Origin of the sequence: Arthrobacter sp. A2-55 (assembly GCF_025548615.1) — a bacterium.
In the GTDB taxonomy this organism is placed as follows: domain Bacteria; phylum Actinomycetota; class Actinomycetes; order Actinomycetales; family Micrococcaceae; genus Specibacter; species Specibacter silviterrae.
Genome location: NZ_JAJLOZ010000035.1, coordinates 1 through 44,044, shown reverse-complemented (window position 1 = coordinate 44,044; position 44,044 = coordinate 1). Strand labels below are relative to the sequence as shown.

Genomic DNA, 44,044 nt, shown 5'->3' with positions numbered 1-44,044 from the left:
ATGGGCCCGTACGTCAAGAGGGCCGACCACCCCAGCGCCGCGCCCACCAGCACGGAGACGCCCACCAGCAGCACTGGCTCCACATAACCGAGCAGCCCAAACAATGAGAGCGGAAGCCACTTGCTGGCCAGCAGGTACAGCACCATGGCCACTCCGCCCAGCACCCCGATGGCCCAGACAGCCACGAGTCCGGAGGCCCAGGCCGATCCACCGGGGATGCCGGCGGCCCCGTAGAGGCCGTGCGGACCGCCAGCAATGGCAAGCACCCCAACGGGCAGCAGCACCGCGAGTTCGGCGGCAAACGCACCAAGGTGGTCGAACCCGGCCTTGCGCCGCAACACGAAATAAACGGGGTACCCCAGGCACACCACCAGGGTGGGCCAGGCCAGGCCGCCGGACAGGGACTGGTGCAGCACGCCAACGGCCGCGGCAGCCACGGCGAGCTTCCGCAGGAGGCTCAGCCTGTCGCGGAAGAACAGCCTGCCCGACACCACCATTGTCAGCGGCAGCAGGAAGTACCCAAACGCCACGGAAAGCGCCATGCCGTTCAGCGGCGCCCACATGAAAAGCCACAGCTGCACGCCCACTATGGCGGCCGCGCAGGCGCCGGGAAGCAGCAGGACCGGGCGGCGGCGGACCCGCAGCAGCATGGACCGGATTTCCGCGCGCCCCCAGGCCACAAACGGCAGGACCAGCGCAAGCGTGGCCAGCGTCAGCACCACGCGCCAGCCAAAGATTTCCCCCGAGCCCCAGCCCGGCAGGGATCCGGCAATCAGAAAGATGACGGCGAAAAGAGCCGACGCCGTGACGGACGCGGCCACACCGCGCCCGGAACCGGCACCCGCAGCAGGCCCCGTGCCCGAACCCATGCCAGTGCCCATGAAGCAAACCTTGAATCGAAGCGAATGCCCCGGCCCGGCCGCCGACAGGTAGGGGAAATAAAAAAAGTGCCCCCGCCGGGGATCGAACCCGGATTTGCCCTTTAGGAGAGGGCCGTCTTATCCATTGGACTACAGAGGCGCGTCCTCCAGCCTAGCGGAATGCCTTATCAAGCAAAAAACCGCGCGGCCGAGAGACGAAAACGGAGACGAAAACGGAGACGAAAACAAAGGGAAACGTCAGGACGCGGGGGACTTCGGCGGCACCCGCCTGCGCCGGCGCCCCAGGAACAAGGCCACGCCAAGTCCGGCCAGGGACAGCACCAGCAGCGACCACGACGCAACCACCAGCACCGAGGCCAGGGTGACCAAACCGGCGTCGAGCTTGGCACCGCCCAGCATGTTGTCGATGGCCACATTGGCCCAGATCTGGATCCCGGCGAAGAGCACAGGAAAGGCCCACAGCACCCACCGGAGGGACTTTTTGGCCACGTTCATGGCGATCAGCGTCACGGCAGAGAGCCCAAAGACCAACGGGAACAGCATGCCGGCCGTCTTGTGGACAAACTGCAGCTGGCCCAGGGCGTCGGAATTCATGGCCGCGCGCAGTGCCTCAACATGGGCGCTGCCGAAGCCGAACACCATGGAATCGGGCATGGCCAGGCCGCCGGAAAGATCCGTCATTTGGATGAGCGTCAGCAGGTGGAAGTACCAAAAGAGGAACAGGCTTGCCACGGAGCCGGCAATCAGGATCAAATTGGCGTTGCCCTGTGCCTTCTGCGGTGAGCGGGCAGTGCTGGAATTGACCACGCCGGCGCGCGGGGGAGTTGCCTGCGGGCCGTACAGGGCGGCGCGCTGGGCAGGTGTTTTAGCCATGAACCCATTATGGCGCAGATCCGCGGACCCCACGGAATAGGCTGGGACCATGCCCACCACCATGCCCGCCAACCTGGACCCCAGCCTGAACGACGCCGATCTCGCCGCAGCCCTGGTGCGCAACGCGGGTGCCCTGGCGCTGGCCATGCGGCAACGCGGCCTTGAGGAACTGCGCGGGACGGCGGCGGAAAAAACCAATGTTGCCGACGTCGTCACCGCCGCGGACCTGGCCGCGGAAAGCTACATATTTGAGCAGTTGCGCCACTGCCGTCCGGCCGACTCGATCGTCGGCGAGGAGGGCGCCGGATTCAGCGGGAACAGCGGCCGCAGCTGGGTCATCGACCCGGTTGACGGCACCTACAACTTTTACAGCGGCTCCTCCTACTGGTGCTCAGCCCTGGCGCTGGCCATATACGCGCACGACGGCGGCGCACCGGCAAGTGCCCCCGTCACCGGGGCGGTGGCCGGGTCCCCGCTGGGTGACGCGGACGTGCTGCTGGGCGCCATCTTTCAGCCGCAGGAGGACAGGCTGTGGCTGGGCGGGTCCGGGCAGCCGGCCACCTTGAATGGGGCGCCGATAGCCGTGGATTCGCGCCGCCACATTGGCCAGCTCTCCGCCGGCACGTACATCCACCCCAAATGGCTTGGCGAGCCCCAGGCAGGCACTCCGTGGCAGCGGGCCGCCCAGCTGCCGGCAACCCTGCGCATGTTCGGATCCGGGTCCTGTGACCTGGGCCGCGTGGCGCAGGCGGAACTGGGCGTCTGGTTCCAGCACAGCTGCCCCGCCTGGGACTGGCTCCCCGGGAAGGGGATCGTGCGCGCGGCCGGCGGGGACACCGCCGTCGTGCCGGTCAACGGTCTGGACTGGTTTGTGGCCGGGCCGGCGGAGGGCGTCCGGGCCATTCGGGCGGCGCTGGAAAGCGGCAGCCTGGGGCCGGGCGGCCTGGAACGGGAGTAAATCCGCAGCGTTGTCCACAGCAGCAGCCCGCCCGCCCCCGGTGTCGGCCCGGCGAACTAGACTTGATTCCACCATGGACATGTTGTTTGACCCTTACCCCCAAAAGCCCAAGCCAACCCCCGGCGCAGGTGCCGGGCTGCCCGCGTGGCAGCCCTTTGACCAGGAAGACCCCGGCTCTGACATGCCGGAGTTCACGGCCGCCCCGCCGGCCTGGGAACGCCAGGAGACTGCCCCGCAGCGGCGCTGGCCGGACCCCGACGGCCTGCTCAAGGGCATGAATCCCCAGCAGGAGGCCGCCGTGATCCATGCCGGCGGGCCCCTGTTGATCGTTGCCGGGGCCGGTTCGGGCAAGACCCGCGTGCTCAGCCATCGCATCGCCTACCTGCTGGCCACCGGCCGGGCCCATCCCGGGGAAATCCTGGCCATCACGTTCACCAACAAGGCCGCGGCCGAGATGCGCGAACGCATCCACGCGCTCATTGGCGACGCCGCCAAGTCCATGTGGATTTCCACCTTCCACTCCTCCTGCGTGCGAATTTTGCGCCGCGAGGCCAAGACCATCGGGCTGAACACCAATTTCTCCATCTACGACTCCGCCGATTCCCTCCGGCTGATCACCCTGGTGGCCAAGGGGCTGGACCTGGACCCGAAGAAGTTTGCGCCCAAGGCCATCATGCACAAGATTTCGGCGCTGAAAAATGAGCTCATCGACGACGATGAAAACTCCATGAACACCAACTTCAAGGACCCCTTCGCCGCCGCAGTGGCCGAGGTCTACAAGGGGTACACCCAGCGCCTGCGCCAGGCCAACGCCATGGACTTTGACGACCTCATTGCGCAGGTGGTGTACATGTTCCGGGCCTTCCCGGGGGTGGCCGAGTCCTACCGGCGCCGCTTCCGCCACGTGCTGGTGGACGAATACCAGGACACCAACCATGCCCAATATGCGCTGGTGAAGGAGGTCGTGGGGGTCCCGGACTCCACCGGGCTTGAACCCGCTGAGCTAACTGTGGTGGGCGATTCGGACCAGTCCATCTACGCCTTCCGCGGGGCGGACATCCGCAACATTGTGGAATTTGAAAAGGACTACCCCAACGCCGCCACCATCAAGCTGGAGCAAAACTACCGCTCCACGCAGAACATCCTCAGCGCCGCCAATGCGGTGATCTCACGCAACCCCAACCGCCGGGAAAAGCGGTTGTGGACGGCGGAGGGCGACGGCGAAAAGATCATCGGCTACGTGGCTGAATCCGAACACGAGGAAGCACGCTTCATTGCGCAGGAGATTGACCGCCTGCAGGATGAAACCGACCTCCGGCCGGGGGATGTGGCCATTTTTTACCGCACCAACGCCCAGTCGCGTGCCATTGAGGACATCCTGGTCCGCGTGGGCCTGCCCTACCGGGTGGTGGGCGGCACCCGCTTCTACGAGCGTAAGGAAATCAAGGACGCGCTGGCCTACCTGCGTGCCCTGGTCAACCCGGACGACGACGTCAATCTGCGCAGGATTCTCAACGAGCCCAAGCGCGGCATCGGCGACAGGGCCGAAGGCGCAGTCGCGGCCCTGGCCGAGCGCGAACGGATCTCCTTCTCCGCCGCCTTGGCCCGGGCGGAGGAGGCCCCCGGCATTGCCTCCCGCTCACTCAACGCAGTGAACGCGTTTGCCAAAATGATGGCGGATTTGGGCGAAGTGGCTGCCACGGCCGGACCGGCCACCTCGCTGGAGGCCGTGCTGGAGCAGTCCGGCTACCTGGCGGCCCTGCGTTCCTCAACGGACACCCAGGATGAGTCGCGCGTGGAGAACCTGGCCGAGCTGGTCGCCGTCGTGCGGGAGTTTGAGAAGGACAACCCGGAGGGAACCTTGGGGGCCTTCCTGGAGCAGGTGTCCCTGGTGGCGGACGCCGACCAGATCCCGGACGCGCCGGGCGGTTCCGAGGCGGAGGCCGCGGCAGCCGTGGCGGAGGCCAAGAGGCTGGGCGTGGTCACGCTGATGACGCTGCACACGGCCAAGGGGCTCGAATTCCCCGTCGTGTTCCTGACCGGCATGGAGCACGGACTGTTCCCGCACGCCCGCTCCGCCACGGACCCGAAGGAACTCGCCGAAGAACGGCGCCTGGCCTATGTGGGCCTCACCAGGGCCCGGGAGCGGCTCTACCTGACGCGCTCCGAGATGCGCAGCCTGTGGGGGCAGAGCCAGTTCAACCCGGCCAGCCAGTTCATCGAGGAGGTTCCGGCGGAGCTGATTGAGTGGAAGCGTGAAGGGACATCCCGCGTGGCGCCCGTTGCCGGGGGCTTTGGCAGCAGCCGCTACTCGGGCTCCTCCTGGGGTGCCGGGACGGCCGTGGGCGGCCGGGACACGGGGCAGCTGCCGCCGAGCATTTCAGCCCGCGCCGCCGCCGGCCGCGTCCAGCCGCAAAAGGAAGTCATCTCCGTCACAGTGGGGGACAGGGTCAACCACACCTCCTTCGGCGAAGGCTCCGTGGTGGCAGTGCAGGGCGCCGGGGACAAGACTGTCGCCACGGTGCTGTTCAGCATCGGCGAAAAACGGCTCCTGCTCCGGTATGCGCCGCTGACGAAGGTGGAATCCTGAGCGGCGCAGGCGCCGGCCGGACGCGGCCATCGGGGCGATTCGCGGCACGCGCCCGGGTCCGGGCAGCCACGCCTGCCGCGCTGCTGGGCGCCTTCATGTGCCTGGCCCTGTCCGGCTGCATCAGCATTCCCACGGGATCGCCCACCACGGCTGCTGTTGCGCCATCCGGGCCGCACAGCTACCTTGACCGGCTCAAGGCAACGCCCGTGGCCAAGCCCACGGACACCGCAGCGGCCACGGAGCTGCCCCAGTTTGTGACGGAATCGCGCAATGTGGCGTGTGTTTTTACGTCCTCCCGCAACGGAAACCTGAACCAGCCATGGGAACCCAACAACTTCTCCGACAGCGCCAACGCCGCCAGCCCCCTCATTCCCGTGGTGAATTGCGAACTGGCCAACTACCCGGAACCCGCCCAGGCTGACGTGCAGGACACCTGCGCCGGCACGTTCAAGGGCTACCTCGGCGGGACCGCGCTCCTGGCCCCGGACAAGGTCAGCTACGGCAGTTGCCGCGCCGGGGTGACGGCCGTTGAGGCCGCCTTCGGCCCGGCGGGCACAGTCAGCGACGCCATGGCCCAGCTCCCCGTCCTGGCCGACGGCGCCGCCATGGAAGCGCAGGGCTACCGCTGTGCCCCCATGGACGACGGCGTTGCCTGCGCGAATCTGTCCAGCGGGCTGGGCTTCTTTGTTGCGGCCCAAAAATACAGCCTGTTTGGACCCGGCCACGCGGCTGCCACGGCTGCCCCGCCCAAGCCAACCACCGCACCGGCGGGCTGAGGCACCCGGCCCGGGCTCCGGCGTCGTGCCTGGAACAAGCGCGCAACGGTGATATGTGAGCGGAATAACCGCGATAGGCGGTGGTGCCATGAACAAATATGTGCTTGCGCGGCAAGGCGGTAGTGTGTGAACGGGGTTTCGATCCCTTTAAAGATCACTACTTCGACGTAGAAGGACACAAACCCGTGGACCTGTTTGAATACCAGGCGCGCGACATGTTTGAGGCTCACGGCGTTCCCGTGTTGGCCGGCATCGTGGCGCACACCCCTGAAGAAGCAAAGGCAGCAGCCGAAAAAATTGGCGGCGTGACCGTCGTCAAGGCGCAGGTGAAGGTCGGTGGCCGCGGCAAGGCCGGCGGCGTCAAGGTAGCCAAGACCGCTGACGAGGCGTTCGAGCACGCTTCAGCCATTCTCGGCATGGACATCAAGGGCCACACCGTCAACACGGTCATGATCGCCCAGGGTGCCGACATCGCCGAGGAGTTCTACTTCTCGGTGCTGCTGGACCGCGCCAACCGCAACTACCTGGCCATGTGCTCGGTGGAAGGCGGCATGGAGATCGAGGAACTGGCCGTGGAGCGCCCCGAGGCCCTGGCCCGCGTGGCCGTTGACCCCGCCGTCGGCATCGATGCAGCCAAGGCTGACGAAATTGTCGCCACTGCCGGCTTCCCCGCCGAAATCGCCCCGAAGGTGGCCGCTGCCATCCTGAAGCTGTGGGACGTCTTCAAGAAGGAAGACGCCACCCTGGTAGAGGTCAACCCGCTGGTCCGCACCGGAGCCGGCGACATTGTGGCCCTGGACGGCAAGGTCTCGATCGACGAGAACGCCGACTTCCGCAACCCCCACCACGCCGAGCTGGAAGACGCCGCCTCGGCCGACCCGCTCGAAGCCAAGGCCAAGGCCGCCGGCCTGAACTACGTCAAGCTCGACGGCGAAGTTGGCGTCATCGGCAACGGCGCCGGCCTGGTCATGTCCACGCTGGACGTTGTGGCCTACGCAGGCGAAAACCACGGCGGCGTCAAGCCCGCCAACTTCCTGGACATTGGCGGTGGAGCCTCCGCCGAGGTCATGGCCAACGGCCTGGACGTCATCCTCAACGACCCCCAGGTCAAGAGCGTTTTTGTGAACGTCTTCGGCGGCATCACCGCCTGCGACGCTGTTGCCAAGGGCATTGTCGGCGCACTCGCCGAGCTGGGCTCCGCCGCCAACAAGCCGCTGGTGGTCCGCCTCGACGGCAACAACGTTGAAGAGGGCCGCCGCATCCTCAACGACGCCAACCACCCGCTGGTCACCCTGGCCGCCACGATGGACGAGGGCGCCGACAAGGCCGCCGAACTCGCCCACGCTGCAAAGTAGAGGTTTAGAAACTTATGTCTATCTTCTTGAACAAAGATTCAAAGGTCATCGTCCAGGGCATCACCGGCGGCGAAGGCACCAAGCACACCGCCCTGATGCTCAAGGCCGGCACCCAGGTTGTGGGCGGAGTGAACGCACGCAAGGCCGGCACCACCGTGGTCCACGGCGCCGTCGAGCTGCCCGTGTACGGCACCGTGAAGGAAGCGGTTGCCGAGACCGGCGCCGACGTCTCGATCGTGTTCGTCCCCCCGGCGTTCACCAAGGACGCCGTGGTTGAGGCCATCGAGGCCTCCGTGCCGCTGGTGGTTGTCATCACCGAAGGCGTGCCCGTGCAGGATTCCGCCGAGTTCTGGGCCCTCGCCCAGTCCAAGGTTGACGCCGACGGCAAGCAGGTCACCCGGATCATAGGGCCGAACTGCCCCGGCATCATCACCCCCGGCGAGGCGCTGGTCGGCATCACGCCGAACAACATCACCGGCAAGGGCCCCATCGGCCTGGTCTCCAAGTCCGGCACGCTGACCTACCAGATGATGTACGAACTGCGCGACCTGGGCTTCTCCTCCGCGATCGGCATCGGCGGCGACCCCGTCATCGGCACCACCCACATCGACGCCCTGGCTGCGTTCGAGGCGGACCCGGAGACCAAGGCCATCGTGATGATCGGCGAGATCGGCGGCGACGCCGAAGAGCGCGCGGCCGAGTACATCAAGGCCCATGTCACCAAGCCGGTTGTCGGCTACGTTGCAGGCTTCACCGCGCCCGAGGGCAAGACCATGGGCCACGCAGGCGCCATCGTCTCCGGCTCCGCGGGCACGGCCCAGGCCAAGAAGGAAGCCCTCGAGGCTGCCGGCGTCAAGGTCGGCAAGACGCCGTCCGAGACCGCTGCGCTGCTGCGCGAGGTTTACGCGGCGCTGTAGTTCTTCCGCACGCAAAAGCGCGGCCGCTGCACCGGTTTTCGGTGTGACGGCCGCGCTTTTTTGCGCTATTCGTTGACCAGCACCGGCACGCCGACGGCGGCGGACACGGTCTTGTCTGCCAGGTCCTTCGGCACCCTGACGCTGAATTCCTCGGTTTCGCTGGGCGGTCCCGAGTGGGCGTGGCCGTCCGCACCCGCATGGTGGACGAACCGGCCCGTGCCCAGCAGTGTGCCGTCCTTGTCGTAAAAGCCGGCAACGACCTCCAGTTCAAGCAGGTCGCTGACATCGCTGGTGACGGTGATGGCTCCCGTGACGGCGCCGTCCTTCAAGACGGGCCGGTCCAGGGTGAAACGGCCGTCAAAGGGGCCTGCGGCCTGCACCACTGTGCCCGGCTTCGGCCTTGCCTGCTTGAGGCTGGCGAGTGTTGGTTCGCCGGCGGCGGCAGGCAGTCCGGGGAAGGAGGTTTGCACTACCACCGCTGCCTGGGCGCCGTGCCCTGCGGTGGTCCCTGTGGTCTCTGTGGCCCCCGAGCACGCAGAGGTGCCGAGCAGGGCTGCGGCCAGGGCGCCCGCGGCCAGGATGGAACGGATGGGCAGTTTCATGGAAATTCCTCAAAATGGCGGTGGGGCCTGCGGGCCGGCCGCAGGCCCCACCAACTAGCTTGGGCGTGGGCTACTTCGTCAGGCCCATGGCCTTGGTGACCAGGCCGAAGAGGTCGGTGTTGTCCACCGTGCCCTGCAGCTTTTCCGAGCCGGCTCCATAGGAGTAGACCGGCACGTCGGCGCCGGTGTGGTTGCCGGACAGGTAGGTCAGCCACAGGCTGGCGTCGGGTGAGCCGTCCTTGATGGCGGCGCCGTCGTCCGGGGTGCGGAACGTGGCCGGGGCAAAGTTCTTCGGATCCGCGGAACCGGCACCGTTGACAATGCCGGTGGAGCGGGCGGAGTCCTTGACGTTGCCGCTGGCCCGGCTGGGCGTGGAGTTGTTTGCGGTGTTGCCGCCATCCACGTTTGTGGGCGGTGCGGCGGCCTCGGCGTTGGTGAAGCTGCCCTTTTCAATGATGTTGAAGCCGGCGCATTCGTGGTCAGCCGTGACAATCACCAGGGTGTGGCCGTCCTTCTTGGCGAAGTCCAGGGCGACCTTGACGGCGTCGTCGAACGCCTTGATCTCCTCCAGCGTCTGGGAGGCGTCATTGGCGTGGGAGCGCTTGTCGATGAGCGCGCCCTCAACCTGGAGGTAGAAGCCCTTGCTGCCCTTGTTCTTGGTGCTGAGCAGGCTGATGGCCTTTTCTGTCATGTCGGCCACGGTGGGTTCCTGTGCCGCGGCCGAGGACGGGTTGTCCTGCTTGGTCTTTTCCACCGTCAGGTTGCCGGAGTTGAACAGGCCAAACACCTTCTGGCCCTGTGCCGCGGCGAGGTCCGTCTTGGTGGCCGCGATTTGCGTGGCGGGGGAGCTGATCACGCTGTAGCCCTGCGCCTTGAGGGCGGTTTCATCGGCCGCGTCGAAGCGGCTCAGCCCGCCGCCGAGGATCACGTCTGCCGTGCCGTTGCGCGCAATCTGCTTGGCGATCGGGGTGACGCGCACGTCGCTGGTGGGGAGTGCGGAGCCGGTGACCTGCGTGTCCTGGCATGAGGACGCGGAGTAGACCGGGCCCTGGCAGCCCCGGGCCAGTGCATGGCTCATCTGGGCTGCCGGCGTGGCGTCGGTGATTTCCGCCGTGGAGACGTTTCCGGTGCGGTAGCCGGCCTGCTTGGCCATTTCCATAGCGGTGGGAACCAGCGTGCCCTTGGCATCCACCCCGAGCGCCGCGTTGTAGGTCTTGACGCCTGAGGCCCACGCGGTTGCCGCGGAGGCGGAGTCCGTGACCAGGTTCAGTGCGAAGTCGGCGCTGCCGGGCTGGCCGGACTTCTTCTGCACGGCGTAGGTGCTGACGTAGCCGTGCGCGGGCAGGGTTTCCATGTTCAGCTTGCCTGCGGCCCCGTAAAAGCGCTCCCGGCCGGCGGTGACGTGGGTGCGCCCCATGCCGTCGCCCAGCAGGTAGATGACATTCTTGATTTCCCCGTTGTTGCCGCTGCCGCCGTCGTTCCCCGGTGCGGCCTGCGCCGCAGTGACGCCACCCAACAAGGCGCCCCCCAAGGCCAGGACGACTGATGTGGCGGCAAACGCAGTGTTTTTGCGCTGCATTGATTGCTCCTGAAAAGTATCGAGTGATTCGGTCTTCTTCTTTAGGCTGGCGCGTTGAGCGCCGCCACCAGACTAGGAGCGCGTGGATGTCACCTCGTTGCCGCAGGGTTAACCAGCACTGGCCGCCGGGTGAATTCACGGGGTGGGGCGTGCTTTGGCCGGGGGGATGCAGAAATGGACCATTGAGGCTGATAATTCAGGCTCAATGGTCCATTTCGGCATCCCCGGCTGGTTCCTCCGGTGAGGCACGACGGCGGCGCCTCCTGCGCGCGCAGGCGCGGGACCGCCGTCGTGGGTGAAAATGCGGCCAAACAGCCGGGCGAAGGAGCCCCGGCCGTACAGTTGGCGCGGGGGAAGCAGCCGTCAGTGTGCCAGGCTGCGGCGGCGGGTGGCAGCGGCGTCGAGCCCGGCCGCAAAATCAGCCGGTGGAAGGCCCGATTCCAGCGCCCGCCACACGAATTGGGCCTGCGTTTCCGGGGCGAGGCCGCCAATCGGCTGGTCCAGGTCCAGGTTGGTCGGGAAACCGTAGCCCTCGGCGGACGCGGCAATGACATTTCGCAAGGACCGCTCCGGGGTGCCGGCGGATTTGAGCGCGGATAGTACGGGGTAGAGGGCAAGGCACATGGCCGTGCGGTCCACCGTCTCCATGGCCCGGCCAAACGCGGAGGAAACCTGGAGCAGGTTGGCCATGCGGTGGATATCCGCAGACACGTTGTGGCCGGCGCCGTGGAACAGGGCCGGGTTGAAAAACGCGGCGTCGCCCTTGGCCACCGGCAGTTGGACACGGTTCGCCTCAAAATAGGCAGTGAACTCGGGGCGGTGAAATGCCAGGTAGCCGGCCCGGTACTTGTGGGAATGCGGCAGGTAAAGTGTGGGGCCGGATTCCAGCGGCATGTCGCAATGGGCCACGGCGCCCTGCAGCGTCAGCGCCGGGGTGAGCTGGTGGGCATGTGCCGGATACCGGGCGGCCTCCGCGGCGGACATGAAGCCCAGGTGGTAGTCGCGGTGGGCCGTTTGTGCCGCGCCGCCGGGGTTGACCACATTGACCTGCGATGTTACCTGGTAGTTCGGCCCCAGCCAGGCTTCCGAAACCACGGCGAGGATGTCATTGGCGTAGTACTCGGCAAAGGTGTCCGGATGGGCCAGCGCCAGCTTGTCCAGCGCCCCCCAGACCCTGTCGTTGGCGCCCGGCTTGGCAAAGTGGTCGCCGCCGCCGGCCCCCGCAGCCTTCTGGGCGGCGATGAGCTGGCGGAAGGAATCCGTGGCGCGGTCCACAACGCCCGTGTCCGGGAACGCACCCTTGAACACGACAATCCCCGGACCCGTGGTGAGCGCCCGGATGAGCTCAGCCTGCACATCGGCCCGCCCGGCCGGCTCCGCCACGCGGCCGTGGAGGCCCGGGCCGTAGATCACGACGTTGCCTTCGACGGCGTCGGCGTGGGGGTAGTCCTCGAGCCGGGTGGTCTCACCGACAACGGCGGCGAAGTCGTCCAGGCTGCAATCGGAGTCGCTGAGCCACTCCTGGCCGGTGCGGGTAGTGGTCATGGGATTGTCCTCTTTCGGGTGGGTGGAACAGGGTGAGGTGCGGGCGGCGGAGCCAGTCACGTACAGGAACTTGATTCCAGCATGGCGGCTCCCGGCACCTTCGGGCAAGGCATGAATCCATCAAAAAACCATCAGAACTACCTCAGTGCTGGTCCACGCGGTGGCATGATGGGAGCATCACTCCATCCGCGCAAGGGGACATCATGGCCCATCAATTTACCGTCCGGGAGATCGCCCGCCAGGCCGGTGTCAGTGACGCCACGGTGGACAGGGTGATTCATGGACGTCCCGGCGTGCGCCGCAGCACCGAGGACCAGGTTCGCCAGGCCGTCCGCGAGCTGGAGGGGCAGCGCGCCCAGCTGGCCCTTTCCGGGCGGCACTTCATGATCGACGTGGTGGTGGATGCGCCGGTGCGGTTCCATGAGGCTGTGCGCCAGGCGCTGGAGGCCGAGCTGCCGTTTCTGCGCCCGGCCGTGTTCCGGGCCCGGTTCCAACTGCACGAGAGGTGGAATGCGGCGGACTGCGTCCGGGAACTGGAACGGATAGCGCGCCGCGGCAGCCATGGCGTGATCCTCAAGGCGCCCGACCTGCCGGAAATCGCGGCGGCCGTCGACGCCGTCGCCGCCCGGGGGATACCTGTGGTGACCCTGGTGACGGACCTGCCGGCCAGTGCCCGCCTCGCCTATGTGGGCATGGACAACCGCTCCGCCGGATCCACGGCCGCCTACCTGATGAGCCAGTGGATGCGGGGGCGGCCGGGCACTGTGGCTGTGGCCGTCAGCAGCGACTTCTTCCGGGGCGAGGAGGAGCGGGAAATGGGCTTCCGCGCCACCATGCGGGCCCTTGACCCCGGCCGCGCGGTGGCCTACCTGCCCGGCAGCGACGGACTGGACGCGACGGCCGAGGCAATCTTTGCCCGTGCGCTGGCCGGTGACCCGCTCCTTTCGGCCGTCTACTCCGTTGGCGGCGGCAATGCCGGAATCGCGGCCGCGTTCGACGGCGCCGGCCGTGAGCTGCAGGCCTTCATCGGCCACGACATCAACGCCGACAATGCCGCCCTGCTGCGCGCCGGCCGCCTCCATGCCGTGCTGCACCATGAACTGCGGGCCGACGTGCAGCGCTGCGCACGGATCTTCATGCAGGCGCACGGTGCGCTGCCCGGGCAGGGCGGGGTCACGCCGTCGCCCTTCAGCGTGGCCACGCCCTTTAACATTCCCTCCGGATGACCGCGGCATGTGACCCATAACAATCACGTTTGGGTCACATCTTTACGTAAAAACATCCTAATGTCAGGACAAAGTCTTGACTTTAGTGATGGGCGTCACGATGATCTATGTAGCGGAGTTTACGGACCGGGCAATGATGCTCCGGACGAAGTCGCAATTTGTAAGGAGACTGCAAATGAAGAAGTATTCCTGGCGGAAGCTGGCGGTAGTTGCCACTGTGGTTCCCATGCTCGCACTGAGCGCCTGTTCGAGCACCGGCGGCCGGCCCGCCGAGACCGCCGGCAGCGGAGGCGGCGGGCAGGTTGCCACCACGCCGAACATCAAGATTGCCCTGATCACCCACGCGGCCCCCGGCGACACTTTCTGGGACATTGTCCGCAAGGGTGCCCAGGAGGCGGCGACCAAGGACAACGTCACCCTGCTCTACACTTCCGATCCCGACGGCGGACGGCAGGCCCAGCTGGTCCAGCAGGCCATCGACCAGAAAGTGGCCGGCATCGCCGTGACACTGGCCAAGCCCGACGCACTCAAGGATGTGCTGAAGAAGGCTGAGGCAGCCGGGATTCCCGTGGTCAGCCTCAACTCCGGGGAGGACGTGTTCAAGAGCGTCGGCGCCTTCACCCACTTTGGCTCGGATGAAAACATTGCCGGTGCCGCCGTCGGAACCCGGCTTGCCGCCGACGGCGTGAAGCACCCCATCTGCGTGATCCAGGAACAGGGCAATGTGGCCCTCGAGGCCCGCTGCGCCGGTGTCAAGACGAAGGTTCCCGGCACGGAAATCCTGTACGTGCAGGGCACCGACATGACCCAGGTCTCCTCCACCGTCACGGCGAAGCTGCAGTCCACCCCGAGCGCCGATGCCATCATCGGGCTGGGTGCGCCCTTCACCGCCACCATCGTCAAGGCCGTGGCGTCGCTGAGCCTGACAGGCAAGATCAAAATTGCCTCCTTCGACCTCAGCGGTGAGCTCATCCAGTCGATCATCGACGGCAAGGTGGAGTTCACGGTGGACCAGCAGCCCTGGCTCCAGGGCTACGACTCCATCGACGCGCTGTGGCAGTACAACCGCGGCGGCTTCAAGGTGGGCGGCGGGCTCCCCGTGCTGACCGGCCCCGCCATCATCGACAAGACCAACGCCCCCGCCGTCCTCACCTACGCCAAGCAAGGCATCCGCTAGGGATGCCTTGCTTCCGGGCCCGCGGGGCGTGTCCCCGCGGGCCCGGGCAAGATTAGGAGTATTTACTTGACTACCCTCATTAAGCCCCCGCCGGCCCTGGATGAACGTGTCGGCAAGCGCAGCCTCGTCTCGAATCTTTTGGGCCGCCCGGAAATCGGCGCCCTGGTCGGTGCCATTGTCCTCTTTGTTTTCTTCTCCCTGGTGGCGCCGGTGTTTTTGCAGGCGAATTCCTTCGCCACGGTGCTGTACGGTTCCTCCACGATCGGGATCATGGCCGTGGGGGTGGCCCTGTTGATGATCGGCGGGGAGTTTGACCTGTCCGCGGGCGTGGCGGTGATCAGCTCGGCGCTGACGGCGTCGCTGTTCAGCTGGTACTTTTCCACGAACGTGTGGATCGGGGTGGGCTTGGCCCTGGTGGTGTCCCTGGCGATCGGCTTTGTCAACGGCTGGATCCTGATGAAGACAAAGCTGCCCAGCTTCATTGTCACGCTGGCCACATTCTTGATGCTCACGGGGCTGAACCTGGCCCTGACCCGATTGATCGGGGGCAGCGTTGCGACGCCGTCGATCGCGAACATGGACGGCTTCGCCTCGGCCCAGGCCGTTTTCTCGAACGACTTCATCATTGCGGGGGTGGACATCAAGTCCCCGATCTTCATCTGGATCATCCTGGTCGCCATCACCTCCTGGCTGCTGCTGCGCACCAAGGTGGGCAACTGGATCTTCGCCGTGGGCGGGGATGAGAACGCGGCCCGGGCCGTGGGCGTGCCGGTGAAGTGGACGAAGATCGGCCTGTTCATGGGGGTCGGGTTCTGCGGCTGGGTGCTGGGCATGCACAACCTCTTCGCGTTCGACGCCGTGCAGTCCGGAGAGGGCATCGGCAACGAGTTCCTGTACATCATTGCCGCAGTGATTGGCGGGTGCCTGCTCACCGGCGGCTACGGCTCGGCGATTGGCGGGGCCATCGGGGCGTTCATCTTCGGCATGGCGAACAAGGGCATCGTGTACGCGCAGTGGAACCCGGACTGGTTCAAGTTCTTCCTGGGCCTGATGCTGCTGCTGGCCACCATTGTGAACCTGATCGTCAAACGCCGCGCGGACAGCAAGTAAAGGACGGAAACCAGACATGACTGCCAACGACGCTGCCAAGCACGCAGCCCCCGCCCCCTCCGCGGGTGTGGACATTGACCAGGAAACCCTGCTCCAAAACGAGACCGACCCCCTGACCCACACACCGGTGCACCTGCTGGAGCTGGAGAAGGTGGGCAAGCATTACGGAAACATCATTGCCCTGACGGATGTGACCATGGCCGTGGACATGGGCCGGGTCACGTGCGTGCTCGGGGACAACGGGGCGGGGAAGTCGACGCTGATCAAGATCATCGCCGGCCTGCACCAGCACGACGAGGGGTCCTTCAAGATCATGGGCGCCGAACGCAAGCTCGGTTCACCCCGGGAAGCCCTGGATTCCGGCATTGCCGCCGTGTACCAGGACCTGGCCGTGGTGGGGCTCATGCCGATCTGGCGCAACTTCTTCCTCGGCTCGGAACTCACCACGGGGTGGGGGCCCTTCCGCCGCCTGGACGTGAAGCGCATGAAGGAAATCACGAAGACCGAGCTCGGGGAGATGGGCATTGACCTGCGCGACGTGGAGCAGCCCATCGGCCAGCTGTCCGGCGGTGAGCGACAGTGCGTGGCCATTGCCCGCGCCGTGCACTTCGGTGCGAAGGCCCTGATCCTGGACGAACCCACCGCGGCCCTGGGCGTGAAGCAGTCCGGGGTGGTGCTGCGCTACATCCTCCAGGCCCGCGACCGCGGCCTGGGCGTCATCTTCATCACCCACAACCCGCACCACGCCTACCCCGTCGGGGACAGGTTCCTGCTCCTCAAGCGCGGCAAGTCCATCGGTTACTACGACAAAAAGGACATCACCCTGGAGGAACTCACCGCCCAAATGGCCGGCGGCGCGGAGCTGGCCGAGCTGGCCCACGAACTCGAAAGCCTCGGCGGACACAGCGACATCGTCAGCGAAGTCCAAGCCGAAGTGGCCGAAACCGCTGATCAGCTGCCGCGCTAGCAAGACAGCCGGCTAGCATAACAGCCCGCAGGCACAACAGCCCGCAGGGCCACTTCACAAACAGGGGAGAACACCAGCATGACCCTCAACGTAGGCGTGATCGGCGCCGGAATCATGGGCGCCGACCACATCACCAACCTGGCCACGGCCATCAGCGGCGCCAGCGTCAGCTACGTGGCGGACATCGACGGGGACCGTGCCTCAGCCGCGGCGGCCGCCGCGGGCGCCCGCGCAACCACCGACGCACGCAAGCTCATCCGCTCAAGCCGGGTGGACGCCGTCGTGATTGCCTCGCATGATTCGACGCATGCCGGGCTCATCCTCGACTGCCTTGAGGCAGGCAAGCCGGTCCTGTGCGAAAAGCCCCTGGCCCCGACGGTGGCGGAATGCCGCGAGGTGGTGGCGGCGGATGAGGAGATTGCCGCCGCCACGGGGCGTTCGCTGCTGTCGCTGGGGTTCATGCGGCGCTTCGACCCGGGCCACCGTGAACTGCGCCGCCATGCCCAATCCGGGGACGCGGGCGAGACGCTGATGGTGCACTGCATCAGCCGCAACAGCACCTCCGCACCCAACGCCACCACCGCCTCCGCCGTGACCAACTCCGCCATCCATGAGCTGGACACCATTCCGTGGCTGCTGGGCTCGCCCATCACGGAGGTGGCCTGGCACGCCGGAAAACGGACGACGGCGGCACCCGGCGGGCTCCACGACCCCGCGTTCATCCTGCTGCGCACGGCGGACGGGGTGCTGACAACGCTGGAGCTGTTCCTCAATGCCCAGTACGGCTACACCACGCAGTGCGAAGTGGTGGCCGAGCGCGGCACGGCCTCCCTGGCCGAGCCGGCCCTGCTGGCCGTGAATGCGCAGCGCAGCAGGTCGACGGAATATCCGGAGGACTGGCGGCCGCGGTTTGCCGACGCTTACCGGATTGAGCTGCAGGCCTGGATCCATTCACTCCAGCGCGGCGAACCATCGCCGCTGGCCACCGCCCGCGACGGGCTGCGCGCGGCCCAGGTGGCCGAAGCCGTCATTGCCGCGGCCGGCACGGGGCTCTTCACCGCGGTGGATTACACGTGAGTTTGCAGGCAACCGCGCCCGCGGTCCTGCCCGCTTCACGCGTGCCCGATTCCATGGATGCCCCGCCCCTGCGCTGGGGCATCATGGGTCCGGGCTGGATCGCCGAGCGCTTCACCGAGTCCGTCCAGGCGCACACGCGCCAGGTGATTGCCGCCGTGGGCTCCCGCTCCCTGGAGCGGTCCCAGGCCTTCGCGGACACGTTCGGCATTGCAGCGGCGTACGGCAGCTACGGGGAACTGGCCGCCGCCGACATCGACATTGTCTATGTGGCCACGCCGCACACCTCCCACCACTCCGCCGCGCTGGCCGCCTTGGCGGCAGGAAAGCACGTATTGATCGAGAAGCCCATCGGCATCAACGCCGCCCAGGCCCGGGACATCCGTGACAAGGCCGCCGTTGCAGGGCTGTTTGCCGCCGAGGCGCTGTGGACCTTCTTCCTGCCCAAGTTCGACGCCGTCCGGCAACTGCTCGACGCCGGCGCACTGGGCACCCTGACCACCGTCATCGCCGAGTACGGAGAACACTTTGAGCCGGGGCACCGGATCTTCGACCCCTTGCTGGCAGGCGGCCCGCTGCTGGACCTGGGCACCTACCCGCTGGCGCTGGTCACCGCCGTCCTGGGCGCCCCGGACCAGCTCCGGGCGCTGGGCACCGGCCACCCGTCGGGCGTCAACGGCCAAATTTCAGCCGCCATGTCCTTTCCCGGCGGCGCCCACGCGGTGGTGAAAACGCAGCTGAACAACTTCACGCCCACCCAGGCAAGCCTGGTGGGGACGGCCGCCACACTGACCCTTGACGGACCGTTCAACATGCCCGGCGGGTTCACGCTCAGCCAGCCCGACGGCACCAGCCTCCGCTACGAGGAGCCCGCGGGGGCGCACTTCGAGGGCCTGCACTTCGAGGCCGCCGCCGTCGCCCGGGCCATCCACGCCGGGCGCACCTCCGTGGCGGAACGCCCACTGGAGGCATCCATCCTGACCATGGACGTGGCGGATGCCATCCGCGGCCAGCTGGGAATCACCTTCCCGGGGGAGTGAGCCTCGCCGTGGTGCCGCCCGGCTCCAGCGACGGCGGGATGACCACGTCCTCCGCGGCGGCGCCGGCAATCCGGGCGGCCGCGCTGCGGACGGCGGCGGCCGCCAGCGCGGGCCCGTCCTGGCCAATGCTGGTCAGGTTGATGTGCTCCAGCCGCGCCATGCGGGAATTGTCGTAGCCCACCACGGACAGCTCCCCGGGCACGCCCAGCCACGCGCGCCGGAAGGTGTCCAGGGCGCCCAGGGCGCTGCGGTCGTTGAAAACCACGACGGCGGTGGGCGCGCCGGGTGCCCCCGATGCGGTGCCGCCGTGGCCGGCATATGTGGCGTGCCCGGCCTGGGTGTTCCCCTCACGTCCGGCCCCGGCAGGCGGCCGGCCCATGGACGCCAGCAGCATGGCTGCCGCCCGCGATCCGTCCGATTCCAGGGGACCGCCGGGGATTACCTGTGCCGCCTCGCCGGCGTCGGCCATCCAGGCCAGGTAGGCGGTGCGCCGGGCTGCCGAGCCGACGGCGGCACCGCCGTCGAGGTGGGCGATGCGCCGGTGACCCAGGCCGTGAAGGTGGTCCATGGCCAGCCTGATCCCGGCGGCCTCGTCGCTTGCAACACTGGCGACGGCCCCGCCGCCCGGGGCCCGCAACATGGATACGACGGGAACGGGCAGGGCTGCGAGTTCCGCCGTCGGGCTGGTGGGGGCAATGACTACCGCCGCCTCCACGCCCAGGTCCAGCAGCGATTCAACAGCCTCCCGCTCGCCCCGGCGCGGCCCCGTGGCGCTGAGGGTGATGGCGTAGCGTTCGGCGGCGGCAGCCTCATAGAGGAGCTCGACCAACTCGGCGTGGTACGGCTCGGTCACGTTGAAGACCACGCCGATCAGCCGTGTCCGGCTGCTGCGCAACAGCCGGGCCCTGGTGTCCGGGCGGTAGCCGAGGTCCTTGGCCGCCTGCAGCACGCGCCGGCGGGTGGCGTCGCTGGCCCCTTCCGCGCCCCGGATGACGATTGAGACGAGGGCCCGCGAGACGCCGGCGGCCGCGGCGACGTCGGCCATGGTGGGGCGCCGGGGCGGTTGCGGGGGCTCTGCGGGGTTCATCATGGAAACAGACTACTAGATCGATCTAGACACGGTGCGGGATGTCGTGCCAGACTGGATCCATCACGTCGGCTAGATCGATCTAGTTCCGGCCCCAACTCCACTGAACGGACGGCTTCCCATGGCATATCTGCAAGGACACACGGCAACTCCGGCACCGGCGGTGCGCCTGGGCCTCATTGGCGCCGGCTGGATCGGCGCCTTCCATGCCGAGAGCGTGGCCCTCCGCCTGCCCGGCGCCGTGCTGGAGGCCATTGCCGACCCGGCCATCGATGCTGCGTCCGCGCTGGCAGCCCGCCTGGGCGTGGCCAAGGTCAGTGCCGACCCGGCGGACCTGTTTGCCGACCCGGACCTGGATGGTGTCATCATTGCCAGCCCGGCCCGTTTCCACTCCACCCTGATTTCCCAGGCGGCGAAGGCCGGCAAGCACGTTTTCTGCGAGAAGCCGGCCGGGCTGTCGCTCGAGGAACTTGATGCGGCGCTGGCGGACGTGGCCGCCGCCGGCGTGCAATTCCAGGTGGGCTTCAACCGGCGCTACGCCGAGGACTTCCTGGCCGCGAAGGCGGACATTGACGCCGGGGTGGTGGGGACGCCCCAGCTGCTGCGCTCGCTCACCCGCGACCCCGGGACCGGCAGCATACAGGGGGCCGCGAAGACACCGCCGTGGACGGTGTTCCTGGAAACGCTGATCCACGACTTTGACACGCTCAACTGGTTCAATTCCGGGGCCGAGCCGGTGAACGTCTATGCAGTGGCGGACGCGCTGGTGGAGCCCGGCTTCAAGGACCAGGGCTTCCTGGACACCGCCGTGGTGACGGTCAAGTACAGCAACGGGGCCGTGGCTGTGGCGGAGGCAAACTTCAGCGCCCTCTACGGCTATGACATCCGCGGTGAGGTCTTCGGTTCCAAGGGTATGGTCCAGGCCGGACGAAGCACTGAAACCGCCGCCCGGCGCTACACCGCCGGCGGCCTGTCCGCCAACACGCCGCGGCTGAACGTGGAATTGTTCAAGCAGGCCTACACCGACGAACTCGCCGACTTTGCCGCCACCATTGCCGGGCTGCGAAACCCGGCGGACGGGGCCGCCGCATCCGGGTCCGGCGGGGCCGGGGCCTCAGTCACTCCCGGCGGTGCCGACGCCCGCCGCGCCCTGGCTGTGGCCCTGGCCTGCATCGAGTCCGTCACCACGGGCCAGCCCGCCGCCGTCGCCCAGCCGGCAGCGGTGGCCCGGCCGGCCGCGGTGGCCCGGCCGGCCGCCGTCGAGCCTTCACACAACGCGGCAGGCGCCTGATGCGCCTGGCAGTCTGCGCCGAAATGGTTTACACCGAGCTGCCGTTCGCGGAGCGGGTGCGCAGGATCCACGCGGCGGGCTTTGACGTGGAAATCTGGGACTCGCGCACCAAGGACGTGGCCGCACTCAAGTCAACGGGCGCCGCATTTTCCTCCATGACGGGATATTCCGCCGGCAGCGTGGTGGATGCCGACAGCTGCGATGACGTGGTCCGGACGGCGGCCGAACTCATCCCGACCGCGCTGGAGCTCGGAATCCCGCGCATGGTGGTGCACTCCGCCGAGCTCATCGACGGGCACGCGGCCCGCCCCGCGTTCAGGGCCACGGGGCGGATGTGGGCCACGGGCGCACGCACCCTCGCCCGCCTCGGCGAGCTGGGCGCACGCCACGGCATCACGTTTTGCCTCGAAAACCTCAACACCATCCTGGACCATCCGGGCATCCCGCTGGCGCGGGCCAAGGACACCCGGGCCCTGGTGGAGGCTGCCGGCCACCCCAACGTGAAGATGATGCTGGACCTCTACCACGCGCAAATGGGGGAGGGAAACCTGATCGGGCTGGTCCGCGACTCGCTGCCGCACATTGGCGAGATCCAGGTGGCGGACGTCCCCGGGCGCTGCGAACCGGGCACGGGGGAGATCAACTACGCGGCAGTCCACCGCGCACTGCTCGACGCCGGCTACCGCGGCACCGTGGGCATGGAGGCCTGGGCGCAGGGGGACAGCGACGCCGCCCTTGCAGCGTTCGGCGCCGCCTTCGGCCGGGTCTGACTTCCGCTTGCGGCGGCGGTCCGGCTGGGTCGGGCCGGCGGCGGCTCGGCATTTTTCCGGCGACTATCCGACCGACGGCCGCAGGCGGCCTTACGGTCTCCTTGACGTCGCCTACAAAAAATGCCGACTCCGCCGCCTTTGGCGGCCCGGATGTGCCGCCGTTTACGCCGGCGGGAGCATGGGCAGGCCCTCGGCCTCCCAGTTGCTCATCCCGCCCACCAGGGTGTCCGCGTTGTAGCCGAGCTCCGTCAAAGCTTCAGCTACGCGCCCGCTGCGCCCGCCGCCATGGCAGACGGCGATGATGCGGCGCGACTTGTCCAGTTCGCCCACGCGCTCCAGGATTTCGCCGGAGGGAATGTGGACGGCGTCCTCGATCATGCCGGTGCTGAGTTCGCCCGCCTCGCGGACATCGATGATCTGCACGTCGGGATCGGCGGCCAGGACGTCGTTGGTGGTGATTTCCTTCAATGGGGCTCCTTGGTGGGGGCGGCGTGTCCGGGAGGGGCCGCCGTCGTGCTTGGAATTGCTGCCGTATCCACCGTACCCGGCCCCGCCTGGCCCGGCCGCCGGCGCGGCTCGCTATGCTGAAGGCGTGAACGCACCCCTTGCCCCCCGTGCCCGGACCCTAGAGGTTGAGGATGTGGCGGGGTTTGACGCCTTGCTGGCCGGCGGCGCCACATCCATGCATGGCTGGCACTTCCAGGCCGTGGACCTGCGGCAGAGGTCGGCGGAGCTGTTGGGGCTGCGGGCGTCGGGCGCCATTTTCATGGGCTGCCGCTTTGCCGCAGGGGTGGAGGCGCGGCTGAGGTCGGGCGGGGCCCTGATTTTCCCCACGCTGCCCAACATTCCCTTCAACGCCTACCGCGGCCACCTCTACACGGCTGCCGAGCTGTACAAGGGCATTGGCGGGGCGGAATACGAGGCTGTGCCGGACGCGCAAATCTACCAGTGGACGCTGCAGGACGGGCACGGACGCGAACTGAACGCCACGCTGGCCACGGCCATGCACGACCACGCGATTTCAGACTCCCTGGACGATTTTCTCGATGCCTGCGCGGCTGCCGGGAAGCGTGTGGTGGGTGTCATGGGCGGGCATGCCGCGGCCCGGGACAGCATTGAATATGAGCAAGCTGCCCGACTGGGGCGGACCCTGGCGCACCAGGGCTTCATGGTGGCCACCGGCGGCGGGCCAGGCGCCATGGAGGCTGCAAACCTGGGGGCTTTCCTGTCCCCGTACCGCGCCGATGCCCTGGACAGTGCGCGGCGCACCCTGGGGGCCGTCCCCGGCTTCCGGCCCTCTGTCACGGAGTGGGCCAGGGCGGCGGAATCCGTGCTGGCAAAGTTTCCCGGCGGGGCCGACAGCCTGGGCATCCCCACCTGGTTTTACGGCCACGAGCCGCCCAACCTCTTTGCCACCCGGATCGCGAAGTACTTTGCGAACTCGATCCGGGAGGCCGTGCTACTGGCGCGCTGCAACGGCGGGATCATCTTCCTGCCCGGGGCCGCCGGCACGGTGCAGGAGATTTTCCAGGACGCCTGCGAGAACTACTATGCGGCGGATGCGGCGGTGACACCCATGGTGCTGGTGGGGCGCCGGCACTGGGAAGAGGAACTGCCCGTCCGGCCCCTGCTTGCCGCCCTCGCCAACGGCCGGGCCATGGCGGAGCGGATGCGCGTGGTGGACACCATTGACGAGGCCTGTGCACTGCTGTCGGGCTGGTCCGGGCAGCCGTGAATCAGCCGACGATGGTGCCGAACACCAGCCCCAGCAGGTAGGTGGCGGCGGCCGCGCCCAGGCCAATGCCCAGCTGCCGCAGCCCGCGCCACATGGGCGAGGCCCCGGACAGCAGCCCCACCACGCCGCCGGTCCCCAGCAGCACCAGGCCCACCAGCGTGCACGCCAGGACAAGGGCCCCGATTCCCGTCATGCCAAACAGGAACGGGATGATGGGGATGATGGCGCCGGAGGCAAAGAAGCAGAAGCTCGACGACGCCGCGCCCCAGGCCGTGCCCAGCGTCTCGTGCTCGTCCGCCGTCTCGAAAGTGTCGGGGCGCAGTGACAGGCTGGGGTCGCAGTCGCAGGTGAAATGGCCCAGCCGCTCGGCTGCACGGTGTTCGGCAGCCTCGCGGGACATCCCGCGGGCCAAGTAGACCAGCACCAGCTCGTTGTTTTTCAGGTCCAGTTCAGGCGCTGCCGTCAGGGTGACCTGCGTGGGCGCGGACGCCTCCAGGAGCTCGCGCTGGGACCTGACCGAGACATATTCGCCGGCCCCCATTGACAGGGCGCCGGCGAGCAGGCCTGCGATGCCGCTGAACAGGACCACCTGGCTGCCCACACCGGTGGCGGCCATGCCCATGACGAGGGAGAGGTTGGAGACCAGCCCGTCATTGGCGCCAAACACGGCGGCCCGGAAGGAGCCGGCCAGCCGGTTGCGGCCCCGGGTGGCAAGTCCGCGGACCACTTCCTCATGGATGGCCTCATCGGCCGCCATGGCCTTCGTGGCGTCAAGGTCGGTGGCGTACGGGGAGCGCGACTCGGAGCGTTGCGCCAAGGCAAGGACAAAGACCGAACCAAAGCGGCGGGCCAAAAGCCCCAGGAACCGGTTTCGGAATGAGGGGCGTTTCGGCGGCCCCTCATGCTGGCCCAGCAGCCCCAGCCAGTGTTGTTCGTGCCGGCCCTCGGCCTCGGCCAGCGCCAGCAGGATGGACTTTTCCTCGCCGTCCCGGCGCTTGGCCAGATCGCGGTAGACCGAGGCCTCGGCACGTTCATCGGCCAGGTATTGGCGCCACCGCCTGATTTCGGCGGGCGTGGGAATGCGTTCGGGCACGGTGGAAACTCCTCGGGTCAGCCATCACTGTAGCGCTTTCCGTCCCGGAATACCGGCCGGTAGTCCTCGGAATAAAGTTTCGGGAAGCCGCAATCCGGCCGCCGCCGTCGAGGTAGCGGGTCCGCGCCGAGATCCCCCAAACATTGTGGGTGGTTTCGGCGCGGGGCCGCTGTCTCGGCGAATCCCACTGCGGGACGGACCCCGTGAAAACCCCTGCAATCCGTTGTAGTCTGGCAAGTAAGGAGTTGTGATGCAGCCCACCTTCGCCAACGACGAAAAAACACCGACGCTGATCGCCTCGGTAAGCCGCGCCCTGGCTGTGTTGGACTGCATCGGTTCCTCCTCCCGCCCCCTGCCGGCCAAGTCCATTGCGCGCGCCACGGCCCTAAGTCTGGGCACCACCTACAACGTACTGCGCACCCTGGCGCACTCAAACTATGTGGTTCAGGACCATGACGGCTTCGTCCTGGGGCCCGGGCATCCGGCCCTCGCAGCGGCCGGGGGTGCAGTGTCGCTCGCGCAGGGCCGCACCGTGCTCAACGGCATCCGCGACGAACTGCGCGCCGCCACGTACCTGAGCCGCTTCTACGACGGCGAAATTGAGCTGGTGGACATTGTGGACGGGCCGCTCACGCCCCGGGTGGACTTGTGGGTGGGCCTGCAGGACGGCGCCCACGCCACGGCGTTCGGGAAGCAGATTCTGGCCGGCCTCGGTGCCGGCGAACGCCTGGAGTATGTTTCCTCGCATCCACTGGCCGAGCTCACGCCCTACACCATCACCTCGCCGCGGGAGTTCCTGCGGACACTTGAAGGCAGCCCGTCCTCCATGCTGGACGACCAGGAATATGCGCTCGGGTTCACCTGCCTGGCCGTGCCCGTTGCTGCGTCGTCGTGGGCCGGGGCCCTGGCCATCTCACTGCCGGCAGGGGAACAACGCCGCGGAATGAACTACACGGAGACCCTCAAGGACGCCGCTGCGCACCTGGAATTGATCCTGGGCGCCGGCGGCACCATCAGCGCGGGGCCCACTGGTCAAGGGTAGCTTTTTCACCTACTGAAATCCGCGCGGTGTTGCCGGCGTCGAACCCGTGCCTAGGCTCAAAAGTGAAAGGCATGCGAGCCGCCACAATCCTCCACGCTCAGTGGCACAGGCGGCGGCGCATCTGTGGAAGGGAGAGGCGATGACCACCGAAACAACCGAGGTCGCGAAGGACCTCAGTGCGGCGCAGCGGCAGGAGCTGTTGCGCCAGATGATCCTGATCAGGACGTTCGAGGCAGCAATTTTGCGTGAATACCACGCCGACAAGAGCCCCGGCTTTGACATTGGCAAGGGCCTGATCCCGGGGGAGATGCACCTTTCCGCCGGGCAGGAGCCGGTGGCCGCGGGCCTGTGCGCACACCTGGAATCCGGCGACGCACTCACGGCCACCCACCGCCCGCACCACCTGGCCATTGCCAAGGGCATGAACCTGCGCGCGCTGGCCGGGGAGATCTTCGGCCGCGAGTCCGGGCTGGGCCACGGCCGGGGCGGCCACATGCACCTCTTTGATCCGGCCACGCATTTCTCCTGCTCCGGCATCGTGGCCGAGGGCTTCCCCGCCGCGCTGGGCCAGGCCTTCGCGTTCCAGCGTGCCGGCACTCGAAACATTGCTGTGGCTGTCGCCGGTGAGGGCGCAGCTAATGCCGGCCCGTTCCACGAGTGCCTGAACCTGGCCGCCCTGTGGAAGCTGCCTGTCATCTTCGTCATCGAGGACAACGACTGGGGCATCTCCGTCCACCGCAGTGCCTCCACCTCCGTGCCGTCCAATGCGGTGCGGGCGGCGGGCTACGGAATGCCGGGGGTCCGGGTGGAAAACAACGACGTCGAAGCCGTCCACGCTGCTGTTGGCGAGGCCGTGGCGCGTGCCCGGGCAGGCAACGGGCCCAGCCTTATCGAGATCCACACGCTCCGGCTGTGGGGCCACTTTGAAGGCGACGCCCAGGGCTACCGGCCCGAACTGGCCGAGGTTCCCGACCGGGACCCCATACCCGCCTACGAAAAGCAATTGCGCGACGCCGGGATCCTCACGGACGCTGACCTGGCCGAAATGACAGCGTGGGCGGGCACCCAGGTGGACGACGCCGTCGAACATGCCAAGGCCGCGCCAACGCCCAACCCGGCCGAGGCACTGAAGTACGTATTTGTGGAAGGAGCCCAGTCATGAGCATCTCAACCAGTGCAGCTGCCGCTGCTCAAATGTCACTGCCCGTGGAGCCAGACGCCGGCAGCCGGCGGTTGAACACGGCCAAGGCGCTGCAGGAAGCCATCGGCTCGCAGATGGAAAAGGACCCGTCAGTATTCGTGATGGGCGAGGACGTGGCGGCCTACGGCGGCATTTTCTCCTCCACCACGGGGCTGCTGGAGAGGTTCGGATCGGAGCGGATCATTGACACGCCGATTTCCGAGACGGCGTTCATCGGGCTGGGCATCGGGGCTGCCGTGGAAGGCATGCGGCCCATTGTCGAGCTGATGTTCGTGGACTTCTTCGGCGTGTGCATGGACCAGATCTACAACCACATGGCCAAGATCCACTACGAATCAGGCGGCAACGTCCGCGTCCCCATGGTGCTGATGACGGCGGTGGGCGGCGGCTATTCCGACGGCGCCCAGCACTCGCAAACACTGTGGGGCACGTTCGCGCACCTGCCCGGCATGAAGGTGGTGGTCCCCTCCAACCCGTACGACGCGAAGGGGCTCATGACGGCGGCCATCCAATCCGACGACCCCGTGGTGTACATGTTCCACAAGGGCGTCATGGGCCTGGCCTGGATGGCGAAGAACAAGCGCTCCATCGGCGCCGTCCCGGAGGAGGACTACGTGGTTCCGATCGGCAAGGCCAAGGTGGTCCGGGAGGGCACGGACGTCAGCATCGTGACGCTGTCGCTGTCCGTGCACCACAGCCTGGACGTGGCGGAGAAGCTGGAGGAGGAGGGCATCAACGTGGAGGTGCTGGACCTGCGCTCGCTGGTGCCGCTGGACCGGGAGGCGGTCATCGCCACCGCCGCCAAGACCGGGCGCGTGATTGTGGTGGATGAGGACTACCAGTCGTTCGGGCTTTCCGGCGAAATCGCGGCCACCATCACCGAGCACGACCCGGCCCTCTTGAAGCACTTCAGCCGCGTCTGCGTCCCCGACGTGCCCATTCCGTACGCCCATGAACTCGAATATGCTGTGTTGCCAACGGCCGCACGCATTGAGGCCGCGGTCCGGAAGGCGGCAACTGCATGAACGAAGTCCTGTTTCCGATGATGACGGGGGACGCCTCCGAGCCCGGCGTCCTGGCCACCTGGTACGTGGCCGACGGCGACGCAGTTGCCGAAAAGCACCTGCTCGCCGAGGTGGCCATAGACAAGGTCGACGCCGAAATCTACGCGCCCGTGGCCGGCACCGTCCGGCTTCGCGTTCAGGAAGGCGACGAAGTGGCGCAGGGTGCGGTGATCGCAGTCATCGAATGACCGCAGGCGGTTAGTGCGCCGCGAGGCGGAAGCCGAGGCGCCGGCCGGTCCGCACGCCGGTCTGGGCCACGGTCACCACCAGCGTGGCGATTTCCGGGATCCACTGGGCCGGGCGGACCGCCTGCGACAGCGCGTCCACCAGCAGGTCCGGCTCGGCAGACCAATAATTGTGGTGCCCCGACGGGGTGAAGAACGTGACAGTGCCGTAGTTGATATCCACGGCCGGCAGCACGGGAATGCCCTGCGGCGGTGTGGCGGCCCGGGCAGCGTTGCGGTTCGCGGGAATGCGGTTGACGGAGATAACGGTCATCATCACGGCCTTTGGGAGTGCTCTTGCCCCCGGATCCTGTCACCGCGGGCCGCTTCCTCATCCGAACCACCCTGTGAACATGGGGTTGGTGCGCGGCCAGTCGGAGCTTGGCGCCGCATCTCTTGAAGCTGGCTCAAGATTACCGCCAAAAAGCACGACGGCGGATGGTGACGTAATTTATTACGTGACCATCCGCCGTCGTGCCGCTTACGCAACGATGCACTTTCCTGTGGGGCAAAACTCGACTTGGGTTGTGCCCCCGGTGCACCCGGGGCAAAACCCAGCCCGGGTTTTGCCCCAGGGAAAAGTTCCCGGCTGAGACCGGCTACTTCCGGCTGGTGAGCACTTCGATGTCGTCCTCGTTGGAATCCGTGGCAGCCGCACTCAACCGGCGGTCCCAGGCGTCGCGGATGTGGGCCGGAGTGGCCGGGGTGGCCAGCGAGACGGCAACGTAGACAATGAGGGAGGCGAGCAGGCCGTAGTAGATGGGCTCGTTGGCGTAGATGCCGTCCGCGCTGGGGATCACTCCCGTCGCGTAGAGCACCAGCAGCACCAGGGTCAGGCCGCAGCCCACGGCCATGGACCAGGCGGCGCCCAGGCCGGTGCCGCGCTTCCACGCCAGCCCGCCGATGATGGCCACCAGGAGCCCGCCCACCAGGATGTCGTAGGCGATGGTCAGGGCGAAGACCACGTCGCTGACCACGATGGAAATGAGCACCACGCCCAGCCCCAGGCCCAGCACGTACCAGCGGTTGGCGTTGACGTCGTGCTCCGGGTTGGAGGTGTCGGAGGTGTCTATGGTCTTGCCGAACCAGCTGGCCACGAACGGGACCACGTCCTTGCGGGCCACGGTGGCTGCGGCGATCAGGGCGCCGGAGGCGGTTGACATCATGGCGGCCACGGCGGCGGCCATGACGATCCCACCCAGGCCGATGGGCAGCAGGTGCGTGGCAACCTCCGCGTAAACCACGTCCTTGCCCAGCGTGGCGACGTCAATGGAGGGCAGGGCCACGCGGGCGGCCAGGCCGATCAGGGCACCGGCCACGCCGTACAGGATGCAGTAGATGCCGGCCGTGGCGCCGCCAACGCGGGCCACCTTGGGGTCGCGGGCGGTGAAGACGCGCTGCCAGATGTCCTGGCCGATCAGCAGGCCCAGGGTGTAGATGACAAAGTAGGTGATGATGGTCTGGACGCCGATGCCGTCCCACTGGAAGAAGCTGGACTCAACGCGGGACTGGATGCCGGCGAGACCTCCGGCGGCGTTCCAGGCGAAGGGGAGCATGAGCAGGAAGACGCCCACGGTCTTGATGACGAACTGCACCTGGTCCGCCAGGGTGATGGACCACATGCCGCCAATGGTGGAGTAGACCAGCACAATGGCACCGCCCACGGCAATCGCCAGCCAACGCTCCCAGCCAAACAGCACCACAAAGATGGTGGCGTAGGCGCCGGTGGAGGTTGCCGAGATCATGACGGTGTAGGCCAGCATCACAATGCCGGACATCTTGGTGGTTTCCTGCCCGTAGCGCAGGCTGAGCATTTGGGAGACCGTGTAGATCTTCAGCTTTTGGATGGTGGGAGCGAACAGCAGGCTCAGCAGCAGCACGCCCACGCCGATCGCCACCACCAGCCACATGCCGGAAATGCCGAACTTGTACCCGAGGCCCACGCCGCCCACGGTTGAGGCGCCGCCCAGGACGACGGCGGCCATCGTGCCGGTGTACAGGAACGGGCCCAGGCGCCGCCCGGCCACCAGGAAGTCGCTGTTGTTCTTGGTGCGCGATTTGCCCCACCACCCGAAGGCCAGCATGGCCACCAGGTAGAGGACGACTATGGCAATGTTCAAGCTCATGTAAGGCTCCAGGGTGCAGTGATGATGACTCCTCGATAGAAAATTGCCTATCAGGCAACTTCCGTTGTCCATTAGGCTAAACTGTGATTGCGGTAACAGTCAAAATGGAAGTACGCCCGTCACATCCGTATAGAGTCGCCTTGGGCACGTGGTGCCCGGAGCTAAAGGAGTGAACATGAAGGCATTACCCGTTGAGCCCAGCTCGGCACCGGTGGCCATCGGGTCCAGGATCCGGGCGGCCCGCCAGTCCCAGCGGCTGACCATTGAGCACGTGGCCGATGCAACGGGACTCACCAAGGGCTTCCTGAGCCGGGTGGAGCGAGACCTCACCTCTCCCAGCGTTGCCTCCCTGGTCACCCTGTGCCAGGTCCTCTCCATCTCCATTGGCGACCTGTTCGCCGTCCCGGAGACGCACCTGACGCTGCGCGGGGAGGGCCCGCGCATCTCCCTGGGCGGCGAAGGCATTGTGGAGCGCCTGCTCACGGCCCGCTCAGAGCGCCGGCTCCAGGTGCTCTCTTCCACCATTGCACCCTTTGGCCGCGGCGAATCCGAGCTCTATGCGGTGGACTGCGACGTGGACGTGCTCCACATCATCAGCGGCGAGCTGACACTGATCCTGACCCAGGACTCCTATGACCTGAAGGCCGGCGACACACTTTCCTTCCCCGGCCGCGAACCCCACACCTGGGAAAACCGCACTTCCGAACCGGTTGAGGCGCTGTTCATCCTGGTCCCCGCCGCGTCGGGCTCGGGCGCGTAACCGCCGGCCCCCGGCACCGGCTCCCACCAATTGCTATGCGGCCGAAAGGCTCCTCACGGCCAATTCTTAGCAAGGCGTTGGATTGTAGTAACTGACAATCCACCGCAAATCAAGACTTTGAATGTGAGGAGCACGCCATGGCTTCATCCAGAAACCCCAAAACACTTGCCAAGGCGGTCACTTCCGTTGTGGCGCTGGGAGCGGTCGGCACGGTGGGGCTCGGCAGCGCCGCCTTTTACGGCACCATCACTTCCGCCAATGCCGTCAAAGCCGCCACCTCCCAGACAACGCAAACTACGACGGCGGCGCCAACGGCTTCCGCGGACAGCTCCGGTTCGAGTTCTGGTTCCAGTTCGGGTTCAAGTTCCAGCTCCGGCTCAAGTTCTGGTTCCAGTTCGGGCTCAAGCTCAAGTTCCAACTCCGGTGCCAACTCCGGTTCCAGCTCAAGTTCAAGCACGCAGCTGCAGGCCGGAAACGGCGGCTCCAGCCACTCACAGTCTTCAGGCTCATGAGGGCCCCGGAAACGTCCGCCATCGCATCGCGGGCCTGGCAGGTGTGGGGCCTTGAGGCGTCCGTCTTGGTGACGGAACCCTCCCGGCTGGATGCGGCGGAGCAGCTTGCACGGCACGTGCTCGACGCCGTCGACCTCGCCTGCAGCCGCTTCCGCCCCGACTCGGAGCTTGCCCTGCTCCGGGAAAGCCTCACTCAGGGAGCCCTGGTCACGCCCCTGCTGGCCACTCTGATGGAATCCGCCCTCGCGGCGGCGCGATGGACAGACGGCGCCGTGGACCCCACGCTCGGAAACGATCTCATTTCCCTTGGCTATGACAGGGATTTTTCGGCCGGAACCTCCGGCCGGTCCGCGAATGACCCACTCGCGGCGGAACTCTCCGGCCTGGCGGCCGCCCTGCTGCTGCGCAACCGCACCGTCCCTGGCTGGACACGGATCAGCCTCGACGGCCGGCTGCTGACCGTCCCGGCCGACATCACGGTGGATCTCGGCGCCAGCGCGAAGGCGGTTGCCGCGGATATGGCTGCGGCGCGCATCGCCTCCGAGCTGGGGTGCGGGGTCCTGGTCAACCTTGGCGGCGACATTGCGACGTCCGGGCCCGCCCCGGCCGTGGACCCTGCGGTGGAGAGTCCGCTTGCCGTGGCTGCGGCCGGCCACTGGCAGATCCTGGTCCAGGACACGCCGCAGGACCCTGCCCAGCAGGTGTCACTGCCCGCCGGGCATGCCATGGCCACCTCCAGCACGGTCAAGCGCCGCTGGCAACAGGCCGGGGCGCAGCGGCACCACATCCTGGACCCCAGGTTCGGCCTGCCGGCGGAAACCGTGTGGCGGAGCGCCAGCGTGGCGGCCCCCACCGCCCTGGAGGCCAATGCCTACAGCACGGGCGCCATCGTCAAGGGCCATGCGGCCGTGCCTTGGCTGAGGGCGCAGGGCATCAGTGCCCGTCTGGTGGATCAGCGCGGCCGGACCGTGACCACCACCTCCTGGCCGGCGGTTGAGCTCGCGGGGGTGGGATCCCATGGATAACGCCATGTGGGCCTTTGGCCGGGCCAGCGGCTTCGCCTCGATGCTGCTGCTGAGCGTGTCGGTGCTGCTGGGCATACTGACCAGGTCGGGACGGCCGCTGGTGCGGCTGCCGCGCGTCTCCGTCTCGCTCCTGCACCGCAATGTCTCGCTCATGGCAGTTGTGTTTCTCATTTTCCACGTGGGCGCACTGCTCCTGGACTCGTATGCGCAGCTGCACGTCACGGACGTTTTCGTGCCCTTCCTGGGTTCCTACCGGCCATTCTGGCAGGGGCTCGGGACCGTGGCGCTGGACCTGCTGGCCGCCGTCGTGGTGACAGGCCTGCTCCGGCACCGGATCGGGCAGCGCACCTTCAAGCTGGTCCACTGGCTGAGCTACGCCATGTGGCCCGTGGCCATCGCCCACTCGGTGGGGAACGGGACCGACGGGACCAGCGCGCCCGTGGTGGCCGCCGTCGTCGTTGTTTCCGTGGCTGTGGTGGCCGCGGTGGCCTGGCGGCTGTCGGCGGGATTCCTGGAGACGGCCAGGCTGCGCCAGCTCCACGGCCAGTGGAGGCGGCCATGACGGCGGCGGTGGGGCAGCTGTCGCCGGCCGCCGTTCGGGAGCCCTGGGATGGCGGCTCGCGGCTGTTTGCGGCAGGGGACCGGGCCGGGTACGCCGGCCATCTGGCGGCCTACGGGCCGCTTCCCGGACACGAACCGCGCGGCACCCTGCTGGCGCAGTTGCAGGCGTCCGGGCTGACCGGGCGGGGAGGCGCCGCGTTCCCGGCCGGGCCCAAGCTCGCCGCCGTCGCCGAGGCAGGCGGGGCGGCCCGGTACGCCACCCGGCCGTCCGGCCCGGTGCTCATTGCCAACGGCGCGGAGGGCGAACCGCTCAGCTTCAAGGACGCCACACTGCTGCACAACGCCCCGCACCTGGTGATCGACGGGCTGCTGGCAACGGCACAGTCGGTGGCTGCCAGCGCCATCTACATTTACACGGCGGCGGGCAACCTGGACGTCGTGGCCGCGGCCCTGGCTGAGCGCCCGGATGCCGCCGGGGTGATCCTCACGGAGTCTCCGGACGCCTTTGTGGCGGGGCAGGCCAGTGCGGCTGTGAACTTTCTGGAAACCGGCAGGGCGATTCCCGTGGACCTGCGCCGGCGCCTGGCCGACTCCGGTTTCAAGGGCCGCCCCACACTGGTCCAGAATGTGGAAACGTGGGCGCAGGTGGCGCTCATCGCCCGATACGGCGCCGATTGGTTCCGCGCGGCGGGCGTGGCCGGGGATCCGGGCACCCGCCTGGTCTCGCTCTCCGGCGACGTCCCTGCCCAGCAGGTCTTGGAGGTTCCGGGCGGCGCGCCGCTCACCGACGTGCTGGCCACGGCAGGGATCAGGCACGACGCCGTTGCCGCGGTTTTGGTGGGCGGCTTCCACGGCCGCTGGGTGCGGCCCGAGGGGGTGGTGCTTTCCGTGGATGAAGGGGCCGCCGGCTTGGGTGCCGGGCTCGCTGTCCGGCCGGGCGCGGGGGTGCTGCACGTGCTGGGGCCGGGCCGCTGCGGCCTGGCGGCCACTGCGGACATGGTGGATTACCTGGCCGGCCAGTCGGCCCGGCAGTGCGGCCCGTGCATGTTCGGGCTGCCCGCGCTGGCGGATGTCATGCGGCGGCTGGCGGGCGGCGGGTCTGGTGGGTCCGGCCGCGGCGGTGCCGGTGCTGGTGCCGGTGTTGCCGGACCGCCACTGGATCCCGGGCTGGTGGATGAGGTGGGGCGGCTTTCCCGCCTGGTGTCCAGCCGCGGAGCCTGCCACCACCCGGACGGCACCGTCAGGCTCATCGCCAGTGCCCTGGAAGTCTTCGCCGACGACATTCCCTGGCACCTTGCCGGGCAGTGCAATTCGGGGCATGCCGGGCACGCCGCCGTCGGGCATGCCGGTGGGCACGCCGCCGTCGGGCATGCCGCCGTCGGGCTGGCCGGAGTCCGGGACCTGCCAGGCCGGGCGCCTGCGGAAGGGGGCCGGCGATGAGCGCGGATTCCCGGAGGGAAGCGGCGGCCAGGCTCCACATTGACTGGACGCGGTGCGACGGACGAGGGCTGTGTGCCGAATTGCTGCCCGAAGCACTCAGCCGCGACGACTGGGGCTTTCCGCTGGCGGCGCCGGGCCGCCTCGCGGTGGATGCCGACAAGTCGAACGTCCCGCTCAAGCACTCGGAGCTCGGTGCGGCTACGGACGCAGTCAAGCTCTGCCCCGTGCTTGCCCTGCGCCTCACCCGCCCCTGACCACCGACGCTCCCTCACCTTTCGGGGTGCTGTGGCTGACCCTCCCTCACCTTTCGGGGCGCCGTCAGCCGACGTGGACCCAAGGGCGCTGCGTGAGGTCGGGTTCGGCCTCGCGCAGCACCTCGCGGGTGACGGGGGCAATCTCGCCTTCGCCAATGAAGAGGAACTTCAGCAGGTTCGTGATGGGGTTGCCCTCGTTCCAGCGGAAGTAGATGTGCGGAATGATCCCGGTGGCGTCGCGGACGTGGAGCAGCACGGCGGCAACGGTGTTGGGGACCGTAGAGCCGTGGACTTCCAGGATTTTGAAGCCGTGCCGCTCAATGCCGCGGATCTCCAGGGCCGTTTCAAAGTCGGAGGAGTCGTCCACGATGACCTCAAGGAACAGTGCATCCTTGGGATTGCCGATCTCGTTGACGGTGGCGGCGTGGGAAAGCTTGCGGCGGTAGGCTGCGGCGTTGCGCGTTTTGGGGTCGTGGGAAATGAACCGGATGGTGTCCTCATCCACGGCGGCCACGAATTTCATGGCTGCCTCATCCATGCGGATGTACGTGGCCCGCAGTTCAAAGGCGCGGCGCATGCGGGACAGGAAGCTGACGCCCACAATGCCCACGATGAACAGTGCCGCGATCTTCAGTCCGTCAGGGCGCTCGATCGAGTTGGCAACGGTGGTGTAGATGAACGCCACGGATACGGCCGCGAAGCCGATGGTTTGCCCCTTCTGCTTCTTGCGCCTGGCCGAAAGCGTCACCGCAATGGCGGCCGAGGTGATCAGGACCAGCACCCCTGTCGCGTAGGCGCCGCCCTGCGCGTCAACGCTGGCCTTGAAGGCGAGGGTGATGATGACGGCGATGACGCTGAACACCAGCACCAGCGGCCTCACCGCCCCGGCCCATTCCGGCGCCATGCCAAAGCGCGGCAGGTAGCGGGGAACCAGGTTCAGCAGTCCGGCCATCGCGGAGGCGCCGGCAAACCACAGAATTGCGATGGTGCTGATGTCGTACACGGTGCCGAAGCCCTGCCCCAGCAGCTGGTGGGCCAGGTAGGCCAGGGCGCGGCCGTTGGCGGCGCCGCCGGGCTGGAATTCCGCGGCGGGGATCAGGATGGTGGTGGCCAGCGAGGAGGTGATGAGGAAGCTGCTCATGATGACTGCCGCCGTCGTCAGCAGCTTGTGCGCGCCGGCGATCCGGCCCACGGGCTTCTCCTCGGTGTCACCGGGGCGGCCCTTGATCTGGGGCATGACGGCCACGCCCGTTTCAAAGCCGGACAGGCCCAGGGCCAGGCGGGGGAAGACCAGCAGGGCGATGGCCACCACCATGACGGGGTTGCCGTGCTGGGTGGTCAGCGCCGTCCACCAGTCCGCAGTGAGGAGCGGGCTGCCCAGCGCCTTGACCAGGGCCACCGCGATGACCACCAGGTTCAGTGCCAGGAACACGGCCACCAGCACGACGGCGATGCCAATGGCCTCTTTGAAGCCGCGGAGGAAGACGGCGGCCAGGGCGGCAACGAGCACCAGCGTGATGATGATGTTTTGCCCGTGCAGGAAGCTGGGGGCAAACGGGTTTTCAATGACGTGGGCGGAGGCGTCGGCCGCGGAGAGCGTGATGGTGATCATGAAGTCGGTCGCGGCAAAACCCAGCAGAATCAACACAAACAGCTTGCCCCACCAGCGGGGGAGCAGGCGCTCCAGCATGGCGATGGACCCGGCACCGTGGGGGCTTTCCCGTGCCACGCGCTTGTAGACGGGCAGTGCCCCGAAGAGCGTCACGATGACCAGGACGATGGTGGCAAGAGGGGCCAGGACGCCGGCGGCGAGTGCCGCAATGGCAGGCTGGTAACCCAACGTGGAAAAGTAGTCCAGGCCCGTCAGGCACATGACGCGCCACCAGGTGTGTGGCTTGTGTTCGGAATCCGGGCGCCCGTGCGGGCCTTGGCGCTTTCCGGAGCTTTCCGGCAGGCCGTCCATGAGCCACTTGCGCAACGCCGCCTTGCCCGTGGGCTTTGTCCGCTCCCCGGGTTCCGAAGGTATGCGGGAGAGGGAAGTCACGGATGGATCCTTTCGGCCGGGGCCACGCAACGGTGCAAGGTGCACTATTGCGGCAGAGTGAGACTAGCACCCCGGATTGCGGATTGACCCGGCCTTGACGAAATCTTTACGCAGACTGTGGTGGTTGTCGCCAGGCTCAGTTCTCGGCGGGGCTGGGCGGTGTCCGCTGCCCGGCCGCTGTATATCCGGGGGAAACTTTTGGTTTCCATTGAGCAACATCGGTTGTACTATGGTCAACAACGGCCTGCGTGTGATCCAGGTCAACCCCGACATGAAACGAGGACGTCCATGAAAGAGATCCGCATCGAGGCCAACGGCAACCTTGGGCCCATTGATTCCTCCCAGATTCCGCGCTATGCCGGGGCTGCCACGTACGCGCGCCTGCCGCGCCTGGACCAGGTGGCCAAGGCGGACGTGTCCGTCGTCGGCGTCCCCTTTGACAGCGGAGTCTCCTACCGCCCGGGGGCCCGCTTCGGCGCGAACCACGTGCGCGAGGCAAGCCGGCTGCTGCGCCCCTACAACCCGGCCTGGGACGTTTCCCCCTTTGAAAACTGCCAGGTGGCCGACGCCGGAGACATGGCCGTGAACCCGTTCAACATTGGCGAGGCTATCGAGACCATCCAGCAGAACGCCCTGGATTTGACCGCAGGCGGCTCCAAGCTGCTTACCCTGGGCGGGGACCACACCATCGCCCTGCCCCTGCTGCGCGCCGCCGCTGAAAGGGCCGGCGAACCCGTGGCCATGCTCCACTTCGACGCCCACCTGGACACCTGGGACACCTACTTTGGCGCCGCCTACACGCACGGCACGCCCTTCCGCCGCGCCGTCGAGGAGGGCCTGCTGGACACCGAGGCCATCTCGCACGTGGGCACCCGCGGCCCGCTTTACGGCAAGAAGGACCTCGACGACGACCACCGCTTCGGCTTCGGCATCGTCACCTCCGCCGACGTCTACCACCAGGGCGTGCTGGAAACTGTCGCCAAGATCCGCGCCCGCATCGGCAAGCGCCCCCTCTACATCTCCGTGGACATCGACGTCCTTGACCCCGCCCACGCCCCCGGCACCGGCACGCCCGAGGCCGGCGGCATCACCAGCCGCGAACTCCTCGAGATCATCCGAGGCTTCCGCGGCATGAACCTCATCGGCGCCGACATTGTTGAGGTCGCCCCGGCCTACGACCACGCCGAAATCACCGGCGTCGCCGCCAGCCACGTGGGCTACGAGCTCATCTCCCTCATGGCGGACAACTTCGTTGCAGGGGACCGCTTTGGCGCCCCCAACGGCTATGCCGCGCAGGCCCTCGATGCAGAAGCACGACGCCGGCCGGCCGGGTTCGCGCCGTCCCCGCTGGTCGAGCCTGTCGAGACCCAGGGAGCCACCAAGTGAGCGACACGGCAACCAGCCACATGACCGACTTCGACCCCGGGGCCCCGGCCGCCACGAAGGGGACGGCCCAGCGCAACGGAGGGGACCTCGTCGTCGAAACCCTGGCAGCACTCGGCGCGAAGACCGTCTTCGGCATTCCCGGCCAGCACGCGCTGGGCTTGTTTGACGCCCTGAGCCGCTCACCGCTGCACTTTGTCTCCTCACGCGTGGAAAACAACTCCGCGTTCGCCGCGGACGGCTACTCGCGCGCCACGGGCGAGGTGGGCGTGCTGTTCCTGTCCACCGGCCCCGGCGCGCTGACCGCACTGGCCGGGCTGCAGGAAGCCTACGCAACCGGCGTGCCCATGATTGTGGTGGCGAGCCAGATTCCGCTGGAAGGCCTGGGTGCCCGCCGCAAGGGCATGCTGCACCAGCTGGATGACCAAAAGGCGTCCGCCGCCAACGTCACCAAGAGCCAGCGCCTCATCCAGCACGCCTCCGGGATCCCCTCCGCCATCCAGGACGCCTGGACCGAGGCCGTGTCCTCGCCCCAGGGCCCGGTGTGGATCGAGGTGCCACAAAACGTGCTGCTCGACCCGATCTTTGTGCCGGCCGTGGAAGACGCCCTGGCCGAGCCGTTCGACAACCCGCCCCGCGTGGAACTGGTCCGGGAGGCCGTCAAGTGGCTGACCGAGTCCAAGCGGCCCGCCATCGTGGCCGGTGGCGGCGTGCGGCGCGGCAAGGCCGCGGCCCAGCTGCTGTCCATTGCCGAAAAGCTGAACGCCCCCGTGGTGTGCACTCCCGGCGGGAACGGCGCATTCCCCTGGAACCATGAACTGTCACTGCAGTCGTGGGTGGAGGACCGCTACGTCACCGAAGTCCTGGAGGACGCCGACGTCCTGGTGGTGATCGGCTCATCCCTGGGCGAGGTGTCCAGCAACTACTTCACCATGGAGCCGCGCGGGCGCATTATCCAGATCGACGCCGAACCGCGCGTTCTGGAGTCCAACCGCCCCGCCTTGGGGATCCGGGCCGACGCCGGCCAGGCCCTCGGTGCCCTCGACGACGCCCTTGACGCCTCGCTGAGCGCTGACGCCGACTGGCACGGCGCCTCCCCGCAGTCGGTGGTCAAGGAGACGCTCGCCAAGGTTTCGGCGCGGCTTGACGAGCAGGACCTCGCCATGGAGCGCAAGTTCATGGCTGACATCCGCGAGGCCGTCCCGGCGGACATGCAGACGTTCTGGGACATGACCATCTCCGCCTACTGGGGCTGGAGCTGCTGGGATTCCCGGGACGGCGAATTCCACTCCGCCCAAGGGGCCGGCGGCCTCGGCTACGGCTTCCCGGCGGCCATCGGCGGATCGTTGGGCCTGCAGAGTTTGGGCAAGCCCGGGCGTGTGTTGGCAGTGGCCGGCGACGGCTCCTCCATGTACTCCATCTCCGAACTGGCCACGGCCAAGCAGCACAACGCCCCGGTCACCTGGCTGATCGTGGACGACGGCGGCTACGGGATCCTGCGCGAGTACATGGTGGGCGCCTTCGGCAAGGCCACGCACACGGAGCTGGCCAGGCCTGACTTCGTGAAGCTGGCGGAAGCCTTTGGCGTCCCGGCGAAGCGGGTGAAGCCCGAGGACGTCGGGGACGCGCTGAAGGCGGGCTTCGCTGCGGACGGGCCGAACGTCGTCGTGGTTGACGTGCTGCTGAAAATGTTCGGCCCCACCCACCTCAACCTCTAACGGCACCCCTTTTCCCCGAATCGGCACTTAACGTGGATGTTCACCGAGAACATCCACGTTAAGTGCCGGTTCGGCGCGGGGGCGGGGAAAGAGGGCTGTGGATAACCCGGAAAGTGGGGTTTTTCCCGGGAACAATTGAGTATGCGCCGGATTCCATTGCCGCCACATTTGTTGGGGCGGTCGTTCACCACGGAGGCCGCGGACCTTGCCGGGGTCCCGCGGGACCGGCTGCGTGCCCGGGACCTGATCACGGTTTCGCGCGGCATCAGGATTCCGGCTGCCGTGCCCCTGCAGGGCGCGGCGGCGCTGGCCGCCTATGTGCAGGTGAATCCCGACAGCGTGCTCAGCCACACCTCGGCCGCCCGGCTGTGGGGGATCCCGCTGCCGCCCCAGGTTGAGGGCGACTGGCGGATCCACCTCGCCAACCCGCCGAAATCACGGGCACCCCGGCGCGTCAACGTGGTGGGTCACAGCATGGTCCTCGGCCTGGACGACGTCGGCGAAATCGATGGCGTCCGGCTCACCAGCCCCGCCCGGACGTGGCTCAACCTGGCGGCCATGCTCCCCTTGGAGGACCTGGTGGCTGCGGGGGACTTCCTGGTGTGCAGCCACGGGCCGGACTTCCCCGAGCCTCGGGAGCCGCTCTGCAGCATCGCCGAGCTGGCCCGCTGCATCGCCCGGCATGCCGGGATGCGGGGGATGCGCAACGCCCGCGCCGCGTTGGACCTGGTCCGCGTGGGCGCCGATTCGCCGCCGGAAACGTACCTGCGACTGGCCCTTGTGAATGCCGGACTGCCCGAGCCCGAGCTGAACGTGGTCCTTTACGATCCCGCCGGAGTGCCGGTGCTGTGGCCGGACGGCGCCTACCGAAAGTACCGGATCAGCCTGCAATACGACGGCCGCCACCACGGCGGCGGCGAGCAGTACCAGCGCGACATCCGCCGCCAGGAGACCACGCGCAGGCTGGGCTGGACGGAAATCCGGCTGTCCAGCGAAGACCTGGCAGGGGACGGGCGGGCCGTGGTGGTGAAGGTCGCCCAGGCCCTGCGCGCGGCCGGTTGGACCCCCGGCTGACTTTTTGCAGCCACCACCTCGCCGAACCGGCACTTAACGTGGATGTTTCCCGCGGACATCCACGTTAAGTGCCCGCTCGCGCCGCTGGCGGGAGGGATCGCGCGGATAATGGAGGCATGGAGCCGGCGGAGCGCTTTGAAATCGTGGTGGACAGGTTCGCAGACCGTCCCGGCATCACCCCGCCCGACGCCGGACGCGGCTTTGGGCGGTCGGCGCTGCGGATCGACGGCCGGATTTTTGCCATGCTGGTGCGCGGGCGAATCGTGGTGAAGCTGCCGGCAGACCGCGTGGACGCGCTGCTCGCCGCGGGGGAGGGCGCCCGCTTCGACGCCAACAAGGGCAAGCCCATGAAGGAATGGTTCGCCGCAGGGGAGGATTCCTCCCTGGACTGGGGCGAATTGGCGGCGGAGGCCCTGGACTTCGTGGGCGGACCGGGGCCGGCCGGCACCTAGACTGGGGCCCATGGCAATTGTTTAAAGGCCGAGCTCCGGCCCTCAAAAATGGAACTTTTGGCCGCCTGGCTGCCCGCACAGGCGTGGTTTGCAGGGGATGCCTCCGGCCTGGTGCGGCTGGGCTCCTTCCGCTTCGATGACCCTGCCGGCGAAGTGGGCATTGAAACCATCCTGGTTGGTGCCGGATCCGCCGCGTACCAGGTGCCGCTGAGCTATCGCGGTGCACCGCTGGCCGGAGCGGAAGATTTCCTGGTGGGCACCATGGAGCACTCCGTCCTCGGCAGCCGCTGGGTCTACGATGCCACGGCAGATCCGGTCTACGTCGGCGAGCTGGTGGCTGCGCTGCTCACGGGCAAGGCGCAGGCCGTCGAATTCCGGGAGGCGGACGGAACGGTGGAAACCCTCCCGGCCACGGCACAGCTTGCCAGCACGGGAAGCGCTGCGGCAGTCCCGGCCCTTGCGCCGGAAAGGCCCACGACGGCGAATGCCGTCACCACCGTGGGTGCCGGGGCGCTTACGGTGCGGATCGCCCGCGAACTGGAGCTGTCCGGCGTCGTGCTGGGGGAGCCGGCGCTGACGGTGACGTGGACCGGGCAGGACGTGCCGGTCCAGCTGGCCGCCCTGGCCTGACCGCAGGGCTCCTCGGGGCCGAGGGCTCAGCCCCTCGAGGCGGCCAAGAATTCGGCCAGTGACCGCGGCGGCCGGCCGGTCAGCTCCTCCACCGACGGGCTCACCCGCTCCAGCTCGCCGGCCGCGACGGCCAAGTACGTCGAAACCCAGGCGTCGTACTGCCACGGCGGGGCGTCCCAGGCCTTCCGGGATTCGTAGGCCTCGGCCACGGTTTCGTTGTGGAATGTGACGGCCCGGCCCAGGCCCGCACTGAGAATGTCGGCAACCTCCTCCGTGGTCAGCGCTTCGGGCCCGGTGAGCTCATACGTCCGGCCCGCGTGCGCGCCAGCATCCTGCAGGACTACGGCAGCCGAGGCCGCCACGTCCCGGCGCGACACCAGCGCGGCGCGGCCGCTGCCCGCAGGACCCCGGATGACGCCGTCGTCCCCCACCATCAACGGCATGAAATCCTGGTACAGGTTGTCCCGCCGGAACGTCCACGCCATGCCAGAGGCCCTGAGATGCTCCTCGGTGGCAAAGTGGTCACGAGCCAGCGTGAAAATGGCATCCGGTGCGGCGGACACCAATGAGGTGTAGACCACGTGCCGCACCCCGGCCGCCGCTGCCCCGTCAATGAACGATTTGTGCTCGGCCAGCCGCGTGTTGTTTTCCTGGGCCGACACCATGAGCACTGTGTGTATGCCGCGCAGGGCATGTTCGACGGCGGACCTGTCACCGAACGCTGCCACGGCCACCTCCGCGTTGGGCAGTTTCGGCGCCTTGGCAGGGTCGCGGACCACCAGGCGCACGGGCACGCCGGCATCGGCCAGAGCGCGGGCTGCGTGACCGCCAACGAATCCGGTTGCGCCCGTGACGGCGATGGTTGGCTGGTTCATGGCTCCATTAGATCCCCGTGGTCGCCACGGCGCACGACGCCACGAGGGCGAACGGGTTCATGGCTCCAGTCAACTCCCGCGGCCATGGAATGAACAGCACAGGGAGGCAACGTTGCCCCGAGGGAGAGTTGAACATGTTCAAAAAGGGTGCTGTACTAGTAATTGAACACGTTCAAAATTGGAGGCAGCGCATGGACACGACGAAAAGTGCGGCAACGCGGGCGCTGGTGCTGGAGACCGCGCTCGCCATGTTCCGCAGCAGGGGCTACGCGAAGACCACCATGCGTGCCATCGCGGCGGAGGCCGGCGTGTCCCTGGGCAGCGCCTACTACTACTTTGAGTCCAAGGACCAGCTGGTGCTGGAGCTCTACAGGGAATCCGTCGCTGAGCAGCATGCGGGGGCAACCGCAGCATTGGACGGTGCCACGGGCCTGCCGGACCGGCTCAAGGCAGCCATCCATGCCGGCCTCGACGCCCTGGGCCCGTACCACCCCTTCGGCGGCGCCTTCATTGCCAGCGCCCTGCCGCCGCAATCCTCGGTCAACCCCTTCGGCGAAGCATCAAGGCAGGCGCGGGCCGAGGCAACCGCCATCTTCGAGGATGTCGTCCAGGGCACCAAAATACCCCAATTCCTGCGGGCCCAGCTGCCGGAACTGCTCTGGCTCGCGTACATGGGGATCGTTCTGTTCTGGGTGTATGACCGCTCCGAAAACCAGCGCCGCACGCGCATCCTGGTCGACGGCGCGGCGCCCCTCATCGGCAGGCTGGTCTCCCTGTCACGGCTGCCCGTGGTCAAGCCGCTTGTGGAGGAAGCCCTTGCGCTCAAGGCGCGGGTGCAGGCATGACGACGGCAGTGATCGCGGGGGCATCAGGCTTCATCGGGACCCATTTTCGGCGCGAATTGGAATCAGCCGGCTGGCGGGTGCGCGCCATCGGCCGCACGGGCCACGCCACCTGGGGCGACACCGCGGCCATCACCGAAGTGCTCGAGGGTGCCGACTTCCTCCTAAACC

The 44,044-nt window shown here is 67.6% G+C and carries 41 protein-coding genes, 1 tRNA gene, 1 pseudogene and 1 riboswitch; of the genes and pseudogenes, 29 read left to right on the top strand and 14 right to left on the bottom strand.

Annotated elements, in window-relative coordinates; genetic code table 11:
- The 3 genes from rarD to LPN03_RS11330 form a co-directional block, all read right to left on the bottom strand.
- Positions 1–881 (bottom strand): EamA family transporter RarD (rarD, locus tag LPN03_RS11340; protein WP_262454304.1); only part of this gene is annotated, 881 nt, incomplete at its 3' end.
- 67 nt (positions 882–948) lie between these two features.
- Positions 949–1,020: transfer RNA gene (locus LPN03_RS11335), tRNA-Arg, on the bottom strand.
- Between the two features lie 98 nt (positions 1,021–1,118).
- Positions 1,119–1,754 (bottom strand): hypothetical protein, encoded by a 636-nt coding sequence (locus tag LPN03_RS11330; protein WP_165183533.1) that lies wholly within the window; start codon positions 1,752–1,754, stop codon positions 1,119–1,121.
- Between the two features lie 49 nt (positions 1,755–1,803).
- Here LPN03_RS11330 and LPN03_RS11325 point away from each other — a divergent pair, with 49 nt between their 5' ends.
- The 5 genes from LPN03_RS11325 (at position 1,804) to sucD (ending at position 8,350) form a co-directional block, all read left to right on the top strand.
- Entirely contained in the window at positions 1,804–2,712 is a 909-nt protein-coding gene (locus LPN03_RS11325; protein ID WP_262454303.1) for an inositol monophosphatase family protein, read from the top strand.
- 73 nt (positions 2,713–2,785) lie between these two features.
- Complete coding sequence (gene pcrA / locus LPN03_RS11320) at positions 2,786–5,302, top strand: DNA helicase PcrA (RefSeq protein ID WP_262454302.1); 2,517 nt, start codon at positions 2,786–2,788, stop codon at positions 5,300–5,302.
- Positions 5,303–5,397: 95 nt separating this feature from the next.
- Positions 5,398–6,078: a hypothetical protein gene (locus tag LPN03_RS11315; protein WP_262454301.1), complete on the top strand. Its 681-nt coding sequence runs from the start codon at positions 5,398–5,400 to the stop codon at positions 6,076–6,078.
- Positions 6,079–6,263: 185 nt separating this feature from the next.
- Positions 6,264–7,433: an ADP-forming succinate--CoA ligase subunit beta gene (sucC, locus tag LPN03_RS11310; protein WP_165183530.1), complete on the top strand. Its 1,170-nt coding sequence runs from the start codon at positions 6,264–6,266 to the stop codon at positions 7,431–7,433.
- A gap of 14 nt (positions 7,434–7,447) precedes the next feature.
- Positions 7,448–8,350: a succinate--CoA ligase subunit alpha gene (gene sucD / locus LPN03_RS11305; RefSeq protein WP_262454300.1), complete on the top strand. Its 903-nt coding sequence runs from the start codon at positions 7,448–7,450 to the stop codon at positions 8,348–8,350.
- Between the two features lie 65 nt (positions 8,351–8,415).
- Here sucD and LPN03_RS11300 read toward each other — a convergent pair whose 3' ends face one another.
- The 3 genes from LPN03_RS11300 to LPN03_RS11290 all read right to left on the bottom strand — a co-directional run bounded on the left by LPN03_RS11300 (position 8,416) and on the right by LPN03_RS11290 (position 12,076).
- The gene (locus LPN03_RS11300) at positions 8,416–8,952 is read right to left on the bottom strand and encodes a hypothetical protein (protein WP_262454299.1); all 537 of its coding nucleotides are present in this window, start codon (positions 8,950–8,952) and stop codon (positions 8,416–8,418) included.
- Positions 8,953–9,022: 70 nt separating this feature from the next.
- Positions 9,023–10,531 (bottom strand): alkaline phosphatase, encoded by a 1,509-nt coding sequence (locus LPN03_RS11295; RefSeq protein ID WP_262454298.1) that lies wholly within the window; start codon positions 10,529–10,531, stop codon positions 9,023–9,025.
- Between the two features lie 363 nt (positions 10,532–10,894).
- Positions 10,895–12,076, bottom strand: coding sequence for a phytanoyl-CoA dioxygenase family protein (locus LPN03_RS11290; RefSeq protein WP_262454297.1), 1,182 nt, complete (start codon positions 12,074–12,076; stop codon positions 10,895–10,897).
- A 203-nt stretch (positions 12,077–12,279) separates the two neighbouring features.
- Here LPN03_RS11290 and LPN03_RS11285 point away from each other — a divergent pair, with 203 nt between their 5' ends.
- The 6 genes from LPN03_RS11285 to LPN03_RS11260 all read left to right on the top strand — a co-directional run bounded on the left by LPN03_RS11285 (position 12,280) and on the right by LPN03_RS11260 (position 18,670).
- Entirely contained in the window at positions 12,280–13,302 is a 1,023-nt protein-coding gene (locus LPN03_RS11285; protein WP_262454296.1) for a LacI family DNA-binding transcriptional regulator, read from the top strand.
- A gap of 175 nt (positions 13,303–13,477) precedes the next feature.
- The gene (locus LPN03_RS11280; protein ID WP_205678400.1) at positions 13,478–14,479 is read left to right on the top strand and encodes a substrate-binding domain-containing protein; all 1,002 of its coding nucleotides are present in this window, start codon (positions 13,478–13,480) and stop codon (positions 14,477–14,479) included.
- Positions 14,480–14,545: 66 nt separating this feature from the next.
- Positions 14,546–15,589 carry an ABC transporter permease gene (locus LPN03_RS11275; RefSeq protein ID WP_262454295.1) on the top strand — a complete coding sequence of 348 codons (1,044 nt, stop codon included), beginning with the start codon at positions 14,546–14,548 and terminating at the stop codon, positions 15,587–15,589.
- A 16-nt stretch (positions 15,590–15,605) separates the two neighbouring features.
- The gene (locus tag LPN03_RS11270; RefSeq protein WP_262454294.1) at positions 15,606–16,556 is read left to right on the top strand and encodes an ATP-binding cassette domain-containing protein; all 951 of its coding nucleotides are present in this window, start codon (positions 15,606–15,608) and stop codon (positions 16,554–16,556) included.
- Between the two features lie 78 nt (positions 16,557–16,634).
- Positions 16,635–17,633, top strand: coding sequence for a Gfo/Idh/MocA family oxidoreductase (locus LPN03_RS11265; protein ID WP_165182653.1), 999 nt, complete (start codon positions 16,635–16,637; stop codon positions 17,631–17,633).
- Positions 17,630–18,670, top strand: coding sequence for a Gfo/Idh/MocA family protein (locus LPN03_RS11260; protein WP_262454293.1), 1,041 nt, complete (start codon positions 17,630–17,632; stop codon positions 18,668–18,670). Before LPN03_RS11265 ends, LPN03_RS11260 begins: the two co-directional genes overlap by 4 nt.
- Here LPN03_RS11260 and LPN03_RS11255 read toward each other — a convergent pair.
- Positions 18,651–19,760, bottom strand: a complete 1,110-nt coding sequence (locus LPN03_RS11255) for a LacI family DNA-binding transcriptional regulator (RefSeq protein WP_262454292.1) — start codon at positions 19,758–19,760, stop codon at positions 18,651–18,653. The genes LPN03_RS11260 and LPN03_RS11255 overlap by 20 nt on opposite strands.
- 118 nt (positions 19,761–19,878) lie before the next feature.
- Between LPN03_RS11255 and LPN03_RS11250 the strand changes: the two genes are divergently transcribed.
- Together LPN03_RS11250 and LPN03_RS11245 are read left to right on the top strand one after the other, a co-directional pair.
- A complete protein-coding gene (locus LPN03_RS11250) occupies positions 19,879–21,048 on the top strand; it encodes a Gfo/Idh/MocA family oxidoreductase (RefSeq protein WP_262454291.1) in 1,170 nt (389 codons plus the stop codon).
- Positions 21,048–21,818, top strand: coding sequence for a TIM barrel protein (locus tag LPN03_RS11245; protein WP_165182656.1), 771 nt, complete (start codon positions 21,048–21,050; stop codon positions 21,816–21,818). The genes LPN03_RS11250 and LPN03_RS11245 overlap by 1 nt, the downstream gene beginning before the upstream one ends.
- Before the next feature lie 162 nt (positions 21,819–21,980).
- On the opposite strand, the gene LPN03_RS11240 is transcribed toward LPN03_RS11245, so the two are convergent.
- The gene (locus tag LPN03_RS11240; protein WP_262454290.1) at positions 21,981–22,286 is read right to left on the bottom strand and encodes a rhodanese-like domain-containing protein; all 306 of its coding nucleotides are present in this window, start codon (positions 22,284–22,286) and stop codon (positions 21,981–21,983) included.
- A 124-nt stretch (positions 22,287–22,410) separates the two neighbouring features.
- On the opposite strand from LPN03_RS11240, the gene LPN03_RS11235 reads away from it, so the two are divergent.
- Positions 22,411–23,553 carry an LOG family protein gene (locus tag LPN03_RS11235; protein WP_262454289.1) on the top strand — a complete coding sequence of 381 codons (1,143 nt, stop codon included), beginning with the start codon at positions 22,411–22,413 and terminating at the stop codon, positions 23,551–23,553.
- A 1-nt stretch (position 23,554) separates the two neighbouring features.
- Here the strand turns inward: LPN03_RS11235 and LPN03_RS11230 are convergent, their stop codons facing one another.
- Entirely contained in the window at positions 23,555–24,646 is a 1,092-nt protein-coding gene (locus LPN03_RS11230) for a VIT1/CCC1 transporter family protein (protein WP_262454288.1), read from the bottom strand.
- A 250-nt stretch (positions 24,647–24,896) separates the two neighbouring features.
- Here LPN03_RS11230 and LPN03_RS11225 point away from each other — a divergent pair, with 250 nt between their 5' ends.
- From LPN03_RS11225 to LPN03_RS11210, 4 genes are all read left to right on the top strand, one after another.
- Complete coding sequence (locus LPN03_RS11225) at positions 24,897–25,688, top strand: IclR family transcriptional regulator (RefSeq protein ID WP_165182658.1); 792 nt, start codon at positions 24,897–24,899, stop codon at positions 25,686–25,688.
- A gap of 139 nt (positions 25,689–25,827) precedes the next feature.
- Positions 25,828–26,850 carry a thiamine pyrophosphate-dependent dehydrogenase E1 component subunit alpha gene (locus LPN03_RS11220; RefSeq protein ID WP_262454287.1) on the top strand — a complete coding sequence of 341 codons (1,023 nt, stop codon included), beginning with the start codon at positions 25,828–25,830 and terminating at the stop codon, positions 26,848–26,850.
- The gene (locus LPN03_RS11215; RefSeq protein WP_262454286.1) at positions 26,847–27,914 is read left to right on the top strand and encodes an alpha-ketoacid dehydrogenase subunit beta; all 1,068 of its coding nucleotides are present in this window, start codon (positions 26,847–26,849) and stop codon (positions 27,912–27,914) included. The genes LPN03_RS11220 and LPN03_RS11215 overlap by 4 nt, the downstream gene beginning before the upstream one ends.
- Positions 27,911–28,141, top strand: coding sequence for a biotin/lipoyl-containing protein (locus LPN03_RS11210; protein ID WP_165182660.1), 231 nt, complete (start codon positions 27,911–27,913; stop codon positions 28,139–28,141). The genes LPN03_RS11215 and LPN03_RS11210 overlap by 4 nt, the downstream gene beginning before the upstream one ends.
- A gap of 10 nt (positions 28,142–28,151) precedes the next feature.
- On the opposite strand, the gene LPN03_RS11205 is transcribed toward LPN03_RS11210, so the two are convergent.
- Both LPN03_RS11205 and LPN03_RS11200 read right to left on the bottom strand, forming a co-directional pair.
- Positions 28,152–28,457 (bottom strand): hypothetical protein, encoded by a 306-nt coding sequence (locus LPN03_RS11205; RefSeq protein WP_262454285.1) that lies wholly within the window; start codon positions 28,455–28,457, stop codon positions 28,152–28,154.
- An 8-nt stretch (positions 28,458–28,465) separates the two neighbouring features.
- Positions 28,466–28,579, bottom strand: a riboswitch (SAM riboswitch).
- A gap of 197 nt (positions 28,580–28,776) precedes the next feature.
- Complete coding sequence (locus LPN03_RS11200; protein ID WP_262454284.1) at positions 28,777–30,303, bottom strand: sodium:solute symporter; 1,527 nt, start codon at positions 30,301–30,303, stop codon at positions 28,777–28,779.
- 175 nt (positions 30,304–30,478) lie between these two features.
- On the opposite strand from LPN03_RS11200, the gene LPN03_RS11195 reads away from it, so the two are divergent.
- Positions 30,479–31,063 (top strand): helix-turn-helix domain-containing protein, encoded by a 585-nt coding sequence (locus LPN03_RS11195; RefSeq protein ID WP_262454283.1) that lies wholly within the window; start codon positions 30,479–30,481, stop codon positions 31,061–31,063.
- A gap of 235 nt (positions 31,064–31,298) precedes the next feature.
- Here LPN03_RS11195 and LPN03_RS11190 read toward each other — a convergent pair whose 3' ends face one another.
- Entirely contained in the window at positions 31,299–31,520 is a 222-nt protein-coding gene (locus tag LPN03_RS11190) for a hypothetical protein (protein WP_165182664.1), read from the bottom strand.
- A gap of 51 nt (positions 31,521–31,571) precedes the next feature.
- Here LPN03_RS11190 and LPN03_RS11185 point away from each other — a divergent pair, with 51 nt between their 5' ends.
- The 4 genes from LPN03_RS11185 to LPN03_RS11170 are packed head-to-tail and all read left to right on the top strand — an operon-like array spanning position 31,572 to position 34,855.
- On the top strand, positions 31,572–32,600 hold the full coding sequence (locus LPN03_RS11185; RefSeq protein WP_262454282.1) for an FAD:protein FMN transferase: 1,029 nt from the start codon (positions 31,572–31,574) through the stop codon (positions 32,598–32,600).
- Positions 32,593–33,162: a ferric reductase-like transmembrane domain-containing protein gene (locus LPN03_RS11180; RefSeq protein ID WP_262454281.1), complete on the top strand. Its 570-nt coding sequence runs from the start codon at positions 32,593–32,595 to the stop codon at positions 33,160–33,162. The genes LPN03_RS11185 and LPN03_RS11180 overlap by 8 nt, the downstream gene beginning before the upstream one ends.
- Positions 33,159–34,601, top strand: coding sequence for an NADH-ubiquinone oxidoreductase-F iron-sulfur binding region domain-containing protein (locus LPN03_RS11175; protein ID WP_262454280.1), 1,443 nt, complete (start codon positions 33,159–33,161; stop codon positions 34,599–34,601). The genes LPN03_RS11180 and LPN03_RS11175 overlap by 4 nt, the downstream gene beginning before the upstream one ends.
- Positions 34,598–34,855, top strand: a complete 258-nt coding sequence (locus tag LPN03_RS11170) for a ferredoxin (RefSeq protein ID WP_262454279.1) — start codon at positions 34,598–34,600, stop codon at positions 34,853–34,855. Before LPN03_RS11175 ends, LPN03_RS11170 begins: the two co-directional genes overlap by 4 nt.
- 64 nt (positions 34,856–34,919) lie before the next feature.
- On the opposite strand, the gene LPN03_RS11165 is transcribed toward LPN03_RS11170, so the two are convergent.
- Entirely contained in the window at positions 34,920–36,899 is a 1,980-nt protein-coding gene (locus LPN03_RS11165; RefSeq protein ID WP_262454278.1) for an amino acid permease, read from the bottom strand.
- Positions 36,900–37,187: 288 nt separating this feature from the next.
- On the opposite strand from LPN03_RS11165, the gene speB reads away from it, so the two are divergent.
- From speB to LPN03_RS11140, 5 genes and pseudogenes are all read left to right on the top strand, one after another.
- The gene (speB, locus tag LPN03_RS11160) at positions 37,188–38,285 is read left to right on the top strand and encodes an agmatinase (RefSeq protein WP_262454277.1); all 1,098 of its coding nucleotides are present in this window, start codon (positions 37,188–37,190) and stop codon (positions 38,283–38,285) included.
- A gap of 20 nt (positions 38,286–38,305) precedes the next feature.
- Complete coding sequence (locus LPN03_RS11155; protein WP_262454305.1) at positions 38,306–40,000, top strand: thiamine pyrophosphate-binding protein; 1,695 nt, start codon at positions 38,306–38,308, stop codon at positions 39,998–40,000.
- Positions 40,001–40,141: 141 nt separating this feature from the next.
- On the top strand, positions 40,142–41,074 hold the full coding sequence (locus LPN03_RS11150) for a hypothetical protein (RefSeq protein ID WP_165182669.1): 933 nt from the start codon (positions 40,142–40,144) through the stop codon (positions 41,072–41,074).
- Positions 41,075–41,190: 116 nt separating this feature from the next.
- A complete protein-coding gene (locus LPN03_RS11145; protein WP_205678276.1) occupies positions 41,191–41,526 on the top strand; it encodes a hypothetical protein in 336 nt (111 codons plus the stop codon).
- Positions 41,527–41,562: 36 nt separating this feature from the next.
- Positions 41,563–42,156: pseudogene (locus LPN03_RS11140) on the top strand (maltokinase N-terminal cap-like domain-containing protein); the annotation flags it as partial.
- Positions 42,157–42,182: 26 nt separating this feature from the next.
- Here LPN03_RS11140 and LPN03_RS11135 read toward each other — a convergent pair.
- Positions 42,183–43,031: an SDR family oxidoreductase gene (locus LPN03_RS11135; RefSeq protein WP_262454275.1), complete on the bottom strand. Its 849-nt coding sequence runs from the start codon at positions 43,029–43,031 to the stop codon at positions 42,183–42,185.
- Positions 43,032–43,222: 191 nt separating this feature from the next.
- On the opposite strand from LPN03_RS11135, the gene LPN03_RS11130 reads away from it, so the two are divergent.
- On the top strand, positions 43,223–43,876 hold the full coding sequence (locus tag LPN03_RS11130) for a TetR/AcrR family transcriptional regulator (protein WP_165182673.1): 654 nt from the start codon (positions 43,223–43,225) through the stop codon (positions 43,874–43,876).
- Positions 43,877–44,044 lie beyond the last annotated feature (168 nt).

Bases quoted from the DNA above. Each gene is read 5' to 3' on its own strand.
- LPN03_RS11215 (WP_262454286.1), top strand. From the start codon at position 26,847: ATGAGCATCTCAACCAGTGCAGCTGCCGCTGCTCAAATGTCACTGCCC.
- LPN03_RS11330 (WP_165183533.1), bottom strand. From the start codon at position 1,754: ATGGCTAAAACACCTGCCCAGCGCGCCGCCCTGTACGGCCCGCAGGCA.
- LPN03_RS11135 (WP_262454275.1), bottom strand. From the start codon at position 43,031: ATGAACCAGCCAACCATCGCCGTCACGGGCGCAACCGGATTCGTTGGC.
- LPN03_RS11255 (WP_262454292.1), bottom strand. From the start codon at position 19,760: ATGATGAACCCCGCAGAGCCCCCGCAACCGCCCCGGCGCCCCACCATG.
- LPN03_RS11210 (WP_165182660.1), top strand. From the start codon at position 27,911: ATGAACGAAGTCCTGTTTCCGATGATGACGGGGGACGCCTCCGAGCCC.
- LPN03_RS11300 (WP_262454299.1), bottom strand. From the start codon at position 8,952: ATGAAACTGCCCATCCGTTCCATCCTGGCCGCGGGCGCCCTGGCCGCA.
- LPN03_RS11250 (WP_262454291.1), top strand. From the start codon at position 19,879: ATGGCATATCTGCAAGGACACACGGCAACTCCGGCACCGGCGGTGCGC.
- LPN03_RS11315 (WP_262454301.1), top strand. From the start codon at position 5,398: ATGTGCCTGGCCCTGTCCGGCTGCATCAGCATTCCCACGGGATCGCCC.
- LPN03_RS11265 (WP_165182653.1), top strand. From the start codon at position 16,635: ATGACCCTCAACGTAGGCGTGATCGGCGCCGGAATCATGGGCGCCGAC.
- LPN03_RS11225 (WP_165182658.1), top strand. From the start codon at position 24,897: ATGCAGCCCACCTTCGCCAACGACGAAAAAACACCGACGCTGATCGCC.
- LPN03_RS11150 (WP_165182669.1), top strand. From the start codon at position 40,142: ATGCGCCGGATTCCATTGCCGCCACATTTGTTGGGGCGGTCGTTCACC.
- LPN03_RS11245 (WP_165182656.1), top strand. From the start codon at position 21,048: ATGCGCCTGGCAGTCTGCGCCGAAATGGTTTACACCGAGCTGCCGTTC.
- LPN03_RS11180 (WP_262454281.1), top strand. From the start codon at position 32,593: ATGGATAACGCCATGTGGGCCTTTGGCCGGGCCAGCGGCTTCGCCTCG.
- LPN03_RS11290 (WP_262454297.1), bottom strand. From the start codon at position 12,076: ATGACCACTACCCGCACCGGCCAGGAGTGGCTCAGCGACTCCGATTGC.
- LPN03_RS11175 (WP_262454280.1), top strand. From the start codon at position 33,159: ATGACGGCGGCGGTGGGGCAGCTGTCGCCGGCCGCCGTTCGGGAGCCC.
- speB (WP_262454277.1), top strand. From the start codon at position 37,188: ATGAAAGAGATCCGCATCGAGGCCAACGGCAACCTTGGGCCCATTGAT.
- LPN03_RS11295 (WP_262454298.1), bottom strand. From the start codon at position 10,531: ATGCAGCGCAAAAACACTGCGTTTGCCGCCACATCAGTCGTCCTGGCC.
- LPN03_RS11130 (WP_165182673.1), top strand. From the start codon at position 43,223: ATGGACACGACGAAAAGTGCGGCAACGCGGGCGCTGGTGCTGGAGACC.
- LPN03_RS11170 (WP_262454279.1), top strand. From the start codon at position 34,598: ATGAGCGCGGATTCCCGGAGGGAAGCGGCGGCCAGGCTCCACATTGAC.
- pcrA (WP_262454302.1), top strand. From the start codon at position 2,786: ATGGACATGTTGTTTGACCCTTACCCCCAAAAGCCCAAGCCAACCCCC.
- LPN03_RS11185 (WP_262454282.1), top strand. From the start codon at position 31,572: ATGAGGGCCCCGGAAACGTCCGCCATCGCATCGCGGGCCTGGCAGGTG.
- sucD (WP_262454300.1), top strand. From the start codon at position 7,448: ATGTCTATCTTCTTGAACAAAGATTCAAAGGTCATCGTCCAGGGCATC.
- LPN03_RS11280 (WP_205678400.1), top strand. From the start codon at position 13,478: ATGAAGAAGTATTCCTGGCGGAAGCTGGCGGTAGTTGCCACTGTGGTT.
- LPN03_RS11220 (WP_262454287.1), top strand. From the start codon at position 25,828: ATGACCACCGAAACAACCGAGGTCGCGAAGGACCTCAGTGCGGCGCAG.
- LPN03_RS11155 (WP_262454305.1), top strand. From the start codon at position 38,306: ATGACCGACTTCGACCCCGGGGCCCCGGCCGCCACGAAGGGGACGGCC.
- LPN03_RS11200 (WP_262454284.1), bottom strand. From the start codon at position 30,303: ATGAGCTTGAACATTGCCATAGTCGTCCTCTACCTGGTGGCCATGCTG.
- LPN03_RS11285 (WP_262454296.1), top strand. From the start codon at position 12,280: ATGGCCCATCAATTTACCGTCCGGGAGATCGCCCGCCAGGCCGGTGTC.
- LPN03_RS11145 (WP_205678276.1), top strand. From the start codon at position 41,191: ATGGAGCCGGCGGAGCGCTTTGAAATCGTGGTGGACAGGTTCGCAGAC.
- LPN03_RS11270 (WP_262454294.1), top strand. From the start codon at position 15,606: ATGACTGCCAACGACGCTGCCAAGCACGCAGCCCCCGCCCCCTCCGCG.
- LPN03_RS11195 (WP_262454283.1), top strand. From the start codon at position 30,479: ATGAAGGCATTACCCGTTGAGCCCAGCTCGGCACCGGTGGCCATCGGG.
- LPN03_RS11325 (WP_262454303.1), top strand. From the start codon at position 1,804: ATGCCCACCACCATGCCCGCCAACCTGGACCCCAGCCTGAACGACGCC.